The sequence below is a fragment of the Sporomusaceae bacterium genome (assembly GCA_031460455.1).
Taxonomy (GTDB): Bacteria; Bacillota; Negativicutes; order Sporomusales; family UBA7701; genus Anaeroselena.
This window is the reverse complement of sequence record JAVKTQ010000004.1, coordinates 171,296-228,966: the sequence shown is the minus strand read 5'-3', so window position 1 is coordinate 228,966 and position 57,671 is coordinate 171,296. Positions and strand designations below refer to the sequence as shown.

Annotated in this window: 55 protein-coding genes (2 of these 55 running past the window's edge); 44 read left to right on the top strand and 11 right to left on the bottom strand. The window is 61.3% G+C overall.

What is annotated here, in order from left to right; genetic code table 11:
- The 8 genes from RIN56_09110 to RIN56_09075 all read left to right on the top strand — a co-directional run.
- A protein-coding gene (locus tag RIN56_09110; protein MDR7866970.1) for an amidohydrolase crosses the window boundary here: on the top strand, nt 1-1,089 show its 3' portion. The gene continues 27 nt to the left of window position 1, outside the view; only the last 1,089 of its 1,116 coding nucleotides appear in the window; its start codon lies beyond the left edge, outside the window; it ends in the stop codon at nt 1,087-1,089.
- 81 nt (nt 1,090-1,170) lie between these two features.
- A complete protein-coding gene (locus tag RIN56_09105) occupies nt 1,171-1,368 on the top strand; it encodes a DUF3311 domain-containing protein (GenBank protein ID MDR7866969.1) in 198 nt (65 codons plus the stop codon).
- A 23-nt stretch (nt 1,369-1,391) separates the two neighbouring features.
- Nucleotides 1,392-2,861, top strand: coding sequence for a sodium:solute symporter family protein (locus RIN56_09100; GenBank protein ID MDR7866968.1), 1,470 nt, complete (start codon nt 1,392-1,394; stop codon nt 2,859-2,861).
- 471 nt (nt 2,862-3,332) lie between these two features.
- Nucleotides 3,333-3,824: an NAD(P)H-dependent oxidoreductase subunit E gene (locus tag RIN56_09095; GenBank protein MDR7866967.1), complete on the top strand. Its 492-nt coding sequence runs from the start codon at nt 3,333-3,335 to the stop codon at nt 3,822-3,824.
- Entirely contained in the window at nt 3,808-5,097 is a 1,290-nt protein-coding gene (locus RIN56_09090; GenBank protein MDR7866966.1) for an NADH-ubiquinone oxidoreductase-F iron-sulfur binding region domain-containing protein, read from the top strand. The genes RIN56_09095 and RIN56_09090 overlap by 17 nt, the downstream gene beginning before the upstream one ends.
- On the top strand, nt 5,094-6,833 hold the full coding sequence (locus tag RIN56_09085; GenBank protein MDR7866965.1) for an NADH-dependent [FeFe] hydrogenase, group A6: 1,740 nt from the start codon (nt 5,094-5,096) through the stop codon (nt 6,831-6,833). Before RIN56_09090 ends, RIN56_09085 begins: the two co-directional genes overlap by 4 nt.
- Before the next feature lie 237 nt (nt 6,834-7,070).
- A complete protein-coding gene (locus tag RIN56_09080) occupies nt 7,071-8,117 on the top strand; it encodes a GGDEF domain-containing protein (GenBank protein ID MDR7866964.1) in 1,047 nt (348 codons plus the stop codon).
- A gap of 15 nt (nt 8,118-8,132) precedes the next feature.
- Nucleotides 8,133-8,816 carry a Crp/Fnr family transcriptional regulator gene (locus RIN56_09075; GenBank protein MDR7866963.1) on the top strand — a complete coding sequence of 228 codons (684 nt, stop codon included), beginning with the start codon at nt 8,133-8,135 and terminating at the stop codon, nt 8,814-8,816.
- A 371-nt stretch (nt 8,817-9,187) separates the two neighbouring features.
- Here the strand turns inward: RIN56_09075 and RIN56_09070 are convergent, their stop codons facing one another.
- Entirely contained in the window at nt 9,188-11,320 is a 2,133-nt protein-coding gene (locus RIN56_09070; protein ID MDR7866962.1) for a cell division FtsA domain-containing protein, read from the bottom strand.
- Nucleotides 11,321-11,527: 207 nt separating this feature from the next.
- On the opposite strand from RIN56_09070, the gene RIN56_09065 reads away from it, so the two are divergent.
- The 4 genes from RIN56_09065 (at nt 11,528) to RIN56_09050 (ending at nt 13,385) form a co-directional block, all read left to right on the top strand.
- Nucleotides 11,528-11,713, top strand: a complete 186-nt coding sequence (locus RIN56_09065; protein ID MDR7866961.1) for a hypothetical protein — start codon at nt 11,528-11,530, stop codon at nt 11,711-11,713.
- A gap of 130 nt (nt 11,714-11,843) precedes the next feature.
- On the top strand, nt 11,844-12,488 hold the full coding sequence (locus RIN56_09060) for a cyclodeaminase/cyclohydrolase family protein (GenBank protein MDR7866960.1): 645 nt from the start codon (nt 11,844-11,846) through the stop codon (nt 12,486-12,488).
- A 4-nt stretch (nt 12,489-12,492) separates the two neighbouring features.
- Entirely contained in the window at nt 12,493-12,789 is a 297-nt protein-coding gene (locus tag RIN56_09055; protein MDR7866959.1) for a LysO family transporter, read from the top strand.
- Nucleotides 12,789-13,385, top strand: a complete 597-nt coding sequence (locus RIN56_09050) for a lysine exporter LysO family protein (protein MDR7866958.1) — start codon at nt 12,789-12,791, stop codon at nt 13,383-13,385. The genes RIN56_09055 and RIN56_09050 overlap by 1 nt, the downstream gene beginning before the upstream one ends.
- Before the next feature lie 58 nt (nt 13,386-13,443).
- On the opposite strand, the gene RIN56_09045 is transcribed toward RIN56_09050, so the two are convergent.
- Nucleotides 13,444-15,618, bottom strand: a complete 2,175-nt coding sequence (locus RIN56_09045) for a Tex family protein (GenBank protein MDR7866957.1) — start codon at nt 15,616-15,618, stop codon at nt 13,444-13,446.
- A gap of 70 nt (nt 15,619-15,688) precedes the next feature.
- On the opposite strand from RIN56_09045, the gene RIN56_09040 reads away from it, so the two are divergent.
- Nucleotides 15,689-17,026, top strand: a complete 1,338-nt coding sequence (locus tag RIN56_09040) for an MATE family efflux transporter (protein ID MDR7866956.1) — start codon at nt 15,689-15,691, stop codon at nt 17,024-17,026.
- 58 nt (nt 17,027-17,084) lie between these two features.
- Nucleotides 17,085-17,438, top strand: a complete 354-nt coding sequence (locus RIN56_09035; GenBank protein MDR7866955.1) for a hypothetical protein — start codon at nt 17,085-17,087, stop codon at nt 17,436-17,438.
- 73 nt (nt 17,439-17,511) lie between these two features.
- On the opposite strand, the gene RIN56_09030 is transcribed toward RIN56_09035, so the two are convergent.
- Nucleotides 17,512-18,525 (bottom strand): HD domain-containing phosphohydrolase, encoded by a 1,014-nt coding sequence (locus RIN56_09030; protein ID MDR7866954.1) that lies wholly within the window; start codon nt 18,523-18,525, stop codon nt 17,512-17,514.
- Nucleotides 18,526-18,762: 237 nt separating this feature from the next.
- On the opposite strand from RIN56_09030, the gene RIN56_09025 reads away from it, so the two are divergent.
- From RIN56_09025 to RIN56_09005, 5 genes are all read left to right on the top strand, one after another.
- Entirely contained in the window at nt 18,763-18,960 is a 198-nt protein-coding gene (locus tag RIN56_09025; protein ID MDR7866953.1) for a ferritin-like domain-containing protein, read from the top strand.
- 12 nt (nt 18,961-18,972) lie between these two features.
- Nucleotides 18,973-19,311, top strand: coding sequence for a spore coat protein (locus RIN56_09020; GenBank protein MDR7866952.1), 339 nt, complete (start codon nt 18,973-18,975; stop codon nt 19,309-19,311).
- A 145-nt stretch (nt 19,312-19,456) separates the two neighbouring features.
- Nucleotides 19,457-19,882, top strand: coding sequence for a Fur family transcriptional regulator (locus RIN56_09015; GenBank protein ID MDR7866951.1), 426 nt, complete (start codon nt 19,457-19,459; stop codon nt 19,880-19,882).
- A 357-nt stretch (nt 19,883-20,239) separates the two neighbouring features.
- Complete coding sequence (gene deoC / locus RIN56_09010; GenBank protein ID MDR7866950.1) at nt 20,240-20,875, top strand: deoxyribose-phosphate aldolase; 636 nt, start codon at nt 20,240-20,242, stop codon at nt 20,873-20,875.
- Nucleotides 20,876-20,967: 92 nt separating this feature from the next.
- Nucleotides 20,968-21,807 carry a hypothetical protein gene (locus RIN56_09005; protein MDR7866949.1) on the top strand — a complete coding sequence of 280 codons (840 nt, stop codon included), beginning with the start codon at nt 20,968-20,970 and terminating at the stop codon, nt 21,805-21,807.
- Between the two features lie 87 nt (nt 21,808-21,894).
- Here the strand turns inward: RIN56_09005 and RIN56_09000 are convergent, their stop codons facing one another.
- A complete protein-coding gene (locus tag RIN56_09000; protein MDR7866948.1) occupies nt 21,895-22,095 on the bottom strand; it encodes a hypothetical protein in 201 nt (66 codons plus the stop codon).
- A 137-nt stretch (nt 22,096-22,232) separates the two neighbouring features.
- On the opposite strand from RIN56_09000, the gene RIN56_08995 reads away from it, so the two are divergent.
- Genes RIN56_08995 through RIN56_08985 form a run of 3 tightly spaced genes read left to right on the top strand, consistent with a single transcriptional unit; the run spans nt 22,233 to nt 25,397 of the window.
- A complete protein-coding gene (locus RIN56_08995; GenBank protein MDR7866947.1) occupies nt 22,233-22,748 on the top strand; it encodes a hypothetical protein in 516 nt (171 codons plus the stop codon).
- Nucleotides 22,749-22,751: 3 nt separating this feature from the next.
- Complete coding sequence (locus tag RIN56_08990) at nt 22,752-23,993, top strand: hydrogenase small subunit (protein ID MDR7866946.1); 1,242 nt, start codon at nt 22,752-22,754, stop codon at nt 23,991-23,993.
- Complete coding sequence (locus RIN56_08985) at nt 23,994-25,397, top strand: nickel-dependent hydrogenase large subunit (protein MDR7866945.1); 1,404 nt, start codon at nt 23,994-23,996, stop codon at nt 25,395-25,397.
- Between the two features lie 172 nt (nt 25,398-25,569).
- Here RIN56_08985 and RIN56_08980 read toward each other — a convergent pair whose 3' ends face one another.
- Nucleotides 25,570-26,166, bottom strand: coding sequence for a peroxiredoxin (locus tag RIN56_08980; GenBank protein MDR7866944.1), 597 nt, complete (start codon nt 26,164-26,166; stop codon nt 25,570-25,572).
- A 152-nt stretch (nt 26,167-26,318) separates the two neighbouring features.
- Here RIN56_08980 and RIN56_08975 point away from each other — a divergent pair, with 152 nt between their 5' ends.
- The 4 genes from RIN56_08975 (at nt 26,319) to rlmH (ending at nt 30,154) form a co-directional block, all read left to right on the top strand.
- The gene (locus RIN56_08975; GenBank protein MDR7866943.1) at nt 26,319-27,662 is read left to right on the top strand and encodes a phosphomannomutase/phosphoglucomutase; all 1,344 of its coding nucleotides are present in this window, start codon (nt 26,319-26,321) and stop codon (nt 27,660-27,662) included.
- A gap of 92 nt (nt 27,663-27,754) precedes the next feature.
- Complete coding sequence (locus RIN56_08970) at nt 27,755-28,558, top strand: MBL fold metallo-hydrolase (protein MDR7866942.1); 804 nt, start codon at nt 27,755-27,757, stop codon at nt 28,556-28,558.
- A gap of 5 nt (nt 28,559-28,563) precedes the next feature.
- Nucleotides 28,564-29,670 carry a trypsin-like peptidase domain-containing protein gene (locus tag RIN56_08965; protein MDR7866941.1) on the top strand — a complete coding sequence of 369 codons (1,107 nt, stop codon included), beginning with the start codon at nt 28,564-28,566 and terminating at the stop codon, nt 29,668-29,670.
- A 4-nt stretch (nt 29,671-29,674) separates the two neighbouring features.
- The gene (gene rlmH / locus RIN56_08960) at nt 29,675-30,154 is read left to right on the top strand and encodes a 23S rRNA (pseudouridine(1915)-N(3))-methyltransferase RlmH (GenBank protein ID MDR7866940.1); all 480 of its coding nucleotides are present in this window, start codon (nt 29,675-29,677) and stop codon (nt 30,152-30,154) included.
- Between the two features lie 91 nt (nt 30,155-30,245).
- Here the strand turns inward: rlmH and RIN56_08955 are convergent, their stop codons facing one another.
- Nucleotides 30,246-30,620, bottom strand: a complete 375-nt coding sequence (locus RIN56_08955) for a pyridoxamine 5'-phosphate oxidase family protein (GenBank protein ID MDR7866939.1) — start codon at nt 30,618-30,620, stop codon at nt 30,246-30,248.
- 250 nt (nt 30,621-30,870) lie between these two features.
- On the opposite strand from RIN56_08955, the gene RIN56_08950 reads away from it, so the two are divergent.
- The 14 genes from RIN56_08950 (at nt 30,871) to RIN56_08885 (ending at nt 48,612) form a co-directional block, all read left to right on the top strand.
- A complete protein-coding gene (locus RIN56_08950) occupies nt 30,871-31,383 on the top strand; it encodes an Rrf2 family transcriptional regulator (GenBank protein ID MDR7866938.1) in 513 nt (170 codons plus the stop codon).
- A gap of 71 nt (nt 31,384-31,454) precedes the next feature.
- On the top strand, nt 31,455-32,579 hold the full coding sequence (locus tag RIN56_08945) for a radical SAM protein (protein MDR7866937.1): 1,125 nt from the start codon (nt 31,455-31,457) through the stop codon (nt 32,577-32,579).
- Nucleotides 32,580-32,595: 16 nt separating this feature from the next.
- Complete coding sequence (locus tag RIN56_08940) at nt 32,596-33,630, top strand: aminotransferase class I/II-fold pyridoxal phosphate-dependent enzyme (GenBank protein MDR7866936.1); 1,035 nt, start codon at nt 32,596-32,598, stop codon at nt 33,628-33,630.
- 250 nt (nt 33,631-33,880) lie between these two features.
- Nucleotides 33,881-35,155 (top strand): cytosine permease, encoded by a 1,275-nt coding sequence (codB, locus tag RIN56_08935; protein MDR7866935.1) that lies wholly within the window; start codon nt 33,881-33,883, stop codon nt 35,153-35,155.
- A gap of 4 nt (nt 35,156-35,159) precedes the next feature.
- Complete coding sequence (gene codA, locus RIN56_08930) at nt 35,160-36,434, top strand: cytosine deaminase (protein MDR7866934.1); 1,275 nt, start codon at nt 35,160-35,162, stop codon at nt 36,432-36,434.
- Nucleotides 36,435-36,569: 135 nt separating this feature from the next.
- Nucleotides 36,570-37,355, top strand: a complete 786-nt coding sequence (locus tag RIN56_08925; GenBank protein ID MDR7866933.1) for a DUF108 domain-containing protein — start codon at nt 36,570-36,572, stop codon at nt 37,353-37,355.
- A 12-nt stretch (nt 37,356-37,367) separates the two neighbouring features.
- Nucleotides 37,368-38,273, top strand: a complete 906-nt coding sequence (locus RIN56_08920) for a D-isomer specific 2-hydroxyacid dehydrogenase family protein (protein MDR7866932.1) — start codon at nt 37,368-37,370, stop codon at nt 38,271-38,273.
- A 75-nt stretch (nt 38,274-38,348) separates the two neighbouring features.
- Nucleotides 38,349-38,900: a 3'-5' exonuclease gene (locus RIN56_08915; GenBank protein ID MDR7866931.1), complete on the top strand. Its 552-nt coding sequence runs from the start codon at nt 38,349-38,351 to the stop codon at nt 38,898-38,900.
- 30 nt (nt 38,901-38,930) lie between these two features.
- Nucleotides 38,931-40,109: a DEAD/DEAH box helicase gene (locus tag RIN56_08910; GenBank protein ID MDR7866930.1), complete on the top strand. Its 1,179-nt coding sequence runs from the start codon at nt 38,931-38,933 to the stop codon at nt 40,107-40,109.
- 11 nt (nt 40,110-40,120) lie between these two features.
- Entirely contained in the window at nt 40,121-42,028 is a 1,908-nt protein-coding gene (locus tag RIN56_08905) for an ABC-F family ATP-binding cassette domain-containing protein (GenBank protein ID MDR7866929.1), read from the top strand.
- Between the two features lie 54 nt (nt 42,029-42,082).
- The gene (locus RIN56_08900; GenBank protein ID MDR7866928.1) at nt 42,083-42,697 is read left to right on the top strand and encodes an FMN-dependent NADH-azoreductase; all 615 of its coding nucleotides are present in this window, start codon (nt 42,083-42,085) and stop codon (nt 42,695-42,697) included.
- A gap of 56 nt (nt 42,698-42,753) precedes the next feature.
- Complete coding sequence (locus tag RIN56_08895; GenBank protein ID MDR7866927.1) at nt 42,754-43,938, top strand: MFS transporter; 1,185 nt, start codon at nt 42,754-42,756, stop codon at nt 43,936-43,938.
- Nucleotides 43,939-43,971: 33 nt separating this feature from the next.
- Nucleotides 43,972-45,480: a S41 family peptidase gene (locus RIN56_08890; protein MDR7866926.1), complete on the top strand. Its 1,509-nt coding sequence runs from the start codon at nt 43,972-43,974 to the stop codon at nt 45,478-45,480.
- A gap of 156 nt (nt 45,481-45,636) precedes the next feature.
- Nucleotides 45,637-48,612: an EAL domain-containing protein gene (locus RIN56_08885; GenBank protein MDR7866925.1), complete on the top strand. Its 2,976-nt coding sequence runs from the start codon at nt 45,637-45,639 to the stop codon at nt 48,610-48,612.
- 55 nt (nt 48,613-48,667) lie between these two features.
- Here the strand turns inward: RIN56_08885 and RIN56_08880 are convergent, their stop codons facing one another.
- The 5 genes from RIN56_08880 to RIN56_08860 form a co-directional block, all read right to left on the bottom strand.
- Nucleotides 48,668-48,982 carry a hypothetical protein gene (locus tag RIN56_08880; GenBank protein ID MDR7866924.1) on the bottom strand — a complete coding sequence of 105 codons (315 nt, stop codon included), beginning with the start codon at nt 48,980-48,982 and terminating at the stop codon, nt 48,668-48,670.
- Nucleotides 48,983-49,038: 56 nt separating this feature from the next.
- Entirely contained in the window at nt 49,039-50,649 is a 1,611-nt protein-coding gene (locus RIN56_08875) for a peptide chain release factor 3 (protein ID MDR7866923.1), read from the bottom strand.
- Between the two features lie 178 nt (nt 50,650-50,827).
- A complete protein-coding gene (locus tag RIN56_08870) occupies nt 50,828-51,406 on the bottom strand; it encodes a hypothetical protein (protein MDR7866922.1) in 579 nt (192 codons plus the stop codon).
- Nucleotides 51,407-51,564: 158 nt separating this feature from the next.
- Nucleotides 51,565-52,560: a beta-ketoacyl-ACP synthase III gene (locus tag RIN56_08865; protein ID MDR7866921.1), complete on the bottom strand. Its 996-nt coding sequence runs from the start codon at nt 52,558-52,560 to the stop codon at nt 51,565-51,567.
- A 155-nt stretch (nt 52,561-52,715) separates the two neighbouring features.
- Entirely contained in the window at nt 52,716-54,317 is a 1,602-nt protein-coding gene (locus RIN56_08860) for an ATP-binding cassette domain-containing protein (GenBank protein ID MDR7866920.1), read from the bottom strand.
- Nucleotides 54,318-54,548: 231 nt separating this feature from the next.
- Here RIN56_08860 and RIN56_08855 point away from each other — a divergent pair, with 231 nt between their 5' ends.
- The 4 genes from RIN56_08855 to RIN56_08840 form a co-directional block, all read left to right on the top strand.
- Nucleotides 54,549-55,256, top strand: a complete 708-nt coding sequence (locus tag RIN56_08855; GenBank protein MDR7866919.1) for an AzlC family ABC transporter permease — start codon at nt 54,549-54,551, stop codon at nt 55,254-55,256.
- Entirely contained in the window at nt 55,253-55,555 is a 303-nt protein-coding gene (locus RIN56_08850) for an AzlD domain-containing protein (protein ID MDR7866918.1), read from the top strand. Before RIN56_08855 ends, RIN56_08850 begins: the two co-directional genes overlap by 4 nt.
- Before the next feature lie 171 nt (nt 55,556-55,726).
- Nucleotides 55,727-57,565, top strand: coding sequence for a two-component system sensor histidine kinase AtoS (gene atoS, locus RIN56_08845; GenBank protein ID MDR7866917.1), 1,839 nt, complete (start codon nt 55,727-55,729; stop codon nt 57,563-57,565).
- Nucleotides 57,566-57,568: 3 nt separating this feature from the next.
- Nucleotides 57,569-57,671, top strand: partial view of a sigma 54-interacting transcriptional regulator gene (locus RIN56_08840; protein MDR7866916.1) — the 5' end (the start) only. 1,286 nt of this gene lie beyond the right edge of the window; the window shows 103 of its 1,389 coding nt (coding positions 1-103); its start codon is at nt 57,569-57,571; its stop codon lies beyond the right edge, outside the window.

The window sequence follows — 57,671 nt, the reverse complement described above, 5'->3', positions numbered from 1 at the left end:
GAAGTGGGCGGCGAGGAACGCGAAACGCAGAAAAAAATCATGGCCGAACTTACGGCCATGGGCATCAAAGCCCGGGAAGCCGGCGGCACGGGAGTCATCGCCGACATCCCCGGCGCTCCCGGCGGCAAGACCGTCGCCATGAGGGCTGACATCGACGCCCTCCCCATCAACGACGAAAGCGAAAAACCCTACAAGTCCCGCATCAAAGGCGTCTGTCACGCCTGCGGCCACGACGGCCATGCAGCCATGCTGCTCGGGGCGGCCAAGACATTCGCCGCCATGGGCGCTGAACTGCCCGGCAACGTGCGCCTCATCTTCCAGCCCAGTGAGGAGCGCTTCCCCGGCGGGGCGGAAATTATGATCGCGGCCGGCGCGATGGACGGCGTCGACGCCGTCGTCGGCGCCCATCTCTGGCAGCCGCTGCCGGTCGGCGTCATCGGTGTCACCAACGGAGCGCTCATGGCCTCCCCCGACGAATTCACCATCACCATCCAGGGCAAAGGCGGCCACGGCTCCATGCCCCACCAAACCGTCGACTCCATCCTCGTCGCCGCCCAGCTTGTGCTGGCCCTCCGCACCATCACCGGCGCCAACGTCGATCCCCGCGAACAGGCTGTCCTCACCATCGGCATGTTCAAAGCCGGCGAAGTATTCAACATCATCCCCGATACCGCCGTCCTCAAAGGGACGGTCCGCTCCTTCGACCAGAGCGTACGCGACGCCGTCTTCGCCCAGATGGAGGCCTACTGCCGCGGCATCTGCGCCGCCTCGGGCGCCAGCTATACCATCGATCCCATCTTCGGCTACCCGCCGGTGGTCAACAACCCGAAAGTAACCGCGGTGGTCGCCGCGGCCGGGTGCGAGGTGGCCGGCGTCGAAATCCAGGACGTCAAACCGCTCATGGTCGGCGAAGACTTCTCCTACTACCAGCACAAGGCCCCCGGCTCCTTCTTCCTCGTCGGCGCCGGCAATCCCGCCAAAGGCTGCGTCCATCCCCACCACCATCCCAAATTCGACATTGACGAAGACGCCCTGGGATACGGCGCCGCAACGATAATCAGAACTGTTCTCAAACTGCTCGCCGGGTAACCGGGCAAAATCAAGGCACAACGGTGTGCTTGATCATAGGATGTCCACCCAGTTATTAAATTTTTTAAGCGAGGTGAGAACGTGAATCCGGTAAAAGTCATCCTGACCCTTATCCCCTTCGTCTGGACTATTGGGGGCATTCCCTTCGTCAACACAGTCAAACCGATAGTTTTCGGCCTGCCCTTCCTGGCTTTCTGGCTGTGCTGCACCATCCCGATCTCGTTCGTATGTCTGAGCATTCTCTACAAAATGGATTCCGGCAAAAACGAAGAGGAATAGGTTGAAAGGAGGTAACGCAGATTATGTCCAATGAAACAATGGCCCTTGCCATAATATTCGCATTTGTAATCGGCACCACCATCGTCGGGATGGTCCCCGGCATGAACAAAAAAATGAGCCTCGAAGAATGGGCGGTCGGCGGCCGCAGCTTCGGACGCTGGCTCAACTGGTTCATCCTCGCCGGCGAAATATACACCGCGTTCGCCTTCCTCGGCGGCAGCGGCTGGGCGTACGCCCGCGGCGGCCCCACCTTCTACATACTTGGTTACGGCGCCCTGGCGTACGTCGTCGGCTACTACGTCCTGCCCGCCATCGCCCCCATCGGCCGCAAACACGGCCTTATGACCCAGCCCGACCTTGTCGAGCACATGTATGACAGCAAATGGCTCGGCATTCTCACCGCCTGCGTCGGCGTCGCCTTCCTGATGCCGTACCTGCAGCTCCAGCTCACCGGCTTGGGCCTTATCATCGAAACCTGTTCTTATGGCATTATTCCGCGCGTGCCGGCCATGCTCATCGCCTTCACCATGGTCGCCGCCTTCGTTTACCTCAGCGGCCTGAAAGGCGTCGCCTCCACCGCCGTCATCAAAGACGTCGTCATGATCGTCGCCGTCGTCTTCTTCGGTCTTTACCTGCCGATCCACTTCTTCGGCAGCGTCGGCGGCATGTTCGAGGCCCTGGACGCCGCCAAACCCGGCTTCCTGGCCTTGCCGGGCGGCACAAAAGTCCTCGACGTCAGCTGGGCGATGTCCACCCTTGTTCTTACCAGCCTCGGCTTTTACATGTGGCCCCACTTCTCGGCCAACAGCTTCAGCGCCAAGAATCCGGACGTGCTGCGCCACAACGCCATCTATCTGCCGCTCTATCAGATCTGCCTCATCTTCCCGATGCTGATCGGCTTCACCGCCCTCATGGTCCTCAGCCCGGCCCTCAAGGTGCCCGACATGGCCTTCATGGCCATCGTCCAGCAGGTCTTCCCCGGCTGGGCCCTCGGCCTCGTGGGCGGCGCCGGCGCGCTGGCGTGCATGATTCCGGCCGCCGACCTCATCCTCTCCACCTCGATGCTCTTCACCCGCAACGTCTATGGCCGCACGATCGGTCAGGGCGCCAGCCATGAGACCCAGGCCAGACTGGCAAGAGTGCTGGTTCTCGTTCTCACCGCCGTCGCCCTCGCCCTGGCGATCTACGCGCCCAACATGCTCGTCAACCTGCTCCTCACCGGCTACTCCGGCGTCACCCAGTTCTTCCCGATGATCGTCCTCGGCCTCTTCTGGAAGCGGGCCACCAAGGTCGCCGCTTACTCCGGCCTGATCGTCGGCGAGTTCCTGGTATTCTTCCTCATCCTCAACAAGATGGATCCGTTCGCCATCGCCGGTCTGCACCTCAACGCCGGCTTCGTCGCCCTGGTCGTAAACTTCGTGGTCTTCGTCGCTGTCAGCTTGGCGACGAGTACGCCGGCGACCATCGAGCGCAAAGCCAAAGCCATCGGCTAAGCTCCTGCCCATACCTGGGCAGGCCGTTGATGACCACCATCTGCGGCGTTGCCCCTCGGCTGCCATCCTCAGCGTACGTTCGTGTACGCTTCCGGTGTCAGCCTCCGGTGCGCCTTGCATCTGGCGGCCCTGAACGGCCTGCGGTATATCCGTTAATTGCTGAACCCCGGCACTCGCAAGAGTGCCGGGGTTTTCGTTTGTCCGCTGCATTTGTGCACTGCGTCACGCAGTCCGGCTGACCGGCCGCACCGGCGCCACACGTTATTTTACATAAAATAAAAGTATGTGAAAGAGAAACTTATCACATGCGGATTATTAAGAAAGTGACAAAAATAACATATTAAAATTCGTTAAGTGAAAGATGTAACGTTCTATAAATAACTATATTGACATTATATCTTTATCTAATTAAAATCAAATTACGTGATACAATCAAGCGCGAAAAGCGAGAAAATGATAGGAGGAAAAATTATGTCTACTTCACTTCAAACCGTGACGGATATCGTGGCCGCGCCGGGGGCCGGGCAGGCGGCATTGTTGCAGGCGCTGCTCGCCGTCCAGGACGCCAGCCCCGAGAACTATGTCAGCGAGGAGGCGGTCAACGAAATAGCCCACCTCCTCGGCATATCCCGCAGCCGCGTATACTCCACCGCCTCATTCTACAGCGTCATATCGCTCAAACCGCGGGGTCGCCACATCGTCCGCATCTGCATCAACGCCCCGTGCGAAAACGCCGGCAAACAGGCCGTCCTCGCCGCCCTCGAACAGGAACTGGGCGTCGGTCTGGGCGGCACCACCCCCGACGGCCGCTTCACCCTCGAAGGCGTAAGCTGCCTGGGAGCCTGCTACATGTCGCCGGCCATCAAAATAGACAAACAGCTTTACGGCGACCTGACGGCCGAAGCGGCCGTAGCTGTCATCCGCCGCTATAGGGAGGAGGAGAACATTGGGCACACAGCTTGATAACGCCAAATCGGTATTTCGCCTCGGCCTCTTCCGCGAATTCCCCACCCTCATGCACTACCGCGACTTCGGCGGCTACCAGGCTCTCGCCAAAGCCCTGCTCGGCAGCCCAGGAGCGGTCATCGGCGAAATAGGCGCAGCCGGCCTGCGCGGCCGCGGCGGCGCCGCGTTCCCCGCCGCCGCCAAGCTGCAGATGGTCCGGGACAACCCGCCCGGCGAGCGCTACGTCATCTGCAACGCCGACGAAGGCGAACCCGGCACCTTCAAAGACCGCTTCATCATGACCCACATCCCCTTTCAGCTCCTTGAAGGCATGACAATCGCCGCCTACGCCGTCGCCGCCGCGCAAGGCTTCATCTATATCCGCCACGAATATCCCGAAGCCCAGGAAACAATGCGCCGCGCCATCGCCGCCGCCCGTGCGGCCGGCCTGCTCGGCAGCGACATCCTCGGCAGCGGCTTCTCCTTCGATATCGAAATATTCTCCGGCGCCGGCAGCTACCTGTGCGGCGAAGAGACCGCGCTCCTGTCCTCCATCGAAGGCAAAAAGGGCCGTCCCCGCCTCAAGCCGCCCTACCCGACGCAGAGCGGCCTGTGGGGCAAACCCACCCTCATCAACAATGTCGAGACACTGGCCAACATCCCGCCCATCGTCGGCCGCGGCGCCGACTGGTACCGCGCCCTTGGCACCGCCGACAGCCACGGCACCAAGCTCATCTCCCTGTCGGGCGACGTCGCCAGCCGCGGCCTCTACGAAGTACCCTTCGGCACCACCTTCCGCGAAATCATCGACAACTACGGCGGCGGCATCAAACAGGGACGTCTCAAAGCCGTCAACATCGGCGGCGCTTCCGGCGTCGTCGTGCCGCCGTGGGAACTCGACTGCCCGCTGGAATACAGCGCCTGCAGCCAGCGCGGCATCACCATCGGCTCCGGCGCGGTATTCGTCATGGACGACAGCCGCTCTATCCTCGAAAACGTCCGCAACCGGGTCGACTTCTTCCTTCACGAAAGCTGCGGCAAGTGCACCCCCTGCCGCGAAGGCCTGCGCCAGGCGGGGCGGATAATCCACAACCTGCTGGATGGCGCCGCCACCCTCGCCGACATCGACAACCTCGAGCGCTACACCCGCACCATGCAGAACGCCGCTTTCTGCGGCCTCGGCCAAGCGGCCGGCAACAGCCTCAGCTCCTCGCTCAAATACTTCCGCGGCGAATACGAAGCCCTGTGCCGCGACCGCGACCAAGCCGCACCAAAGGAGGCGACAGCATGACCGGCACCGTCAAATTCCACCTCAACGGCCAGGAAGTCGCCGTGCCCGCCGGGCTCACCATCCTCGAGGCGGCAAGCCTGCACGGCGTCAAAATACCCACCCTCTGCCACCATCCCGACCAGCGGGTAAAAGCCAACTGCCGCGTGTGCGTCGTCGAAGTCGAGGGCCAGAAAAACCTCGCCGCCTCCTGCGCCACCGCCGTCACCGCCGGCATGAAGGTCAGGACCAACTCGCCCCGCATCCGCGAGACCGTCCAGACCATCCTCGAACTCATCTTCGCCAACCACCCCCAGGAATGCCTCACCTGCATCCGCAACGGCAACTGCGAGCTCCGCCGCCTGGCGGCCGACTACGGCATCCGCGAAGTCAAGGGCGAAATGGCCTGTGACGCCCTGCCGCTCGACACCTCCACCCCCTCGATCGTCCGCAACCCCAACAAATGCATCAAATGCGGCCGCTGCGCCGAAGTCTGCCACCATGTCCAGGAGACCGGCATCCTCTACAGCCATTTCCGCAGCGTCGACGTCCAGGTGGCCCCCGAATACGGCAAATCCCTCAGCGACGTCGCCTGTGTCCTGTGCGGCCAGTGCGCCGCCGTCTGCCCGGTCGGCGCCATCCACGAAAAAGACGACATCGCCCGCGTCTGGGCCGCCCTCGACGACCCCGCCAAGCACGTCGTCGTCCAGGTCGCGCCCGCGGTCCGGGTATCGATCGCCGAGGAATTCGGCCAGCAGCCGGGGACGATCGCCACCGGCCGCCTCGTAGCCGCGTTGCGCAAACTCGGCTTCGACCGCGTCTTCGACACAGACTTCACCGCCGACCTCACCATCATGGAAGAAGGCCACGAACTCCTCCATCGCCTCAAAAGCGGCGGCGCCCTGCCGCTCATCACCTCCTGCAGCCCGGGCTGGGTCAAATACATCGAGCACAGCTACCCCGAGCTGCTGCCCCACGTCTCCACCTGCAAATCCCCCCAGCAGATGTTCGGCGCCCTCGCCAAAACCTACTACCCCGACAGGGCCGGCATCGACCCTGCCGACATATTCGTTGTCTCGATAATGCCCTGCACCGCCAAAAAATTCGAAAGCGAACGTCCGGAAATGAACAGCAGCGGTCATCGGGACGTCGACGCCGTCCTTACCACCCGCGAACTCGGACGCATCCTCAAACAGGCCGGAGTCGACTTTGCCGCCCTCCAAGACAGCGACTTCGACGATCCCCTCGGCATCTCCACCGGCGCCGCCGCCATCTTCGGCGTTACCGGCGGCGTCATGGAAGCCGCCCTGCGCACCGTCTACGAAGTCGTCACCGGCCAGGAGCTTGAGAGCGTCGAATTCACCGCCGTCCGCGGCCTCCAGGGCATCAAGGAGGCCACCGTCGACCTCGCCGGCGCCCCCGTCAAAGTTGCCGTAGCCCACGGCCTCGGCAACGCCCGCCGCATCATGAACCTTCTCCGCGCCGGCCTGGCCGACTACACCTTTATCGAAATCATGTGCTGCCCCGGCGGCTGCATCGGCGGCGGCGGCCAGCCCTACGGCACCACCGACGCCGTCCGCCGCCAGCGTATCGAGGCCGCCTACCGCGTCGACGCCGGTCTGGCTTTGCGCAAATCGCACCAAAACCCCGCCGTCGCCAAGCTCTACGAAGAATTCCTCCGCCAGCCGCTCAGCGAAGTGTCGCATCACCTGCTGCATACCAAGTACCGCAACCGCAGCCTGTATAAACTCAAAGGCTAGGCAGCCCGCTCACCCTCGCACCGCAAAAACCCCCGGCGTACGCGCCGGGGGTTTCGCATTCCGTCCTGATCCTGAGAATATAGGACCCTGGCCTCATATTTATAGATTATTTCCAATATAGCACAATATTTAGTAGGATTTTCCGTTTTTACCGGGAATTATACACAAATGGGACTTAACAGAACACTGTTATGTTCCGATATAAGCATTGGGAACCAGTTTCAGGATGGTGTACAGATGTACGACGACAGGGCGGCCGGCATCGCCGGCAGCGCGGAATCCATCCAAATACTGGCGCGCCGGGCGAGCATCGCCTTCGCCGCCTTCAGCGGCCTCAGCGCCTGGTACCTACAGTCATCCGCATGGGAGTTGGCGGTCGGCCTGGCGGCAGCCTACGCTCTATATAGCCTTACCCTCTGCCGGCGCAAAGCGCCTCCCGGCGTCGGCGAGCTTTTCCTCAGCGTCGCCCTCTGCGCCGGACTCACCCTCGTCCAGGCCGGCTACAGCGATATCCTCTACCCCCTGCTGCTCCTCAGAATGGCCCTCAGGGCCGGTCACCGCCGGGCCGTCCGGATCGCGCTGATCATCGCCGCCGTCCAGCTCGGCGCCACCGCCGCCGTCACGCCCGCCGTCACACCCGCCGCCATAGCCGGGATGCTCTTCAACCTTCTCGGCGCCGCCGTCGTCACCTACGCCGCCGTTTACATCGACGCCCTCATCACCAGACAGGCCAGCGACGACAAACAGATGCTCGAACTCATCAGGCAGAACGACCGTAACTACCGCATGGCCCTCACCGACGCCCTCACCGGCCTCTACAACCACCGCGCCTACAAAGAACGGATCGACAGCCTGTCCCAGTATGTTCTCCTCGTCATCGACATCGATCACTTCAAAAAACTCAACGACACCCACGGCCACCTCATCGGCGACAAAGTGCTGGTCGCCCTCGGCAACATCATCAAAGTAAGCGTGCGCAGCGGCGATCTCGCCTTCCGCTACGGCGGCGAGGAATTCGTCGTCGTCCTGCCCGGCACCACCGCCCAGGTGGGGCTGAAAATCGCCGAACGGCTCCGCAGCAAAGTCGCCGAATGGGCCTTCGAAGGCGAAAAAGGCCGCATCCCGGTCACCATCAGCATCGGTCTGTCGGTAAAAAAGCCGGGGATGAACAGCCAGGTGATCTTCGAGCAGGCCGACCGCGCCCTCTATCGCGCCAAACAGCTCGGCCGCAACAACGTCCAGTCCTACCTCAAACCCGAGGTGGCGGTAAAATACGGCATGTAACTGGGGAGTGACATTGTGAAGGACGTACAATACCTCAGAAAGATCCCCGTTTTCGCCGACCTCCCCGACGAAGCCCTGCTGACCATCCACCAGTACACCATCGAAAGGGTGTACCGTCGCGGAACGGTCATTTTTTTCGAAGGCGACAGCGGCGAAGGCTTCCACTACGTCAAAAGCGGCAAGGTCAAAATCGTCAAAGCCACCGGCGACGGGCGCGAGCATATCATCAAAATCCTCACCCCCGGCGACCTCTTCGCCGAGGTGCTGCTCTTCAACAACCAGCCCTACCCGGCCACCGCAATAGCCGCCGAGGAAGCCTGCATCGGCATAATCAAAAACAGCGACCTCGAACGCCTCGTCCTCGGCAACAACAAACTCGCCCTCCAGCTTATCAAAGCCCTGAGTCAGCGCCTCCTCTACGCCCAGCAGAAGATCAAGAACCTCGCCCTCGGCGACGTGCTGGCCCGCACCGCCGAAACGCTCCTCCGCCTCGGCGGCGAGCACGGCCGCCAGGACGAAAATGGCGTCATCGTTATCGCCATCGACCTCTCGCGGCAGGAACTGGCCAACCTCGTCGGCACCACCCGCGAAACGGTCACCCGCACCCTGAGCGCCCTCAGAAAGGACAAGATCATTGACTTCGTCGGCGACAAAATGGTAATCCTGAAACCCGATAGACTCAAAAGCTACATCGAATAGTCGGCCGCCCAGCAGCGCCCACCTGCGGCGCACCCGCAAGGGGCAGGCCGCCACTCTAACCGCTGAAGCGCTAAGAGTGGCGCACTTGCTCCTCGGCTGCCATCCTCAGCGTACGTTCGTGTGCGCGCGATGCTGTTAAACCGATCTTGCGCAAACAATGTATATAAACCTTGTCGCGGAGGAAACGGTGGTGTCAGCCTCCGGTGCGCCCCGCACACTATTCGTGCCGGCTATCGCCATAAGGAAAAATGCGCTGGCAAAACCAGTGTAATCAGGACGTGCATCTGGGCACTTCTGAACGGCCTCTCGTAATTACAGGAAAAGCTGGCATAACAAATAACAAAAGGCGGGGGCTACAGCCCCCGCCACTCTTATGCTTTCCCGACAGCCACTTCCACCTTGTCGCCGTTCTTCACCGGCGTCGTGAACTCGGCCGCCTCCCCATTGACCATGATGCCCACCCGGCTGCCAGTAGGCAGCGAACGGGGGTCGAACTCCGCGGCCAGCAGAACGTCGCTAACCATCGGCTGAATCTCGTAACTCTTATAATCCACATAGCTCCCCGGCCGCACGGTATCGACCGCCGCCGCCGGCTTGCCGGCCACCGTGAACGACCAGCGGCGGAGCGGCACACGGCACTTGCCGCCGTTGAACAGCACGATATACGCGTCCTCCGTCTCCTCGTCGAAGCCGAGAAGCTCGGCGAGAGTGGGGGAGGCGACCGGCACAGTAACGATAATATCGTTATCGTTCACCGGCGTCGCGGGCCCGCAGCGCACCCCGTTAAGCATATACTCCGGCCAGCGTACGAACGTCCGCTCGCTGCCGTTCACGATGAAGCGGTATTCCCGCGCATCGGTGGGGCGGCCGGCCAGGCTCAGCAATTCGGTCAGCGTCGCCGGTTGACGGCAGACCACTTGGTCGCGGTCCGCCAGCTTGGTGGCGGCGGTCGCCGCTTTGCCGTTGACGGTGACCAGCGGTCCCACCGTGACAAGCTCGTTGTCGATAATGACCGTAAAAGAAGCGGGCACAGGGATAAGCTCGCCGACAGTAGGGCGGGGGCTGCTGCCGTCCTTGCCCTTTTCCACCTTGAGGACAGCCCCTTCGCTCAGGCTGTCGCCGAAGGAAGCCTCCGCGCCGTTGAGCAGGATATAGCCCGGCTGGCCGAGGCTGCCGGGGAGGAACCGCTTCTGGCCGTTGATCGTAACCGTAAAGCCCATCCCCGGCCGGCCGTGCAGGCTGCGCACGTCGATGCCGGCCACCAGCAGGGCGTCGGCGACCGTCAGCCTGCCGAGATTGAAGAGGCGCAGGGGGCGGTCGTTGAGCGTCACCTGCACGAAAGTCAGCGAGCGGCCGCCGGCCAGCTTGAGGATGCCGAGCGGCGTCACCCCGTCGGGGGCGACGAGCGCGGCCGGGATGTCGAGGAGATTGTCGACCGCGTCCGGGCGGCGGATCGCCACCCGTGAGGCCGCGATATCCAAAGCCGCGGCCAGCGTTTCCGGCAGCGCGGGCGTCAGCGAGCCGCCGCCCACCAGCAGCACCGCCTGGGGCGGGGCTGCATTCAGCGCCAGGATCTGGGCGGCGATCGCCTTGGCCAGATCCGCCACCACCGGCGAGATGCGTTCCACGATTCCGCCGGCGGCTAGCTTATGAGTCATACCCAGCACATCGGTGAAAGAAACCTTCTTGCGGACGTCGCCCAGCTTGCGCTTCAGCATCTCCGCCACTTTGAAATCCAGCAGATATGCCTGGGAAACCGCCTCAGTGATCTCGTCGCCGGCGAACGGCACCATGCCGTAGCCGATAACCGACCCGTCGCGGGTAATGGCAACGTCGGACGTACCGGCGCCCACATCCACGAGGGCCAGATTGAGGTGGCGCATCGTCGGCGGGATAAGGACGTTTATCGCGGCAATCGGCTCAAGGGTGAGAGTGGCCATCTCCAGGCCGACAGTCTCGATGGCCGCTTGCAGCGAATCGATGACCTGGCGCGGCAGGAAAGTCGCGATCACTTCAATTGTCGCGCTTTTGCCGCGCTGGCCGACCAGCGTCTTCATCGTCGTGCCGTCGAGGGTAAAGCGGACGACGCTGTAGCCTACGCAATAATAGCCGGTGGGATCGGCGACCGCCTTGGTCGTAGCCAGTTGGTGCTGCGCCGCCTGGATGGCCGCCAGCTCCAGCGCCCGTTCGTCGTCGCCCGTCAGAGCGCCGCGACCGCCGCAGTCGATCTCCGCGCCGGCCCTCAGAGTGCAGAGCGCCCGGCCGGCGGCGGCCACCGACACCTTCTTCAGCTCACCGACCTTGTCGGTGAGGCGGGCAGTGACGCTGGCCAGCACTTTGGCCACCTCGGGCACATCATGGATCTGACCGTCCAGCATCGCGCGTGTCGTGTGCTCCTGCCGTTCGGCGACCAGAACCTTGATGCCGGCGGCCGTTTGCTCGCCCACCAGGCCGACGACGCTGCGGGTGCCGATATCGAGGGCAAAAAGCAGCTTCTTATCCATAGGCCGTTCTCCTTATAAAACAAAACAGTATATTATTCTTCGCCTTTTGCGCGGGATTTCCTTTTCCCGACCCCGTAAGCGGGAGAGCCCTGGCGCAATTTGTCAGAAAAAATTCATCACTCGCGGCAGGTATAAAAGCAGCGCCGGCGAATATGATAATTAGTAATAGTACCAGATACTATTAATTGTTAACAAGGAGGCATCGCGATGCAGACCAACTGGTGCGAACACCCGGACAAAACCTGTCGGTATACCACCCTGAAATACAACTTCGCCAGCGGCGAAGTGCTCCTCAGGGTTCAGATTTGGATGTGTCCGGAGTGCGGCGTACACGGCGCCGACACCGAGATCGTCGAACCCCATCTCCCCAAAAAGCACGGCGTGGCGATTTAAAAGGAGGACCGGGCGACAGCCCGGTCCTTCCTTTTTCCGCTGTGGGTATATTTGGCGAGGCTGTTCTGGTAAAATATTGTTTAGGGCTTCGTGCCCCGGTTACAGTGAGACCACCCCGGGAGGGATACCCTTGCTAACAACGCTCACCATCAGCGAATTCACCGCCAGGCTGGCCTCCAAAGAACCCGCCCCCGGCGGCGGCAGCGCGGCCGCCCTGTCCGGCCTCCTCGGCGCCGGCCTCGTCGAAATGGCCATCAGCCTGACCCGCGGCCGCAAAGAGTTCGCCGCCCACGAGGCGTTGCTCGCCGAGCGGGAAACGGCGCTCGGCCGCCTGCGCATCGACCTCCAGCTCCTCATCGACCGCGACGCGGCCGCCTTTACCGCCGTCATGTCCGCCTACGCCCTGCCGGAGGAAACCCTGGCCGAGCAGGAAACCCGCGCCGCCGCCATCCAGCAGGCCATGAAAGAAGCGGCCGAAGTGCCGCTTCTCACCGCCCGCGCCTGCCTGGCCGTCCTCCAGACCGCCGAAGAGGTGCTCGGCGCCGTCAACCCGCACGCCGTCAGCGATCTCACCGTCGGCGTCCTATCCTGTCACGCCGGCCTCATGGGCGCGCTTTTAAACGTCGCCGTCAACCTGCCCGAGCTTACGGACAAAACCCTGGTGCACGCACTCCGCGAGCAGGCGCGGCTTCTCCGCGCCCGCGCCGCCGAACTCACCGCCGCCATCGAAGCGAAAGTTTATAGCGACCCCGCCTTCGCCGTAATGCGGGCATAGCGCCATGGGGGTGATAATCGTCGCCCTCGCCGCCGGCGTAGCTCTCGGGGCCTGCCGCCTGCTGCCCGCCGCTTGGCTGGCCGTCCTCGGCCGACTGATGACGGCTACCCTGTTCATCATGCTCGCCGCCCTCGGCGCGCAGATCGGCGCCGACCGGGAACTGCTCGCCAACCTCGGGCCGCTGGGCTGGCGCGCGTTCGTCATCAGCGCCCTGAGTGTCGCCGGCAGTATCGTCGCCCTCTACCTTGCCGCCAAAAGCTTCCGTCTCCCCGGCGGCCCCTCCGAAAAGGGGGACGGCTGATGGCCCTGTTTGTCGCCGCCGCCGTCCTCGGCGGCATCCTCCTCGGCTGGGCGGCGCTGCCGCCGTCCGCCGCCGCCTGCCTCGACACGGCCATCACCGCCATCCTCGCCTTCCTTGTCTTCCTCGTCGGCATCGACATCGGCGGCAACCGCGACGCCTGGCGGCAGGCCCTGGCCGCCGGGCCGCGCCTTCTCCTCGTGCCGCTCGCCGTCGCCGCCGGCAGCCTCGCCGGGGCCGCACTCGCCGGCGCGCTCCTCGGCATGCCGGTCCGGGAAGCGGTAGCCGTGGGGGCGGGCTTCGGCTGGTACAGCCTCTCCGGCGTCCTCATCGCCGCCACCTACAGCGTCGAACTCGGCGCGGTAGCCTTCCTGGCCAACGTCGCCCGTGAGCTCATGGCCTTCCTGCTCATCCCCGCCCTCGTCGCCCGCATCGGCAAACTGCCGGCCATCGCGCCCGGCGGCGCCACCACCATGGACTCCACCCTACCCCTCATCACCAGGGTCACCGACGCCCCGACCGCCCTCGTCGCCTTCGTCAGCGGCCTCGTGCTAACCGCTGCAGTACCGGTAATAATCCCGATAATCCTTGCAATGTAAAAAGGGGCGGGTGCGAAAGCGCCTGCCCCAGAAATAATATATGGCAGCAACTTGTTTCTTACTTCCCCTTCGCCTTCTTAAGGCTGAGCGAAATCCGGCCCCGTCCCTCGTCCACGCCGAGGATGAGGCAGTCGATGATATCGCCGACCGACACCACATCGAGCGGGTGGCGGAAAGGCTTGTCGCTAAGCTCCGAGCGGTGGACCAACCCGTTCGTCTTGACGCCGATATCGACGAAAACGCCGAAATCGGTCACATTATGGACGGTGCCCTTCACCACCGAACCGACCGCCAGATCGGACAGTTTGACGATATTCTTGCGGGTCAGCGGCTGCGGCAGATCCTCGCGCGGGTCGCGGCCCGGCTTGGCCAGCGCCGCCAGTATGTCCCGCACCGTCGGCTCGCCCGCCCCCAGAGCGGCGGCCAGCTCGGCGGCCTTCGCCTTCGGCAGCTCGCCCTGCAGCTTTGCCAGCTTCTCCCTGTCGGCCAGATCGCCGACCGCGAACCCCAGCCGCGCGAGGATCGCCTCGGCCAGGTGGTACGACTCGGGATGCACCGGCGTATTATCGAGCGGATTGACGCCGCCGGCCAGCCGCAGGAACCCGGCGCACTGCGTGAAGGTCGCCTGCCCCAGGCGGGGTACCTTCAAAAGCTGCTTACGGTCCGCGAACGGGCCGCTCTCGTCGCGGCGGGCCACGATATTCTTCGCCACCGCCGCGTTTATGCCGGCCACATACGTCAGCAGCTCGGGCGACGCCGTGTTGAGCTCCACGCCCACATGGTTGACGCACGACTCCACCACGCTCGTAAGCGTCCCGCCCAGCTCCTTCTGGTCGACATCGTGCTGGTACTGGCCAACGCCGATCGACTTGGGATCGATCTTCACCAGCTCGGCCAGCGGGTCCTCCACCCGGCGGGCGATCGACACCGCTCCCCGCAGCGAAACATCCAGGCCAGGCAGTTCGTCCTTCGCCAGCTTCGAAGCCGAATAAACCGACGCTCCCGCCTCGTTCACGATCAGATAGCGCACAGCCAGCCCGTGGCTGCCGATCAGCCCGGCCACGAACTCCTCCGTCTCATAAGAAGCCGTCCCGTTGCCGATCGCCACCAGGCTTACCCCGTGGCGCCTGATCGCCTCCAGGGCAACCTCGGCCGCCTGACGGCGCTGATTGTCGCTCGCCGTTATATACAGCGTCGATGTCGCCAGCACCGCCCCGGTCGGGCTTATCACCGCCATCTTGCACCCCGTCCGGTAGCCGGGGTCGAGGCCCATCACCGTATGGCCCGCGAGCGGGGCCGCCAGCAGCAACTGGCGGAGATTGAGGCCGAAAACGCGGATAGCCTGTTTCTCGGAATTCTCTGTCAGCTGATTGCGGATCTCCCGCTCCAGCGAAGGGAACAGCAGGCGCTTATAACCGTCGGCCACCGCGGCGCGGAGCAGATCGGCGAAGATCGACGGCCGGGTCACGACGGCGCGCACCACCAAATCGACATTCGTTTCATGGGCGGTCGCCAGCTCGACCTTCAGGACTTCCTTGCGCTCGCCCCGGTTTACGGCCAGCATCCGGTGAGACGGGATGCGCCGCACCGGTTCGCGGTACTCGCGGTAATTCAGATACTCCTGGCCCTCGGCCTCAGGCGCCGCCAGGCTCGTCGCGATCTCGCCCCCGGCCCACAGCTGCTTGCGGAGCATCGCCCGGATATCGGCCCGTTCGCTCGTCCCCTCGGCCACGATATCCTGCGCCCCGGCCAGTGCGGCCTCAGCCGAATCCACACCCTTGTCCGCATCGACATACCCGGCGGCGATTGCCAGCGGGTCGCCATCGGCAAGCTCCTGGGCCAGCATCAGCTCGGCCAGCGGCTCCAGCCCCCGTTCGCGGGCGATCTGGGCCCGGGTGCGCTTCTTCGGCCGGAAGGGGAGATAAAGATCCTCCAGCTCCTGCAGCTTGACGGCCGCCTTGATCGCCGCCTCCAGCTCGGGAGTAAGCTTGCCCTGTTCGGCGATGCCCGCCAGGATCTCCTCCTGGCGCTTGATGAAATTGCGCAGATACTGCACCCGCTCCTCCACGGCGCGGATCTTCTCCTCATCCAGCTCGCCGGTCGCCTCCTTGCGGTAGCGGGCGATAAAAGGCACCGTATTGCCCTCGTCCAAAAGCCGGGAAGTCGCCTCCACCTGGGCCGTCCTTACGCCCAGCTCGCGGGCCACGACCGAAGAAATCTCGCTTGTCTGCACACCGTCACCAACCTAATCATCAAATTACTTGCACCCATATATTATATCATAAACCCCGGAGGGCCCTTCCATGCTGCCCGTAAAAGCCTACATGCGCCGACAGATTTTCCGGCTCGCCTGGCCGGTCATACTCGAAATGTCCGCCGTCATGCTCGTCAGTATCGCCGTCACCGCCATGGTCGGGCGGTTTGGCGCCGTCAGCCTGGCGTCCGTCGGCCTCGCCACCCTCGTCCAGTTCTCCAGCGCCATGGTCTTCGCCGCCGCCGGCACCGGCGCGGCAGCCATCGTCTCCCGCGAAGTCGGCGCCGGCAACTGGGCCGCCGTCCGCGCCGTAACCGGCCAGGCCGTGCTGCTCGCCGCCCTCTTCGGCGTCGCCCTCGCTCTGGCAGGGTTCGCCGCCGCCGGGCCGGTCTTCGCCTTCATCGGCGCCGACCCGGCAGTCGCGGCCCTCGCCGCCGACCTGCTGCGTATCATGTTCCTCTTCACCCCCCTCTACCTCGTTATGGCTGTCGGCAACGCCATACTCAGGGGGATGGGGGACACGCGGCGGGCTTTCGTCATCACCACCGCCACAAACCTCATCGGCCTTGCCGTCAGCGCCGCCCTCGCCTTCGGCTGGGCCGGCCCCGTCCTCGGCCCCCGCGGGGTCGCCTGGGGCAACACCTTTTACCAGCTCCTGGGCGGCCTCGTCGTCCTCGCCGCCCTCGCCGCCGACCCCCGCATCCGCCTCACGCCGGGCATGGTCCTGCGCTACGACCGCGCCGTCGTCGCCCGCATCCTCGCCATCAGCCTGCCGGCCGCCGGCGAACAGCTCGCCATGCAGGGAGGACGCATCGTCTTCACCTTCATGCTCGCCGGCGTCGGCACCGTCCAGTTCGCCGCCCACCAAATCGCCGTCCAGGCCGAATCCCTCTCCTTCATGCCCGGCTTCGGCCTCTCCGTCGCCGTCATGACCCTCACCGGCATCAACCTCGGCCGGGGACTGCCCCACCGGGCCCGGCAATACGTATGGCAGACCGGCAAAATAGCCCTCGTCGGCATGGGCGCCATGGGCATTATCTTCCTCGTCTTCGCCCGACCGCTCACCGCCCTGTTCATCGACGACCCCGCCGTGCTCTACTGGAGCACCCTCTGCGTCATGATCGCCGCCCTCGAACAGCCGACCATCGCCGTTACCTACGTCCTCGCCGGCGCGCTCCGCGGGGCCGGCGACACCAAATGGCCCATGTACGTCACCACCCTCGGGGTCTGGGTCGCCCGCATGCCGCTCATCTACCTCCTCATCGTCGTCCTGCGCTTAGACATCACCGTCGCCTGGCTGGTCACCGCCGCCGACTTCCTGCTGCGCAGCCTCGTCCTGTGGCGGCGCTTCACCGGCGGCAACTGGGAAAAGACCAAAAATATTTAGCATAATTTGCCTGCCGCCTCAATATATAAAAGTAGTACAATTACGTGGGGGTGGCGGTGTGCAAGCAGTGTGGAATAGCGTTATCAGCGGTTTTGAGGTGGTGAAACCCTTCCTGGCGGCCATAATCGTCATCGCCCTGCTGGTGCTGGTCGGCGACCGCGGCGGCAAGGCGGCGATCCGGCGTAACAACCCCTGCCTGGCGGCGCTGTGCATCTTCACATTTGCCCTCGGCACAGGCATGGCATCCTGGTTCCTCGTCCTGAAGCCCCTGTTCATCTTCGCCGGCGCGTCCTTTGCCCTAAGCTATCCGCTGGTCATGATGTACTGGGCCTTCTGGCTGCTGGTCGGCGTTCTCATCTCCGCCAAGAAACTCATCTACGAAAACATCAAACGCCAGGGTCAGCTTCCCTGATTCGCCCGGCGGCGCACAAGCGAAAAGCCCCGCTTCAATCCGAAGCGGGGCTTTTTTTGCCCAAGCCGGCCGGTCAGCCGGCGATCAGCTCGGTAATAACGATATTCGGTTTGAGCACCAGATCGATATCGGTGTGGCCATAATCCTCGATAACCCGCACCATCGGCCGTAAGGGGAAATGGACCCGATTGGCGACGACGTACCCTGTCCTGCCAGTATTCAGGCGGACGAGACTGCCGACCGGGAAGAGGGCCGCAGTATTGAGGAAAGCGCGCAGCAGATTCAGATCGAACAGCCTGTTGCCGCCGGCCACCATACCGTCGATAATCGCCTGGCGCGATTTGCCGCTCTGCTCGCTCTCGTTCATCGCGTTATCGAAACAATTCACGATGCACACCAGTCGCGACAACGGGTGAACATCCTTGGCCGGCAGGCCCTTGGGGTGCCCCGAGCCGTCGAAAGTCTCGTGATGTTCGGCGGCTATCCGGGGCACCGCAACGCTCACGTTGCTGCGCAGCAGCAGCTCGCGGCCGTAGATCGTATGGAGGAAAGCCTTATCCTGATCGCCCGCCGGCAGCATCGATTTGCCGAGATCGTGGAAAAGGGCGCCTAGCGCCAGGTCGCGCAGAATACTCCGCTCGAACTTCAGATACAGGCCGGTAACGACCGCCAGCAGGCAAACATTCACCGCATGCTGCGTCTCATCCTCGCTCGGCTGGCGCACCTGGACATTGACGATCTGATCAAGCTGTCCCGCGGCTTCGTCAATGACGCTGTCCACCGCTAGACCGATGCGCTGCATATGGGCGGCCGGGGGCCGGAAATTAAGGATATCCCACGCTTTCATCTGAAACAGCGCGCTGAAGCACTCCCTCAGCTCGGCCCGTAGCGCGGAACTGACAACCTTCGCCTGTTTGAGCGACTCGGCGTACGGGTCGAAAACGCAGATACCCTCGACACCGAGGCGTTTTAGGCGGGCGATATACGACCTTGTAAGCGTTATTCCCTTTTCCAGCAGCAAATTGCCGCGTTCGTCGACAACATCCTGGGTCAGCACCATGCCGGCGCCGGCGTCCCCAATCCGCATTCCCGTACCACCTCCTTGCCGCAAAAAAATGCCACTATAGCAATTATATATCTTCTTCCCGGGAAGCGGGAATTGTCGATTCGTCCCGAATATATAGGACTTAAGTCTCATCTTAAAGCATAAACCTCTCGGAAGCAAGCGCGCGGGTCATAAATCTCGCCCTCGCCGGCTGGGCGCATATTCCTGTCCGCCGTGGCGCATGCTATTGCTGATACAAGCGAAAGGGGGGATTTGATAGTGTTGTCGGCCAAAGAATTGATGCACCTGGAAGACTTCCTGACAATGGAACAGAGCTGCGCGAAAACCCTCAACTATTTTTCCAACCAGCTGCAAGACAATCAGGGTAAGCAGCTTCTCCAGCAGATGGCGCAGCGCAACCAGCAGAACTTCCAAACCATCAGTAAACATCTGAATTCGGGACAAAACCTTCAGTAAAGGGGTGATACCATGGTTCAAATGTCGGGACAAGGCCAGCAGAGCCAGCAGGGTCAAATGAGCGGCCAAAGCGCACAGGTCTCCGATCGCGACATCATGCAGATCTGCCTGAATGAGGCAAAGCATATGGCGACCTCGCTCAACATCTACATTCAGGAAGCTTCCAGCGAACAACTGAGGCGCGACTACATGACCGTCCTCGGCGAGATCTACAGCCAGGAGAAGCAGCTCTACGACTACATGCAGCAGAAAGGCTACTACAACGTCAAAAACGCCACCCCGCAGGACATCTCGCAGGCCCAGAGCAAGTTCGGCGGCCAGGCGCAACAGCAGCAGCAGGGGATGCAGTAGTACAATAGTCCCGTGGTTCTAGGACCGCGGGACTATTTTTCCATTTGGGACTTGACTTTATTTCTTGGACTAATGTAAAATAAAAATAAATATAAATGGATAACAATTATTCGTTATCTGTATTCATTGGAAGTAGGTGTTTTCGGTGGAAAACCGGGTAACCGCCCAGCTGCGGGAGAAAGGCTTCAAAGTCACCCCTCAGCGCTTGGCCATCTACAAAGTTTTGGCCAACACCAAAGCCCACCCCAGCGCCGAGATGATCTTTCAGCAGCTTCAGCCGTACTACCCGACGATGAGTTTGGCGACCGTCTACAAAACCGTGGAAATCCTCAAAGAAATAGGCCTCATTCAGGTGCTTAACGCCGGGGAAGACAGCTTCCGTTACGACGCGGACATCAGCATGCACCCCCATATCCGTTGCCTTCAGTGCGGCAGAGTCGACGACATCCACGACATCGACATCGCGGCCTTCATCGGCCAGGTTGCCGACAAGACTTCTTACCGCCTTAGCGGCCAGCAATTTTACTTCTACGGCTACTGCCCGACCTGTCAGGGCAAACCTACCAACTGACATCACGGAGGTGACAGACATGGCGGTATTCAAATGCGCCGTCTGCGGCGCCACTGCCGAAGGACGCTGCAAGCCGGGGAAATGTGCCCAGTGCGGCGCCCCCAAAGACAAGATCGAGAAGCAATAATAAGGCAACTTCGTAAAAGGTCCATCTGCGGCGTTGCTCCTCGGCTGCCATCCTCAGCGTACGTTCATGTACGCTTCCGGTGTCAGCCTCCGGTGCGCCTTGCATCTGGAGCCTTTTACTCGTTGCGCACAACCCGTATTCCAAAACCCGTCATGCGACGGGTTTTTTCTTATGCTACAGGAACCTGCATGCAAATTGCCGAATAAAGCCCCGAAAAGGAGGTACGCAAAATGGACTTTGCCCAATACATCGACCACACCCTGCTGAAAGCCGACGCCACCGTCGACGACATCGTCAAACTCTGCAACGAAGCTGACGAGCACCGCTTCGCCGCCGTCTGCGTAAACCCCGTATACATCGACCTCGCCGCCCACATCCTTGCCGGCAGCGGCGTGCGGGTCGCCACCGTCGTCGGCTTCCCGCTCGGCGCCACCTTCACCGCCGTCAAAACGCTCGAAACGCGCGAAGCCATCCAGCGCAAAGCCGACGAAATAGACATGGTCATGAACATCGCCGCCGCCAGGGTCGGCCAATGGGACGCCGTCGCCGACGACATCCGCCAGGTAGTCGCCGCCGCCGCCGGCAAAACCGTCAAAGTCATCCTCGAAACAGCCTTCCTCACCGACGACGAAAAGCGCCGCGCCTGCGAAGCGGCCGTCGCCGCCGGCGCCGGCTTCGTCAAAACCTCCACCGGCTTCGGTCCCGGTGGCGCCACCGCCGAGGACGTTCGCCTCATGCGCGCCGCCGTCGGCGACCAAGCGGGCGTCAAAGCCTCGGGCGGCATCCGCACCCGCCAGCAGGCCGAGCTCATGATCGCCGCCGGCGCCACCAGGCTGGGCACCAGCGCTGGCGTCACCCTGCTGTAGTTAACATAAAATACCGGTAGGCGTGCACCTCCCCCTGTGCTATAATGGGTTGCCTGTTAGCAGATAGGGAGGAGGGGAGGTCTGTGCGCAAAATGGTCATACTGGCAGTTTCCGTCGCCGCCGTCCTCAGCCTGGCCGCGGTCGCGCTGCTTCCGGAGCCCTTAAAGCCGCGGATGCTGCTCTACCCTTTGGCCCGCCAGGCGGCCCAGGCCAAAATGAACTATGAGACACGCCAACTGGCGGCTTACGAAACGCCCCACTTCATCATAAAATACTCGCCCGCCGACCAACCCACCGTCCCCATAGTCGCCGAGGCGGCGGAAGCGGCCTACGCGCCCGTCACCGAAGCGCTCGGCTACGCCCCGTCCGGGAAAACCCTCGTCGTCCTCTACCGCGACCGGAGCGAACTCAACAAGACCTTCGGCTGGTCGGGCGACCAGAGCGCCATGGGCGTTTACTGGGGCGGCGTCATCCAGGTGCTGTCTCCCCACGCCTGGCTCAAGGACGGGGCGGCCGGCGAATTCATCCGCACCGGGCCGATGGTCCACGAATACACCCACCTCGTCTTCGACCACATGAGCCGCGGCAACTATCCTCGCTGGTTCACCGAAGGCCTCGCCCAGTACCTCGAATACCGGGTCAACGGCTACGAATGGCGGACGGCCGACAACTCCCTGTACGGCCCCCAGTACACCCAGGCCGAACTCGACCGCGACTTCGACGACCTCGCCAACCAGGCGCTCGCCTACCGCCAGTCGCTGGCCGCGGTGCGCTACATCGCCGCCGTTCACGGTGAAACCGGCCTCCAAAACGTCATCGCCGCCCTTGCCGCCGGCCGGTCCATCGAAGAAGCCGTCGCCGCGTCCTTAGGGATGGACTACGCGGAATTCGCGGACGAGTGGCCCAAGTGGGCCAAAAACAATATGCAATGATGCGGCCACCCAGCAGCGCCCATCTGCTCAGCCTGTAGACAAAAGAGAAGAAGCACGCCTTGCGGCGCGCTTCTTCTTTTATTTGTTCTACCCCTGGCCCTTGTCGGTCGGACGCTCGGCCACGCTCTTCCAGATCTGCCGGGTATACTCGGTGATCTTTTCGTTCTGGGCCATGATCGCCTGCTGGTCGGCCTGGATAGGCGCCAGCTCGCGGCGGAGGAACTCCTGCGCCTGTTTCACGATTTTATCATAAGGTCCGCGCGCCTTTTTCCTGCGGAAAACAGCCATTTACATACCTCCTCGCGTCATCTACTACATAATATGCCGACGGTCGACACACGGTTCCGCCGCCGCACGAACCCCCCAGGCATAAAATTGCCATCCCTGGGAATTTTAGTAGGAACGACACATTACCGGAGGCTGCTATGACAAGTCAACGCATCCTATTTACCGGCGGGCTGCTGCTCTTCCTGCTCAGCATCGGCTACGGGCTGTTCCACGACAGCATCCTCCTGCCCGCCCGGCACCAGGCGCTGCACTACAACCTCGACATGGCCCTCAACATGGCGGCCAAAGGCGACATCACCATGGCCAGCGCCTTCGCCAGCCAGTTTGGCCAGGAAAACGGGGCCGGGGAAATCCAGGCCCGCATCCCCCTGCACCTCGCGCTCGCGGGAGCAATGACCGCCATCCCCCTCTGGCTGACCCCCAGGCTCGACATCAGCGAACGCATGAAGCGCATCATGGCGCTTTTCCTCGTCACTGGCGGACTTGTGCTGGCGGCCGGGGATTTCGTCAGCGTATCCGCCTCGCCGGAGCTCGGTCGTTACCTCGTGCTCGGCGGCTACGCTTGGCTGGGTCTGGGGCTGTCCGGCTACCTGCTGTACGCCGGCCTGTTCGTCTGGCTCCACGAGGAAGAGCGTCCTGCGAAGCGGGGGTAGCTTATGATTTCACGGCGGGAATTCATCAAACTATGCCTCGCGGCGACAGCCACTACCGGCCTCGCCGACCTCCTCATCCCCGCCCTCAGACAAGCGTGCGCCCAAAGCGCGCAGCCCCGGCCGCCCGTCGTCTGGCTCGAGCTCGGCTCCTGCACCGGCGAGAGCGTATCCCTCGACAACAGCAGGAACCCCGGCCTCTACCAGTTGCTCACCGAATTCATTGACCTCCGCTACCACTGGCTGTTCAACACCGTCCAAGGCGACGCCGCAGTGCAGGTCATGCTCGACACCGTCGAAAAAGAGGCCGGCAAATTCTGGCTGATTGTCGAAGGTTCGGTCATGACCGCCGCCGACGGCCGCTACAATCACATCTTCGCCCGCAACGGCGAAATGGTCACCGGCCTCGCCGCTCTCAAAGAATTCGCTCCCAAAGCCCGCTACATCGTCGCCGTCGGCGACTGCGCCGCCTTCGGCGGGCCAGCGGCCGCCCACCCCAACCCCGGCGGCGCCAAAGGCGTCTGGGACGTCATCACCGACCGGGTCATCGTCAATATCCCCGGCTGCCCCAGCCACCCCGACTGGATGACCAGCACCCTCAGCCACCTGCTCCTCTACGGCCTGCCTGAGCTCGACGCCTACAACCGCCCCAAGTTCTTCTTCAACCGCACCATCCACGACCAATGCCAGCGCCGCCAGCAATTCGAGGACGGCATCTTCGCCGCCTTCCCCGGTGACGACGGCTGCCTTTACAAAGTCGGCTGCAAAGGCCCGGTCACCCACGCCGACTGCCCCTCCCGCCAGTGGAACAACTACGTCAACTGGCCAGTCAAGGCCGGTGCCCCCTGCATCGGCTGCGCCAGTCCCCACTTCCCCGACGGCATGATGCCCTTCTACAACCACCTGCCCGACATCAAAACCCGGGCCGTAGCCGTCAGCGTCAGGAAGATCGGCGCCGCCTTCGCCGCCCTGGGGGTCGGGGCGGTCGCCACCCACCTCGCCGCCGGCGTTTTCGCCCGCCGCATCCACAAACACTACCTCGACGGCACCAAACCCAGCGACCCCACCCCGCCGGAAAACCTCGCCCAGGTCAAACAGGAACTCGACGACCTCATCCGCCAGCAGAACGCCCTCATGAGCGAAGCCAGGAAGCTCGAAGCCCCCGCGCCCCGCCGGCGGAAAAAATCCTGGCTGCGGCGCGTCCTCGCCTTCTGGCGCACCGAAGACAAGACCGGAAAGGACAAATAAATGGCCAGAAAGACCATCTTCCCCATGACCCGCCTCCACGAGCCCATGAGGATCGACGTCGAAGTCGCCGGCGGCCGGGTGGCGGACGCCTGGGTGAGCAGCCACCTCTACCGCGGCTGGGAGCAGATGATGATCGGCCGCGACGTACGTGACTCCGTCCTCTTCACCCAGCGCATCTGCGGCATCTGTTCCGTCGCCCACGCCGTCGCCGACTGCCTCGCCCTCCAGCAGGCCACCGGTCTTGCCCCGACCGTCAACGGCCAGCACCTCATCAACCTCATCCTCGCCGCCGACATCATCCAAAACCACCTCCGCCACTTCTACATCCTCACCCTGCCCGACTTTGCCGCCGGCCCAGATGTCCCCCCCTGGACGCCGCGTCCCGCCAAACCCGACCTCAGGCTGCCCCCCAAGGTCAACGCCGCCCTCGTCGACCACCTGCCCACAGGAATCGCCATTTCCGCCCGCGCCCACGAACTCGTCGCCATGTTCGGCGCCAAGGCCCCACACCAGCAGACCATCATGGTCACCGGCGTCACCCAGCAGCTGAGCGCCGACAACGTCAAGGCCGCCGGCGCCCTCGTCAGGGAAATCAGATATTTCGTCGAAGGCGCATACCTTCCCGACGCCCAGACCATCGCCGCCTATTACCCCGACTACCACACCATCGGCAAGGGCGGCGGCAACTACATATCCTTCGGCATGTTCCCCGACCCGCACACCGGCCTGCGGGCCTTCAGGGCCGGCGTACGTTTCGCCGACGGCACCGCCGAAGAACCCGACGCCACTCACATAAGCGAAGACGTCCGCTATGGCTGGTACCGCGAAGGGACCGGCGGCCGTCCGGACGCCGAAAGCACCGTCCCCGACCCCGACAAGCCCGGCGCCTACTCCTGGACCAAGGCCCCCCGCTACAAAGGGGCGCCTTTCGAAAGCGGCCCTCTGCCGCGGGCCATGATTAACGGCGAATACCGCGGCAAGAGCACCGGCGTCGCCGACCGCATCATCGCCCGCGCCCAGGAAACCCTCAAAATCTGCCGCCTCGCCGAAAGCTGGCTCGCCCGGCTCGTCCCCGGCCAGCCCACCCTGCAGCCGTACACCCTGCCGCCCCGCGGCGAAGGCGTCGGCCTCACCGACGTCATGCGCGGCGCCCTCGGCCACTGGGTCAAATTCGCCGACGGCAAAATCCGGCACCACCAGATCATCACCCCCACCGCCTGGAAATTCTCCCCCCGCGACGGCAGCGGCAAGCGGGGGCCGGTCGAAGAAGCGCTCATCGGCACCCCCGTGGCCGACGAAGCGAGTATGGTCGAGGTGGGGAGGGTGATACGCTCGTTCGATCCCTGCTTCACCTGCGCCGTCCATGTAATTAATGTGCCTAATGCGAAGCCTTTAATCATCTGAGGCCGTGTAGAAAGTCCATCTGCTTCGTTGCTCCTCGGCTGCCATCCTCAGCGTACGTTCGTGTACGCTTCCGGTGGCAGCCTCCGGTGCGCCTTGCATCTGGAGCTTTCTACGCGGCCTATGCGTTAAGCGGGAACGAAAAACGCCGCTATTCTTCGTAGCGGCGTTTCTCCTAAATCGTCCCTACCAAATCGAAATCCCTTCGTATACCCGGCATGCCCGGCTTCCAGCCCGCCGGCACGCCCTCGCCGGTCGCCTCGCCGTACTGGATGCCCGCCAGCGTGCGCACGATCTCCTTCACATTGCGGCCCACCTCGCGCGGGTACACCGAAAAATAGCGGATACGCCCCTCGGGATCGATGATGAACGACGCCCGGAATGCCGCGCCCGTCTCGGCGCCCCACACCCCGTAGGCGCGGGCGATCGCCCCCGAGCGGTCGGACAATAGGGGATATTGCACCTGGCTCGCATGGGGCGAGGTTTCGTGGAAAACCTTGTGGGCATACACACTGTCCGTGCTGATCGCGATGGCTGTGGCGCAGAAATCCCTCAGGCAGGGGTAAATGTCGGCAACTGCCGCCAGCTCGGTCGGTCAGACGAACGTGAAATCGCTCGAATAGAAAAACAGCAGCAGCCACATGCCGCGAAAATCGCTCAGGCCGACCTCGATCTCCTTACCCCGGAAATAGGCCGGCGCGCGGAAATCGGGCGCCTGCTCCTCCAGGCGGAAGCACTGGCGGGCCGGCGGCGCGGCCTTGCATTCCTCCATAAAAGCGCCTCCTTCGATGTTTTATATATCCTATGCCGCTCCTTCTTGTTATGTAACCTTTTCGCTCGCACACACCGGCCGCTGCGGGTGTTGAATTATTTTCCTTCCCCATGCTACAATAACCCTGACCGCGCACCGAAAGGAGACCACCCATGAGCATCTTCCACGCCTGCGACATCCGCGGCATCGCCGGCCGCGACCTCACCGACGTCGCCGCCCGCAAAATCGGCCTCGCCGTCGGCCGCAACCTCGCCGGCCAAAAAATCGTCGTCGGCGGCGACATCCGCCTCTCCACCCCGGCCCTCCAGGCCATCGTCATCGAAGCCCTCGTCGAATCCGGCTGCCACGTCCTCGACATCGGCACCGTCAGCACCCCCGTATTCTCCTACGCCCTGCAGAAAACGGCGGCCGCGGGCGGCGTCATGGTCACCGCCTCCCACAACCCCGCCCCCTATAACGGCTTCAAGCTCGTCCTCGGTCCCGAGCCGGTCAGCGAAGCCGACATCGCCGGCATCGCCGCCCTCGTCGCCGCCGGCGCCCGTACCGCGGGCCACGGCAGCCACACCAGGCTGCCCGTCGCCGCCGACTACCTCGCCTACACCGCCGCCCGGGCCGGGAAAGGCAGCCTCAAAATCGTCCTCGACGCCGGGAGCGGCGCCACCTCCCGCCTTGCCCCCGCGCTCTTCCGCAGCCTCGGCTACGACGTCATCGAGCTATACTGCCGGCCTGACGGCAGCTTCCCCCACCGGCCCCCCAACCCAGCTCTCGCCGAAAACCTCGCCGCCCTCGGCGCCGAAGTCCGCCGCACCGGCGCCGCCCTAGGCGCCGCCTTCGACGGCGACGGCGACCGCGTCGGCTTCGTCGACGAAACCGGCCGTCCCCTTGACAACGACGACATCATCGTCCTCCTCGCCAGGCACTACCTCGCGCAGGAACCGGGCGCCGTCGTCTACGACGCCAAATGCTCCATGGTCGTCGCCGAAGAAATCGTTAAAGCCGGCGGCCGCCCCGTCATGGCCCGCGCCGGCCACACCTTCAGCAAACAAGCCTTCCGGCGGGAGAAAGCCCTCTTCGCCGGCGAAATCAGCGGCCACTTCTTCTTCCGCGAACTCGGCTACGACGACGGCGCCTTCGCCGCCCTCAAAATCGCCGAAATCACCGCCGCCCGCGGCCCCCTCTCCGCCCTCGCCGCCAGCGTCCCCGACTACCTCCTCACCCCCGACATCCGCATCCCCTATCCCCACCCCGACAAAGACGCCGTCATTGCCGCCGCCGCCGCCGCCCTTGCTTCCTACCGCCCCAACCTCATCGACGGCGTCCGCATCGAATTCCCCGACGGCTGGGGCATGATCCGCGCCTCCGTTACCGAGCCCCTCTTCACCTTCCGCTTCGAAGCCAAAACCGCCGCCCGCCTCAGAGAAATCGGCGAAATCCTCCTCCGCGCCCTGCCCCCCTCGCTGCAGGACGCCGTCCGGCCCAGGATAACCGCCGTCTGACAACCAACCCAGCTTCTGACAAGAGGAATTGTGGTTTTTTGTCGCGAATAACATTAAATACCACAGCATATTGCCCTCAAAAGGAGCTTGTCATGCAGATACACGTCCTGGCCAGCGGCAGCACCGGCAACGCCACCCTCATAAATATGGCCGGCGCCAACATCCTCGTCGACGCCGGCATCAGCTGCCGGCGGATCAAAAACGCCCTCGCCGCCGTCGGCACAGCCGTCGAAGACCTCGACGCCGTTCTCGTCACCCACGAGCACCGCGACCACGTCGCCGGCCTGCCCACCCTCAGCCGCAAATACCGCCTGCCCATATACGCCCGCCCCGCCGCCTGGCAAGCCATGGACGACGACGGCATCGGCGCCTGCGTCGCCGGCGAATGCCGCCGCGACCTGCCCGCCAGCCTCGACATCGGCAAGCTCAAAATCGAGCCCTTCAACCTCTCTCACGACGCCGCCGACCCCGTCGGCTTCAGCTTCTACCACCGCCACCAGAAATGCAGCCTCGCCACCGACCTCGGCTTCGTCACCGACACCGTAAAAAAAGGCCTCGCCCTCGCCGACGCCATCGTCTTCGAAGCCAACCACGACGTCGACATGCTCAAACAGGGCAAATACCCCTGGTTCCTCAAACAGCGCATCCTATCGAACCGCGGCCACCTCGCCAACACCGACGCCGGCTGGACGCTGGCCCGCCTGCCGCGCAAAAGCCATTGCCACGTCTTTCTCGCCCACATCAGCCAGGAAAACAACCGTCCCGAACTGGCCGAAGCCACCGTCGCCGGCATCCTCGGCGAACAGGGCTGCCAGCTCGGCAAAGACATAACCCTCACCCTCACCCACCCCGACCAGACCGCCAGCCTAAATAACAGCAAGGAGGATACGGTATGAAACAGCTGTACAAACGTCTCGCCCCCTACTTCATCGTCGCCGTATTCGGCGCCCTCATCGGCGGCAGCCTCGTCCTCGGCTACGGCGCCCCCCACTTCGCCAAACCCGGTTCCCCGGCTCCGGCCCCGCAGAACACCCTCCTGCCCCCCGTCGCCCACGCCCAGATATCCGAAGCCCGCAACACCCCCGTCGTCCGCGCCGCCCAAACCGTCGGCCCGGCCGTCGTCGGCATAACCAACAAAGGCTACGTCCGCGACTTCTTCAACCGCCAGATCCTCGTCGAGCAGGGCACCGGCTCGGGCGTCATCATCTCCGCCGACGGCTACATCGTCACAAATAACCATGTCGTCGAAAACGCCCAGGAACTCACCGTCTCCCTCGCCGACGGCCGCACCTTCACCGGCCGGCGCGTCGGCGCCGACCCCGTCACCGACCTCGCCGTCGTCAAAATCGACGCCACCGGCCTGCCGGCCGCCGTCCTCGGCGACTCCGACACCCTCCTCGTCGGCGAACCCGCCATCGCCATCGGCAACCCCCTCGGCCTCGAATTCCGCGGCAGCGTCACCGCCGGCGTCATCAGCGCCCTCAACCGCTCCATCGAGCTCGGCGAACGCCGCTTCAAACTCATCCAGACCGACGCCGCCATCAACCCCGGCAACAGCGGCGGCGCCCTCGTCAACGCCGACGGCCTCGTCATCGGCATCAACAGCGCCAAGCTCGCCGCCGCCGGCGTCGAAGGCATCGGCTTCTCCATCCCCGTAAACACCGTCCGGCCAATCGTCCAGTCACTCATCGAAAAAGGCAAAGTCGTCCGCGCCTACCTCGGCGTCGGCATCCTCGATAAAACCACCGCCGCCCGCTACGGCTACCAGCTCAACGTCGACAAAGGCGTCTACGTCGCCGGCGTCCAGCCCGGCGGCCCCGCCGCCAAAGCCGGCATCCGCGAAGGCGACATCATCGTCGCCATCGCCGGCAAAGAAACCAACACCGTCGCCGACCTGAGAGCCGTCGTCGACGCCCAGCCCGTCGGCGGCCGGTCCGACGTCTCCGTCAGCAGGAACGGCCAGCTCTCCGCCCGCAGCGTCCTCTTCGAAGAAATGCCGAGCCAGTAACGCCATGCGCATCACCATCGTCGCCGTAGGCAAAATAAAAGAACGCTACCTGGCCGAAGGCATCGGCGAATTCCTCAAACGTCTCGCGCCTTACTGCCGGCTCGACATCGCCGAGCTCGCCGAAGAAAGAATGCCTGACAGCCCCTCCCCGGCCGACAAAGCCAAAGTCCTCGCCAGGGAAGGCGAGCGCATATTAAAAGCCGTCCGCCCTGCCAGTCACCTCATCGTCCTCGACCGCGGCGGCGCCCGCCTCTCCTCCGAAGACCTCGCCGCCCGGCTCGACGCCCTCGCCCTCGCCGGCAAAAGCGACCTCACCATCGTCATCGGCGGCGCCTTCGGCCTCGCCCCCGCCGTCCTCGAAGCGGCGGCCGAAAAACTCTCCTTCTCCGCCCTCACCTTCACCCACCAGATGATCAGACTCCTCCTCGTCGAACAACTCTACCGCGCTTTCAAAATCAGCCGCGGTGAACCATATCACTGGTAACGGCCAAAAGACGCTATATGAATAAAAAACTGCTCGTCGTTTCGGCGAACAGTTTTTTATTCATATGCGGTTCAGCCTCGGCAGCGCGTTTTTAAAGCATTTGCTTGGCAGATGTAACAGTTATTGCTAGTACCCTGGTTAGAAACGAGAATCTCTCTTTCATCATTTCATACTCTGGACCAGATTCGAGATATTCTCCGGTTCCTTCGAGGACAAAGCCTGTTCCTTGATAGTTGTTATAACCTACAACATTTCTGCTTCCTAAAGCCATCTTTAATTTATTATTTAGTTTAAGGTTCTTTTCCGTTTTTCGCATTGCATAAGCCGGCACTAATATTCTTTCATCAGGAGTTACAACCAAATATGAATTCCAAGTGTTCACGATATGCGGCTCGTCTTCACCCCATGACACTATGGAAACTACGCCCTCGTCTTTTAAAACCTCGAAAAACTTCTCGCTTAGCATTACTTTTCCCCCTAAATTTTAATGAGTGGAACACTACGGTTAACGCAGATAATTTATATCCTGGATAAATATTATCTACAATTATTATAGCGTCGTGTTCTCCGAATGTCAACAGCATTCCCGTGCCTAAAGGCACATTATTATTATAGACAATGTTTGACTATAATATTATGAGTGCTCATATTGACTATAAGAAAATATCGAAGTACTATGTGGGAAGAATAGGATGTTATAAAGAAGGGTGATTTTCATGCAATTTTCAATAGGTGTAGAGTATGCACTGCATTGCTTATTATATATGGTGGATTTTCCGGCAGGGAAATCCGTTGGCATTAAAGATTTGGCAGCGTATCAAGGCGTTTCGGAAACCTATCTCTCGAAAGTATATACAAAACTTACCAAGGCAGGGATAGTAAAGTCGGTTCCCGGTGTCAAGGGCGGTTATGAGTTGGCCCGCGCGCCGGAAAAGATAACTTTCTGGGACATTGTTGAAGCGGTAGAAGGGGCCTCGCCGTTTTTTCGCTGTGTAGAAGTCCGGCAAAAGGAGATATTGCTGGACAAAAATAACTTGCCGGATTCCTATACGAAATGTCCTTGTTTGATCAAGGCCGTAATGCTCGAAGCCGAAGAGCAGATGAGAAAGTATCTGAATGACAAAACATTGGCATGGCTGCATGCGGAGGTAAAAGCTAAAATTCCGGCTGAGCACAGAGCAGCTACGCTGGAATGGTTCCAAAACGCCAAGCCGGGAAGGCTTAAGTAATACAGTGAACCGTATCACTGGCGATGGCGAATAATCTGGAGTCTTAGATTAAAAAGATAGGCGGAGACGTTATGAAAATTCCCAAGAATGATGCGTTGATATGGTTCGATTTTTTCTCACAATTGCCAGAGGAAGCGGAAATCAGTATAAAACACGAAGAAATCATCTATGCCACCTTTGCGCAAATCGAGGCGGCAATCGAGCATAGAAACGATGCGCTGATGGCGGAAATTACAGGTTTGCAAACTCTGCAGAACAGATCATTTTTTGTCGGCAACGAAAGCAAATTCCCCCAGGGATGCCGTTCTTGTCTGTCGGGTACCGGTTTGAGCGCGATCAGGAAAACGAACAAATGCAATTTAGAGTGCAAGTTCTGTTATAATTACGGCGAACTGGATGCGATTCATCCCGTTGGCGCAGGAATGTGGGAAATCGGCGGCACGAAATTTTACGAAAAGGATATCGACTTGCTGCTTTCCATTCACGAGAAACCCACCGGCATTTCCTACGTTTACTTAGAGCCTTTCATGGAAATCGCAGAATACTATCCGGTCATAAAGAAATTCAGCGACGCTCGAATCCATCAACATCTATACACAAATGGCACTCTGGCAACGGAAGAGACCTTGAAAGCACTGGGCGAAGCCGGCCTTGACGAACTGCGTTTTAACCTGGGCGCTTCGAATTGTTCAGACAAAGTAATCGAAAATATCGGCATAGCGAAAAAACATATTAAAAGCGTCGGTATTGAAACCCCGATGACTCCCGAGTTTTTCGCGGCGTTTTTTAAAAAGAAGCAGGCAATCTTTGCGACAAACCTCGATTTTATCAATTGCGCCGAATTACATTTAAATGAACATAACATAGTCAATTATCAAGGGGAAAATATGTATATTTCCCGGCATGGCTATATATCGCCGATCTGGAGCAGGGAACTGACCTTGAAATTCATGAAAATAGCTGCTGAAGAAAACTGGGATTTAGCGGTTCACGATTGCTCGAACTACACAAAGTTTGCCCGCGGTCTAAATTTGACCGGCAAGGCGGGGATGTGGTTCGGCGCCAGTAATTACGCCTGTGAGTTTTCCATGATTCCCTACGAAATATTTATCCCGATACTGAATGATGACAATTTCCGATTTTTAAACGAAGAAGAATTGCCTGACGACTATAAACCGGAAATTATCGATTTTTAAAAGGAGATTATGCGGAATGTACAGCTTCAAAAACGACTACAGCGAAGGAGCGCATCCGAGAATATTGAGCGCTTTGCTGGAAACGAACCTGGAACAGACCGAAGGATACGGAGAGGATCGTTATTCTCTGCAGGCGGCCGGGCTTTTACGACAAAGCATCGGGTGTGACGAGGCCGACATTCATTTTCTGTCCGGCGGCACCCAGACCAACCTCACCGCCCTCTCGGCCTTTTTACGGCCGCACGAAGCAGTCATCGCCGCCAATACCGGCCATATCCTCGTTCACGAAACCGGGGCAATCGAGGCAACCGGGCACAAAGTCATATCCGTTGCCGTAAGCGACGGAAAACTGAATACCGAACATATCCGGGCCGTCGTCGAAGGGCATACCGACGAGCATATGGTAAAGCCGAAACTCGTATATATATCAAACCCGACGGAAATCGGCTCAATCTACAATAAGAGCGAACTTCAGGATATCAGCAGCTTTTGCAGACAGAACAATCTTTATCTGTATCTCGACGGCGCGCGGCTTGGTTCGGCTCTGTGCTCGGAAGAAAACGACCTTAAGCTGCCCGAGATGACGCTGCTGGTCGACGCTTTTTATATCGGGGGGACAAAAGGCGGCGCCCTTCTCGGTGAAGCGCTCGTAGTCCGCACAGCTGTGCTTCGGGAGGATTTTCGCTTTCATATGAAGCAAAAAGGGGCGCTGCTCGCCAAAGGCAGGCTTCTCGGCATACAGTTCCTCGAGCTTTTCAGGGACGGGCTGTACTTCGACCTCGCCAGGCATGCCAACAAGATGGCAGGTTTGCTGAAAAACGCGATCAGCGGCGCGGGCTACAGGTTCCTGACACACTCCCCCTCCAATCAGATATTCCCGGTCTTACCCAACCGGTTGATAGAAAAGCTTCAGGAGAAATACTCCTTCTATATATGGGAAAAAGTCGACGCAGACAATTCCGCGATCCGCCTTGTCACATCCTGGGCCACGGAAGAGGCTGCCGTTTCGGAATTCATCGCTGACCTGAGAAGCGGCGCGGTTTTAGATTAACAGGGGTTATGCATGCTTCGGATTCGCAGCTATAGTCGAGCACTAATCATATTGACAATATTCCCAGGAAGTGTCAAAATAAAAATAACATAACAGTAACCTTTAAAGGCAGTCCAGAGAGGCTGACAAGGTGGCCAAATTAAGCGGGTTAGCAGTGTTGCTTCTAGCTCATGCACAAGGCTCTCTGTCAGAGTATGGCAGAGAGCCTTTATCATGTCTGCGAGGCAACGAAGAACAGGGAGGTAAAATTATGAGGGAAACCGAGAGAGTTGTCGACCGTGATTATTCGTTATCCGCGGTGCCGCAAACAGCAAGGCGCGGCTTTTGGTCAATGTTTGTCGTAATGATGGGATTCACCTTCTTCAGCGCCAGCATGTGGGCCGGCGGCACGCTGGGCACAGGCCTGACGGCGGGGGAATTCGCCCTGGCTGTGCTCGGCGGCAACTTAATCCTGGGCGCATACACCGGGACGCTTGCCTATATCGCCGCCGAAACGGGGTTATCGACCCACCTGCTGGCAAGATACTCATTCGGGCATAAGGGATCGCGACTAGCCTCATTTATGCTTGCCGTCACCCAGGTCGGCTGGTTCGGGGTCGGGGTAGCCATGTTCGCTTTGCCTGTGCAAAAAGTCACCGGCATAAACTTGTATCTGCTGATCGTCATCGGCGGCGCCCTTATGACCTCCACAGCATACTGGGGCATCAAAGCCCTGACCGTCCTCAGCATGATCGCAGTGCCGGCGATCGCGATACTGGGAACCTACTCGGCTTCCAGCGCGCTTGATACGATCGGCGGCCTCCAAGGCTTGATGAAGTTCGAGCCGAAACAGACGCTAACCTTCGCGACCGCCCTTACCATCTGTGTCGGTTCCTTCATCAGCGGCGGCACGCTCGCGCCCGATTTCACCCGCTTCGCGAAAACGAAAAGCATCGGCGTGTCAACAACGGTGATGGCCTTCTTTCTCGGCAACTCCCTCATGTTCGGCTTCGGCGCCATCGGCGCTGCCGCCACCGGCCAGGCGGACATCTCCGAAGTGATGTTCCTGCAGGGCCTCATAATCCCGGCAATCATCATCCTGGGGCTCAACATCTGGACAACGAACGATAACGCCCTCTACGCTTCCGGTCTGGGGTTTTCCAACATAACAGGCATCCCCAAAAGCAAACTCGTCCTCGTCAACGGCATAGTCGGGACGCTAGCCGCCCTCTGGCTGTACAACAACTTCGTCGGCTTCCTGACATTCCTGGGCTCAACCCTGCCGCCGATCGGCGGTATCATCATCGCCGACTATTTATTAGTCAGGCGCGGGGTCTATCCGCCTATCGGAGCCGCGGACCTGAAGGCGGTTAACTGGTGCGCGATGGCCGCCTGGTGCATCGGGGTGGCATTAGCGAAATTCGCCCCCGGAATTCCCCCCCTCAACGCGATCATCGGCTCTGCGGCAGCATATGCGGTGATGTCGCCCTTGCTGGCAGCCGCGGAAAACGGCGCCAAAGACGCGCAACCCCGTAGGGAAGAGTAAAACGATGAAAATATGCAACGCCCGCCTAGGGAACAATGAGGGCTTGTGGGAAATTGCCGTCGACGCCGGAATGATAGTCGGCATAACCCGGCAGGAGCGTAAACTTCCCGCTGTCGCGGACGATGACATCGACGCCGAAGGCGGGCTGGCCTTGCCGCCCTTTGTCGAGCCCCACGTTCACCTCGACACAACGCTCACCGCCGGCGAGCCCGCGTGGAATATAAGCGGCACCCTGTTCGAAGGCATCGAGCGCTGGGCCGAACGCAAACAGACGCTGTCGGTGGACGACGTCAGGCAAAGAGCGCTCAAAGCCCTTCAATGGCAGATAGCCCAGGGCATTCAGCACGTCCGCACCCATGTCGACGTCACCGACCCCCAGCTGACCGCCCTCAAAGCCATGCTCCAAGTCAAGGCCGAAATTGCTCCCTATGTCGACCTGCAAATCGTCGCCTTTCCCCAGGAAGGCATCTTCTCCTACGCCGGCGGGCGCGAACTGCTGGAAGAAGCGCTGCAGATGGGCGCCGATGTCGTCGGCGGCATCCCCCATTTCGAGTTCACGCGCGAATACGGTGTAGAATCCGTTAAGGTCACGTTCGACCTAGCGGAAAAGTACGGCAAGCTTATCGACATTCACTGCGACGAAACCGACGACGAGCAGTCGCGGTTCGTAGAAGTCGTGGCCGCGGAAGCCTGGCGCCGCGGCATGGGCCCGCAGGTCACCGTCAGCCATACGACCGCCATGCATTCCTACAACAACGCCTACGCCTCGAAACTCTTCCGCCTCCTGAAGCTATCCGGCATCAACTTCGTCGCCAACCCCCTGGTCAACACCCACCTGCAGGGGCGCTTCGACACATATCCCAAGCGGCGGGGCATCACCAGGGTCAAGGAACTGCTGGAGAATGGCATTAACGTCTGCTTCGGGCACGACGACATCTTCGATCCCTGGTACCCGCTGGGAACGGGCAGTCTCCTCCAGGTCCTCCACATGGGCCTGCATGTCTGTCAGGTCATGGGGTATGAACAGATCCTCGCCGCCATCGACCTCATCACCGCCAACGGCGCCAGGGCGCTGAACATCCTGCCGGCCTACGGACTGGCGGAAGGCAAACCCGCCAACCTAATTGTATTGCCGGCGACGGACGGCTACGACGCCATCCGCCGCCAAACCCCCGTCCGCTTCTCCATCCGCCGGGGCCGCCTGCTCGCCGAAACCAAGCCGAGCGAAACGACAATCCGGCTCGGCGGACAAAAAATACTTGTCGATTACGCCAAATGACCCTGCACAGGTAAATACCGTCCCGGACCGGCTCCTGCCGAATGCGCATCAATTCGGCAGGAGTTTGCCGTTTGAAAAGGAATTATCTATTTTGGCTCTCGACGCCCTCCGCATTATCATGAAACGAGGTATCCCATGAAAAAATACAAATTAGCCCTTATCGGCTGCGGTTATCTCAATGAAATCGTCGCCAACGCCCTGAACGCCGGCTTCCTGCCGGAATATGAGCTCGTCGCCGTTCTGGGAAGAGACTATGACCGCGCCAAGGAGTTTTCCGGCCGCCACGGCTGCAAAGCCTGCGCGGATATTGACGAACTTGTCGCCCTTAAGGCGGACTTTACGGCTGAAGCGGCATCGGTAAAAGCCGTACAGGAATATGGCGAAAAAATCTTGAAAGGCGGCTCGAACTTAGTCGTTCTCTCGATCGGCGCCTTCGCCGACCGCGATTTTTACGAACGCATAAGAAATACCGCCGCCGCCAACAGCCGCCGCGTTTACATCGCCAGCGGCGCCGTAGGCGGCTTCGACGTCCTGCGTACCGCCGCCCTCATGAGCCCGATTACCGCCTCCATCGGTGCGCAGAAAGCGCCGGCTTCGCTCCGGAATACGCCGCTCTTCACCGACGGCCTCATGGACATCGCCGCCCCGCAGCCGGTATTCAGCGGCACGACCAAAGAGGCCATCGCCCTTTTGCCCACCAAGGTAAATGTGGCGATCGCCACCGCCCTTGCCAGCGCCGGTCCGGAAAAGACCACCATGAATATCTGTGCCGTGCCGGGCTTCAAGGGCGATAAATACAAGATCGAAATACAAGGCGAGGAAGTATGCGCCGAACTCAACATCTATTCCCGCACCAGTGCGATTGCGGCGTGGAGCGTTGTCCGAGTTCTGCAAAACGCCGTGTCGCCGATTGTCTTTTAGGAGGCATCCCGCATGTTCAAAAAACTAGTCGCCATCGAGCCGGTCGGCCTCATTCCGTCGGCCGAGCAAAAGCTCCATGAGTATGCCCAAAAAGTAGTGCTGTTTCCCGACCTTCCCAAAGACGACGCGGACATAATCCGCCGCATCGGCGATGCCGACGCCGTGCTGCTCAGCTACACAAGCCGCATCGAAAAACCCGTGCTTGACGCCTGCCCCAGCATCCGCTACATCGGCATGTGCTGCAGCCTCTATTCCGAAGAAAGCGCCAATGTGGATATTCGCGCCGCCCGGGCAAAAAACATCGCCGTATACGGCATCCGCGATTATGGCGACCAGGGTGTTGTCGAATACGTCCTCAGCGAGCTCATCCGCTATCTCCACGGCTTCGGCGACAAACAGTGGCAAGAGCAGCCGGTCGAGCTTACCGGCCTGAAAGTCGGCATAGTCGGTCTGGGCACCTCCGGGCAGATGCTTGCCGAAGGGCTTCAGGCCATGGGCGCCGACCTGCACTACTTCAGCCGCACCCGCAAACCGGAGCAGGAAAGCAAAGGCATCAAATACCTGCCCTTGAAAGAACTGCTGGGTACCGTCGATGTCGTCTGCACCTGCTTGAATAAAAACGTTATTCTCTTCGGCGACGAACAGTTCGCCTGGCTCGGCAACCACAAAATCATGTTCAATACCTCCATCGGGCCGTCGCACGAGCTTCCCGCCCTTGCCAAATGGCTCGAACACGGCGACAACGAATTCTTCTGCGACACCGCCGCCGCTCTCGGCGACGCTACCGGCAAGCTGCTCGCCAGCCCGCACGTAAACTGTATGAACGTATCGTCCGGTCGCACCCGGCAGGCCTTCGACCGCCTGAGCGAAAAGGTATTGCAGAATATCGAAACATATCTGAGCAAAAACAGCATGTGAAAAAGAGTTAATACCGTCAATAGCTGTCAGGCAATGGGCGGATACTACATACTACCGAAGGGAAAATCACGGCGGATGAACTATGTAGCAATCGATTTCGAAACCGCCAACCGCAGCAGAGCCAGCGCCTGCAGCCTGGCGGCGGTTACAGTGGAAAACGGGCGGATCGTAAATGCGGCGTATTCGCTGATTCGCCCGCCGGTACTCCAATTCGATTATTGGAATACCAGGATCCACGGAATAACGGCCCAAGATGTGGCCGATAAACTGACATTTGCGGAATTGTGGCCCAAGATACGGCCACACCTGGAGAATAAAACAGTCATCGCCCATAACGCGCCTTTTGATATCGGCGTGCTCCGCAGCATGCTGGACGAATACGGGCTGCCGCATCCCCGCTTTCAATACGCGTGCACGGTGGACATCGCCAGACGGGTGTGGGCCGATGTCGAGAATTATAAACTCCCGACGCTCGCCAATCGTCTTGAGATATTGTTCGAGCACCACAACGCCCTGCATGATGCCCGCGCCTGCGCCATGATTGCGCTGGCGGCCCACGAAGCGACGAAGGCGGCAAGCTTCAGACATCTGACCGAAAAACTGAGAATTGCCGTCAGGGATTTTTAGCTAACGAAAGCTGTATTGGAGTGAAAAAACATGGATGATTCATTTGCGGGCATCGGCATAAACGAGCCGCTCGCCAGGGGCCTTGGCAAGGCGGGCATAACCCGGCCGACCGGCATACAGACCGAAGTAATCCCGCCGGCTCTCTTCGGCAAAGACGTTATCGGGCAATCGGCGACCGGCACAGGCAAGACGCTGGCCTATCTGCTGCCGCTCTTCCAGAAGATCGAAGCCGCCAAAAAAGAGACCCAGGCGCTCATCCTCGCTCCGACCCATGAACTGGCGATGCAGATATATCACCAGAGCGAAGCGCTCGCCCACAACGCGGCCTTGCCGGTAACGGCCGTCCCGATCATCGGCCAGGTAAACATAACGCGGCAAATCGACATGCTGAAGGGAAAACCGCATATTATTATCGGTTCGGGCGGCCGGATCCTCGAACTCATCCAGAAGCGCAAGATAAATACCCAGACAGTCAGGACGATTATCATCGATGAAGCGGACAGAATGCTGGACGATACGAACTGGGCCACCGTCAAAGCGGTGGTCAAAACCACCATGCGCGACAGGCAAATGCTGTTTTTCTCGGCGACCCTGCCCCCGGCCGCGCTGGCGCGCGCCAGGGAACTCACGCGCGACCCGGAAGTGATTGCCGTCAAGGGGCAAACCGCTATCCCCGAAGGCATCTCCCACCTGTATTTTGTGTGCGAGCAGCGGGAAAAAATCGAAGTGCTGCGCAAACTGGCAGCCCACCTGAATGTCGAACAGGCGCTTGTGTTCATCAATCAGAGCGAGGCGATCGAAACAACGGTCATGAAGCTTAACTATCACGGCCTGGCGGCGGCCGGCATATACGGCGCGGCCGTCAAAGCCGATCGCCGGAAAGCGCTGGAGGATTTCCGCAGCGGCAAGGCGCGGCTCCTGGTCGCTTCCGACCTGGCGGCACGGGGCCTGGATATACCGGGAGTGGCGTATATCTTCAACCTAGAGCTGGCGGAAGACCCGCAAATCTACCTGCACCGGGCGGGGCGGACGGGTCGGGCCGGCCAGAGCGGCACGGCGATATCGCTCGTTACCCGTAAAGAAACGGAGCTGCTCGCGAAGATCGCGAAGGCCCTGAAAATCAAGCCGGCGGCCAAAGAGCTGCACCGCGGCAAGCTTGTCGACAGCAACCCGCCGGTGAAACCTGCGATGCGCCCGGCAACAAAGTAAGGGATTACGGCATGAATGTACTTTCGATCGAAAACCTGGCGAAAAACTATGGTGAGAGAGTCTTGTTCGCCGATGTCTCCCTTGGGGTCGACGAGGGCGACAAAATCGGTCTCATCGGCGTCAACGGCGCCGGTAAATCGACTTTTTTAAAAGTCATCGCCGGGCTAGAACCGGCCGATGGCGGTACGGTAACCCTCGGCAGCGGCGTGCGGGTGGGGTACCTGCCGCAAAACCCGGAGCTTGACGCCGCATCCACCGTCCTTGCGCAAGTCTTCACAGGCGGCTCGCCGGTAATGAAGCTGATCCGGGAATACGAGCAAGCCTTGCAGCAAAGCGGCGCTGCTCCCGGCGATGCCGAGCGGCAAAAGCAGTTGATCGCTCTCAGCCAGCGAATGGACGCCATGGATGCGTGGCAACTGGAAAGCAGCGCCAAAGCGATCCTGACCAAGCTGGGCATCGGCGATTTTACGGCCATCATCGGCACCCTTTCCGGCGGAGAGCGCAAGCGGGTCGCGCTGGCCAGCGCCCTCGTAAATCCCGCCGACCTGCTCATCCTCGACGAGCCGACCAATCATATCGACAACGAAATGGTCGCCTGGCTGGAGCAATATCTCCACGCTTACAAGGGCGCCCTGCTCATGGTGACCCATGACAGATACTTTCTCGACCGGGTAGCCACCCGGATTATCGAAATTGATAAAGGCCGGCTGTATACCTATGGCGGCAACTATAGCAGCTTCCTCGAAAAGAAGGCCGAGCGGGAAGAACAGCAGGCCGGCAGCGAACGCAAGCGGCAAAACCTCTTCAGAAACGAACTGGCCTGGATTAGGCGGGGCGCGCGAGCGCGGAGTACCAAACAGAAGGCGCGGCTCGACAGATTTCAGCAGCTCGGCAGTCAAAAGGCCGCGCCTGCGGCCGAAAAGCTGGAGATAGAGGCTGTCGCAAGCCGGCTGGGCCGGAAAATCATTGCCCTGGAACATATCAAGCAAGCGTTTGGCGAGCGGACCCTGATCCGCGATTTCAGCTATACCGTTCTGCGGGACGACAGGGTGGGCATCGTCGGACCTAACGGCAGCGGTAAATCCACGCTGCTGAATATCATTGCCGGGCGTCTGGCTGCCGACAGCGGCACGGTAGAGATCGGGCAGACCGTCAAGATCGGCTGCTTCTCCCAGGAAAGCGGCGACATGGACGACAGCCTGCGGGTCATCGACTACATCCGGGAAGAAGCCAGCATTATTACCACCGCCGACGGCGGCACGGTCAGCGCCTCGCAGATGCTGGAGCGCTTCCTCTTTCCGCCGAATGTGCAGTGGATGCCGATAGCCAAGCTGTCAGGCGGGGAAAAGCGCCGCCTGTATCTGCTCAGGATATTGATGGGAGCGCCGAATATATTGCTGCTCGACGAACCCACCAACGACCTCGATATCCAGACCCTGACCATTCTCGAAGACTATCTGGACGATTTCCCCGGCGCGGTCATCGTCGTATCCCACGACCGTTATTTCCTCGACCGGGTGGCGGATAAAATATTCGCCTTCGAGCGTGACGGCGATATCAGGCAATATCCCGGCGGCTACTCCGACTATCTGGATAAGCGCACGCCGCCGGAGCCCGCGGCAGCCGGGAAGCCAAAAGACGCGAAACCGCCTGTGCCGCAGGCGGTGAAAAAGCCAACCCGTTTTACCTTTAACGAGCAGCGCGAATACGAGCAAATCGACGCAGTAATCGCCGACGCCGAACGGAAATTACATGAAGTTGCCGCCCGCATCGACGCCGCCGGCAGCGACTTCGCACAACTGCAAAAACTGGTGGCCGAGCAGAAGCAACTGGAGCGCGAGCTTGACGGATTATTGGAACGGTGGACATATCTGAATGAACTGGCGGAGGAAATAAGTAAAAGCTCAAGAACAAAATAAAAAGACGGTGTTAACGAACGCCGCGGACAACAAAGGTATAGGCAGGTGTAGATTTTGGCGCAGGTTCTCGCAATCATGGCCAATCCGCGAAAAAATTCTTATACAATGCGGCTCATGCAAGCCTTCCTCACGGCGTACCAAAAGCGCAATCCGGCGGACAACATTATTGAGCTCGATCTTTATAAAACGGAAATACCGGTAATAAACGCCGCCGTCCTGGAGGCCTGGAGCAAAGCGCCAGGGCAACATACCGGCGAAGAAGAGCGCCTGCTGGCGCGGGTCGATCATTTTACCCGCCAGTTTATCGCCGCCGATAAAGTAATCATTGCCGCCCCGATGTGGAATCTCCAGTTCCCGCCCCTGCTGTCAGCGTATATCGCCAATATCGCGGTTGCGGGAAAAACCTTCGAATACACGGACACCGGGTGGCGGGGCCTGGTGCCCGACAAACCGGTGCTGCTTATTCACGTCCGCGGCGGCTGCTATTCCGACGGCCCCGCCCAGGCTTTCGACCACGCCGTCCCCTACCTCAGATCAGTCTGCAGCCTATTGGGAATCGCCGACTTCAGGACGATAATCTGCGAGGGTATCGAAGCGTCCCCCGACAAATCGCAGGAAATCTTGGCGCAGGCGCTGCGGGCAACAACCCAACTGGCGGAATCTTTCTAGTAGAAAATCCCAAGTTTATATTTATTGTCATGCATTGTTATGTGGGGAGGTAAACCGTGAAACAGAAATACCTGGGCTTACTGTCGGCCGGCCACTTCTTTACCGACGTCAATCAGGGCGCCCTGCCGGCCATCCTGCCGTTCCTCATCGTCGAGCACAACCTCAGCTACGCTTCCGCGGCCACCCTCGTTCTGGCGGCCAACCTCGTCTCCTCCGTCATCCAGCCCCTGATCGGCCACCTCGCCGACCGCAAACCCATGCCCTGGCTCATGCCGGCGGGCGTGTTCCTTGCCGGGCTGGGCCTTGCCTTCACCGGCTTCATCGATAACTATTGGCTGCTGTTCCTGTCCGTCACCGTCAGCGGCATAGGCATTGCCGCCTTCCATCCCGAAGCCGCCCGGCTCGCCAATTTCGTCTCCGGCGAGAAAAAAGGCACCGGCATCAGCATCTTCGGCGTCGGCGGCAACGCCGGCATCGCCGTCGGCCCGATCATCACCACCGCCGCCCTGCTCTTCTGGGGCCTCAAAGGCACCCTCGTCCTCCTTGTCCCCGTCGCCGTCATGGCCGCCTTCCTCGCCCTGGGGCTAAAATCCCTGGAGCAGTTTAGGCCGGCCCCGAAGAAAAAAGAGGCAGGCTCCGGGCCCGCGCCCGCCCAAGACGAGTGGGGCGCCTTCTCCCGCCTCATGGTAGTCATATTCAGCCGCTCGACCATCTTCTACGGCCTCACCACCTTCATCCCCCTATACTGGATAAACATCCTCGACCAGTCCAAAGCCGCCGGCGGCACGGCCCTGTCCGTCCTCCTCTTCACCGGCGCCGTAGGCACCCTCATCGGCGGACGGCTGGCCGACAAATACGGCTACCGCCAGGTCGTAAGGGCGGGCTATGCGGCCCTCGTTCCCGCAATGCTGCTCTTCCTCGCCGCCGACAGCGCCGCCGCCGCCACCCTGCTGCTCATCCCCTTGGGTCTTTGCCTGTACATCCCCTTCAGCCCGACGATCGTTCTCGGCCAAAAATATCTGCCCACCCGCATGGGCCTGGCGTCGGGCGTCACACTCGGACTGGCCGTCAGCTTCGGCGGCCTTACCACCCCCATACTCGGCTGGCTCGCCGACCAGCACGGCCTCAGCCTTGCCTTCGCCGTCATCGCCGCCGTCCCGGTGATTGCCGCACTCGCCTCCTTCACCTTGACGGCCCCAGGGCAGTCGGCCGCACCGGCTGCCGCGCAAGCGAAACCCTGACAGCCGGCGATTGCCGAACAAGGAGGTAGTACCGTGAGTGTGCCGACGAACAGCGTAAGAGCATATCTGGGGAAAATATCGCTGGCGGTGCTGTTGCTGCTCCTCATCGCCCTTCAGGCCGTTCCGGCCGCCGCACAGCCCGCCTACCGGGCGCCGCAGCCCGAGGATTACGGCGGCCTCGCCTGGAGCGAAGCCTTTGACAGGCTGCACGGCAAATTCTCGCGGGAGTACGCGTTCACCGGCTGGAAAAAAATCGACTGGGCGGCCCTTTACAGCCAATTCAAGCCGCGGATCGACCGGGCCCAGGCGGCGGACGACTTTACCGCCTATTACCTCGCCCTGCGGGGTTACGTGCACTCCATCCCCGACGGGCATGTCCGCATTACAACCGTGCCCGAAATAGACAAAAAATTCATCGGCGGCGGCTTCGGCTTCTCCGCCGTCAAACTATCGGACGGCAGGATCATTGCCGCCTGGGTCGACGAAGCCGGCGCCGCGTTCGCCCAAGGACTGCGGGCGGGGGCGGAACTCCTCGCCTGGAACGGCCGGCCGGTCAAGGACGCTTTAAAAGACGTCCCGACGCTTTTCACCGCCAACTCGGCCACCGCCGAGGACCTGGCCAGCCAGCAGGTGCGTTATCTTACGCGCGCCCCACGGGGCACCGGGGTTTCCCTCGTCTTTGCCGTCAACGGCGAAACAGCGCGGGCCACGCTCAGCGCTTACGACGACAGCGGCAAGTCGCTTGCCAGAAGCTACCCCGCGGCCGTCGTTTCCGACGGCCTCAGGGATCTGCTCCTGAACGCGGCCAACCCCCAGCCTCCTCCCGCGGCGATGATCGAAAAGAAAATCCTGCCCGGAAACATCGGCTATATGAAAATCTGGGGCGAATTCGACGCCGACCTCGGGGACACCGGCCGAGCCCCCTCGACCCTCGGCCTGTTCAGAACGGCGCTGGCCGAATTCAACGCCGCCGGGGTAAAGGGACTGATCCTCGACATCAGGAACAACGTCGGCGGTCTGGACTCAATGGTCGCGGACATGCTGGCCTCGTTCTACCGGGAAGAAGTCCTGTACGAATACCAGAACTGCTTCAATGCCGCCACCGACGCCTGGGAAATAGTCCCCGACGACGCCCAGGCGGGCGCCGCCGACGCCGGCCTATACATCAGGCCGGCCGCGCCCTTCTTCGGCGGGCCGGTCGTTGCCCTCGTAAACGGCAAATGCGTCAGCTCGGGCGAAGGTTTGGCGATGGGGATCAGGAACCTGCCGAACGGCGAAACCGTCGGCTTTTACGGCACCAACGGCTCGTTCGGCATGGCCGGCGGCGGGGCGAAGATGCCCGGTAACCTGGAGATTCACTGGCCGTTCGGGCAATCCCTGGACAAAAACAGGCAAGTACAGATCGACAGCCGCGACGGCACAGGCGGCATAGCGCCGTCCGTGCGCACACCGCTGACAAAGAAAAACGCGTTGCGGATCGCGCGCGGCGAAGACGTAGAACTTGAGCACGCTGTCGAAATCATCACCAGCCGCGTCAAATAGCTGCAGTCCTCCCCCGTATACGAAAAATCCTGCCAGGCAGGATTTTTTGCCTATTTAAGGAAGTATAACCGTAACGAAGTCGAATCTCGGCGATAAAAATTCATACAGCAGCAGGCCGACTCCGGCGGAACGGACCTTCTATGGAGGTGGGAAGAGTTGGCGGTTAAGATGGGACAAAAGATCGGCATATCCTTATTTCTTCTGATAGCCATATTCTTGGTGTTCAGTGCTTTCGCCTACATGTCCCTGTCAAATATCGTCGCAGACGTGAGCGACATCCGCCTCGCCCAGGAGCGGGCGCTGCTCGCCGTGCGCATCGAACTGGGCTACACCGGCGCCGTCCTCCAGATAAGGCGTTACCTCGCCGACGGCGTCCTCGCCTACAAAGAAAGCGCCCTGCAGGGCTACAGCGACGTCCTGCGGCACGAAAACAGCCTGCTGGCACTGACCGCCGACCCGGCCACGCAAGACCTGGTAAGCGCCGTAATCCGGAAAACCGACACATACGTGGCCGGCGTCACCGGCGAATATCTCCCCCTTCACGAAGAGGAAAAGCGGGCCAGGGCGGCCGGCGACACCGTCCGGGCGGAAGAACTGGCCGGCCGGAACCAGGCGATGCTCTTCGCCTTCACCGACATGGCCAGGGAAATCCAGGCCGGGCTCAATAACATCTCCGCCCGGAACGAAGAAATCATCACCGCCAAACTGGCGTCAGTCATCAGAGTCTCCAACTCTTTGGTAGGCGCCCTGTGGTTCCTCTCGCTCGCGGCGCTGCTGCTGGCGGCGCTGCTCGGCTATCGCCTCACCAAATCCATCACCGTGCCGCTCGCCGCAATGACCAGCAGCATGGACGAGATGGCCGCCGGCAGCTTCGAGCGCGACACCTGCCCGGAAATCCTCGGCCGCAGCGACGAATTCGGGTTGATGGCGGCGTCCTTGACCGCCATGAAGCGCAACACGCGCGAACTGATCGGCGAGCTTCACGAAAACCAGGAGCAGATGCGCGCCCTCCTCACCGCCAACCCCGACCTTATCATCCGCTTCGACGGCGACGGCTGCTACCGGGAAGTCATCGAACCCTCGGGCTGGAATCCCTTCAACATCGAAGGCATCACGATCGGTGGCCACCTGTCCGAGTATCTGCCCGTCCACCTCGCCGAGCTATACATGGCCGGCATCAGGAACACCCTGGCAACGGGGCTGCCCCAGACCTTCGAATACGAAGCGGAAGATAACGGCGCGCGGTGGACGCGCGAATGCCGCACCTACAAAAAAGCCGACAACGAAGTCGTATTCATCATCCGCGACATCACCTACCGCCGCAGGGTCGAGGAAACCCTTCGCCAGATAGTCGAAGGGATGTCCGGCACCACCGGGCGGGAATTCTTCGACTACCTCACAGACTACTTCGCCCACACCTTCAACATCCGCTACTGCTTCATCGGCGAATTCCTCGACCACGGCAAAATATCGCTGCTGTCCAGCATCGTCCGCGGCGCGCGGCTCAACCCCTTCAGCTTCGAAGTCGCAGCCGACCAGCCGTCCCACGACGTATACCACGGCAGCGACGTCATCTACCGGGAAAAGACCTGGCAGCACTACCCCTTCTTCCGCAACATTCAGGGCTCGGTCCTGGATGCGTCCGACGGGCAGGAGCCGCGGCTCATGGAAACCTACATTGGCGTCCCCCTCAAGGACTCCTCCGGGCAAGTCCTCGGCATCATGGCCCTCATGGACGAACGCCCCGTGCCCAACGCCGAACTAATCATCGCCATCTTCCGCATCTTTGCCGCCCGGGTGGCCGCGGAACTGGAGCGGATGGTCAACGAGCGGCAGATCCAGCGCATGGCCTACCACGACGCCCTCACCGGCCTGCCGAACCGCTGGCGCATCACAGAGTTGCTCGGCAAAGCCGTCGACAAGGCCGCGGGCCAGCCCGGGACGGTCGCCATCCTGCGGTTCGACATCGACAACTTCCGCTACGTCAACGACAGCGTCGGCCGCGCCGCCGGAGACAGGCTGTTCGTGGCCGCCACCGAGCGGCTGCGGCAGGTCATTGCCGCCATCTGCCCCGCCTGTGACCTCGCCCGCCTCGACGGCGACAACTTCATGGTGCTGATAAAGGACGCCGACGCCGGGAAGATGGCCGAAGAAGTGGCCCAGGCGATGGTAAACTCCCTGGCCAAGCCTTTCCAGTCCGGGGAGCGCGACCTGTACCTCAACACCAGCATCGGCATCAGCCTCTTCCCCTGGCATGGCGAGACAAGCGAAGAACTGTTCAACAGCGCCGAACGCGCCCTGAACTACGCCAAAGAACACGCCAAGGGCAGCATCCAGCTCTACGACCCATACCTACAGACCGAAGCAATCAAAAAAATAGCCATGCTCAACGACCTGCGCAACGCCATCACCAACGAGGAATTCGTCCTCTTCTACCAGCCGCAGTACCACGCATTCGAAGAACGGCTGGTGGGAGTCGAAGCCCTCCTGCGCTGGAAACACCCCAACAAGGGCATGGTCGCTCCCCTGGACTTCATCCCCCTGGCAGAATCGTCCGGCCTCATCATCCCCATCGGCGAATGGGTCATGAACCAGGCCTGCCGCCAGCTCAGGGGCTGGCTCGACGACGGCGCCGCCCCCATCCGGATGGCGATAAACATCTCCGCCGTCCAATTCAACCAGCCGCGCTTCGTCGACATGGTCCGGCGGGCCATCGAAACGCACGGCATCCCGCCCAGCCTCCTCGAGCTGGAAATCACCGAGAACGTCACCATGCACGGGGTCGACAAAGTCCGCGACAAACTGGCGGAAATCGCCGCCATGGGCGTCGTCGTATCCATCGACGACTTCGGCACAGGCTACTCCTCGCTCTCCTACCTCCAGACCTTTCCCATCTACAGCCTCAAAATCGACCGCAGCTTCGTCCGCAGCCTGCACACCAACCAGGCCAACGCCGACATCGTATCCGCCGTCATCGCCCTCGCGCACAGCCTCAGCCTCAAAGTCGTGGCCGAAGGCGTCGAAACCGAAGAAGAACTGGGCATCCTCAAGGCAAAAGATTGCGACATCATCCAGGGCTACTTTTTCGGCTATCCCCAGCCGGCGGAGAGCCTGACCATACCCAAAGGCTGACGACAACAAAAAAAACAACGGCCTGAACCGCGCGGTTCAGGCCGTTTCATCATCGTTACTTATAACCTTGCTCGCGGTGCTTCAGGACGGCGGCGAGCTTCTCCTTCACCGTGGCAGGCCCGGCCCATACGTCGCGGAACACCTGCGCGTTCTTGAAGCTCGCGCTCCACTCGAACGCCCCGTCCGGCATATAGCAGGCGAAAATCAGCGGCTTCTTCAGACTCTCCGGCACCGCCCCCTCCTCGTCGGTCAGCAGCGCAAAGCTCTCCTCCGGGCTAGTCTCGTAGAACAGCGTCGACAGACCGTCCTCTATCTCCGTCTCCGCGAACCCGAGGGCTGCAAAAAATTCTTTGACGTTTTCTTCCACCATAACATCATCTCCATCCCAGATAATAACCTGTACCTATTGTACCGCAAGCAGGCGGTCTACACAACATTTCGGGAATTTGCGGCATTACCCTGAGGCGCGGCGAAAAACTCCACGCCCGGGTTGCGCTCTTTCACCCAGTTCAGCTGCCACTCCGTCGTTATCAGCACCAACGGGCGCCCCTTGGTATCCTCGAGCAGCATGCCGTTATCGAGGCCCTTAAGCGCCTTGACATTGAGCCCCTGGCCGGCCACCCAGCGGGCCAGGCCGAAAGGCAGCGGGTGCATCAGGATATCGACGCCGTACTCCTGCTTCAGGCGGTACTGCAGCACCTCGAACTGCAGGCTGCCGACCACGCCCACCACGAACGACTCGATCACCCCTGGCTGGCGGAAAACCTGCACCGCCCCCTCCTGGGTCAGTTGCGTCATCCCCTTCACGAACTGCTTGCGCTTCATCGTATCCTTGGCCTGCACGCGGGCGAACTGCTCCGGCGGGAAAACGGGGAAATCCTCGAAGCGGATCTCGTGCCCCGGCTGGCAAAGCGTGTCGCCGATAGCGAAAATGCCCGGATCGAACAGCCCGATGATATCTCCGGGCTGGGCCTCCTCGACCAGCGTCCGCTCCTGCGCCAGGAACTGCTGGGGCTGGCTCAGCTTCACCGGCTTGCCCGACTGCACGTGGGTCACAGTCATGCCGCGCTCGAACTTCCCCGAGCAAATGCGGATGAACGCTATGCGGTCGCGGTGGGCGGGGTTCATGTTCGCCTGGATCTTGAACACGAACGCCGCGAAAACATCGCTGTCCGGGCTGACGACCTCCTGTGACGAACGGCGGGGCGAGGGAGGGGGGGCCATACGCAGAAACTCCTCCAGAAAAGGCTGCACCCCGAAGTTGGTCATTGCGCTGCCGAAAAACATCGGCGTAAGCTCGCCGCGGGTCACCTTACCGTAATCGAACTCGTCGCCGGCCATATCGAGCAGGGCGATATCGTCGCACAGAGCCTGGTGGACATCCTCGCCCAGCAACTGCCGAAAAGCCGCGTCATCCACGCTGCCGGTCGTCGACGGCACCGCCCGCTGGCCGTGCGACTCGTCCTTGGCGAACAGCTCCACCTGATTAAGCTGGCGGTTGTACACGCCTTTATAATCGCCGTCCACGCCTACCGGCCAGTTCATCGGGTAGGCGCGGATGCCCAGCACCTTCTCGATCTCCTCCATAAGCTCGAAAGGATTGCGCCCGAACCGGTCCAGCTTGTTCACGAACGTGAAGATCGGGATGCCCCGGTCCTTGCACACCCGGAAAAGCTTCTTCGTCTGCTCCTCCACGCCCTTGGCCACATCGATGATCATCACCGCGCTGTCGGCGGCGATCAGCGTCCGGTACGTATCCTCGCTGAAATCCTGGTGGCCGGGGGTATCGAGGATATTGACGCGGATGCCCTGATAGTCGAACTGCAGCACACTCGAAGTCACCGAAATGCCGCGCTGCTTCTCGATCTCCATCCAGTCCGACACGGCGTGCTTCTGGGTCTTGCGCGCCTTCACCGACCCGGCCAGGTGGATAGCCCCGCCGTACAGCAGCAGCTTCTCCGTAAGTGTCGTCTTGCCGGCGTCCGGGTGGGAAATAATCGCGAACGTCCGGCGGGGACTAATTTCATTAATAGACATCTTTCCTCCGTTTATCTGCCGCAGATACCTCTGCGCTCATAGCTGACGCGAATATCATTCACATGCCTAAAAATTATACCCGGTTTTGCGTCCGACTGCAAGCTTCCGCGGCATTTGGCCCGCAGCGGCAAAAAAATTCCTGCCGTCCGTACGGCAGGAATATCGGTTCCCGGCTCGCTTATCCGTTCGTCGCCGGCGGCGCCTGGACGGCCGGCCGCGGCTTCGAATAATGCATCGTAATCCAGATCGCCGCCAGCGTCGCGCCGTTGTCGATCAGCTCGTGCTCCCACCAAGTCATATCGATCCCGTAAAGAGCCGCGACGGAATTGAGCAGATTGAAACTGAAAGCCACCGCCCACGCGCCGGTGATAATATAGTTCACCCGCAGAAACTGCGGGTGGTACCAGTATTGCGGATCGACCTTCTCCCTGGCGTACGCCAGCGTGAACGGCCGTTTCACCAGCATCGACAGCCAGGTCATCAGCGTCAGCTTGCCGTTGGCGAGCACCCCCAGATGATGGATGACCCACATATTGGTCATCAACACAACCGTCACCAGGCAAAAGGCAAAAAACAGCAGCGTTCCCCAGGCCATCAGTCCCCGGTGGACGCCCTGGCGGGTCTGGTAGACGGCGATCGCCGTCGCGACCGTGATCGAAATCTTCAGCATCGTAAGGGGCGGGAAAAGGGGCACCAGCATCAGGAACTTCAGCACAAGCCAGGGGGCGAAAGTAGCCGCAAGCGCAAAAAAGGTCATGCCGTCAACCACCACTCTCTGCCGAATCAGTCCTGAAAACTTTTTCCTGTTCGACATTCCTTCCTTCGCCGGGATACGACAAATATCCTGCCCCTGTGGACGCCGCACACGCGAAAAGGCGCCGGAGCTAATGCTGCCGGCGCCTTTTCAGCGCTTCTTCAATCCTTCAGCCACCTCACGGCGCACGACGCCCACGTCAGCCCGCCGCCGAAGCCCACCAGCACGACGACATCGCCGTTCTTCACCCGGCCGGCCTTCACCGCCTCATCGAGCGCGAGCGGCACCGACGCCGCCGAAGTGTTGCCGTACCGGTCCACATTCACATACACCTTCTCCATCGGCATCGCCAGGCGCTTGGCCGCCGACTGGATAATGCGGATGTTCGCCTGGTGGGGTACCAGCAAGGCGACCTCCGCCGGCGCCACGTTCGCCCCGGCGAGCGCCTTCAGCGCCGAATCGCCCATTATTTTCACCGCGAACTTGAACACTTCCTTGCCGTTCATCTGGATATAATGCAGGCGTCCGGCCACCGTCGCCGCCGTGGCCGGCTGCCGCGACCCGCCGGCCGGCACCTTCAGCAGCTCGCCGCCCGTGCCGTCGGCCCCCAAATCCGCGCCGACGATCCCATAACCGGGGGCGGTTTCGCCCAGCACTGCGGCCCCCGCCCCGTCGGCGAACACAATCAGCGTATTGCGGTCGGCCGGATCGGTTATCCGCGACAGCGTCTCCGCGCCGATCACCAGCACCTTGCGGTACATCCCCGACCTAATCAGCTCGCCGCCCACGACCAGACCGTACACGAACCCCGAGCAGACCGCCGTCAGATCGAAGGCGGCGGCCCGCTTCGCCTTCAGGTTGGCCTGCACCAGGCAGGCCGTCGACGGGAAAATCATATCAGGCGTCACCGTGGCGACAATTATAAGGTCGAGCTCCTCCGCGCCCACGCCGGCATCCGCCAGCGCCCGCTCGGCAGCCCGCGTCGCCATAGCCGACGTCGTTTCCCCTTCGCCGGCGATGCGTCGCTCGCGGATGCCGGTGCGCTCCGTTATCCACTCGTCTGTCGTATCCACCAACCGTTCAAGGTCCCGGTTGGTCACGACCTTCTCCGGCACATACGAACCCAGCCCCAAAATACCTGCGAACCTTTCCCTCATATAGCGGGCAGCTCCTCATCTTCTGGCCGTACAGACGCACCTAATCCGGCCATACTTTTCTATTATGCCTCGTTCTCCCCGCGGACATACCGCAAAAACCACCAACAAAGGAACCTGCGACAAAGATAAGCGGCAGGCCCCTGGCAAAAACGGCGTCAGCCGGGCCGCAGCGCGCTCCTTTGCTCCAGGTACTCGTCGTACGTCGTCCGCCGGTCGATAATCCCGGCCGGCGTTATCTCCACAATCCGGTTGGCCACCGTCTGCACGAACTGGTGGTCGTGGGAAGCGAACAGGATAGTGCCGCCGAAAGCGATCAGCCCGTTATTGAGCGCCGTGATCGACTCCAGATCGAGATGGTTGGTCGGCTCGTCGAAAATCAGCACATTCGCGCCGCTCAGCATCATCTTGGCGAGCATGCACCGCACCTTCTCGCCCCCCGACAGCACATTCGCCTCCTTCAGGCTCTCCTCGCCCGAAAAAAGCATCCTGCCGAGGAACCCCCTGATATAAGTCTCCTCCTGGTCGCGGGAAAACTGCCGCAGCCAGTCGACGAGGCTAAGCTCGCACCCGTCGAAGAAAGCCCCGTTGTCCTTCGGGAAATAGGCCTGCGAAGTCGTCACGCCCCACTTGAACTCGCCGCTGTCAGCCTCCGTCTCGCCCATGAGGATTTTAAACAGCGTCGTTTTGGCGAGGCCGTTCTCGCCCACGAACGCGATCTTATCGCCCTTCTCCATCCGCAGGGTGAAGTCGTCCAGCACCTTCTCGCCGTCAATGCTCTTCGCCAGCCCCTCGATCGACAGCAACTGGTCGCCCGCCTCGCGGTCGGGCTTGAAAGCGATAAAAGGATACTTGCGCGACGACGGCTTGATATCCTCGAGCGTCAGCTTCTCCAGCAGCTTCTTACGCGACGTCGCCTGCCGCGACTTCGACGCGTTGGCGCTGAACCGCTGAATAAAGCTCTGCAGCTCCTTCATCTTCTCCTCGGTCTTGCGGTTCGCCTCCCTGGCGAGCTTCAACGCCAACTCGCTCGACTCCAGCCAGAAATCGTAGTTGCCGACAAATAACTGGATCTTGCCGAAATCGATATCGGCGATATGGGTGCACACCTGATTGAGGAAGTGACGGTCGTGGGAAACCACGATCACCGTGTTGGGGAAACTGTACAGGAAATCCTCCAGCCAGCGGATAGCCTCGGTATTGAGATGGTTGGTCGGCTCGTCGAGCAGCAGGATGTCGGGGTTGCCGAACAGCGCCTGCGCCAGCAGCACCCGCACCTTCTCATTGCCGCTCAGCTCGCCCATCTTCTGACTGTGAAGCTCCTCCGGGATACCCAGACCGTTCAGCAGCTTCGCCGCCTCGGTCTCGGCGTCCCAGCCGTTCAGCTCAGCGAACTCGCCCTCCAGCTCCGCCACCTTCACGCCGTCCTCGTCCGAGAAATCGGGCTTGGCGTACAGCGCATCCTTCTCCTCCATAATCGCGTACAGCCTGGCGTGGCCCATGATGACCGTCTTCAGCGCCTCGAATTCGTCGAACTCGTAGTGGTTCTGCCGCAGCACCGCCAGCCGTTCGCCGGGCGTTATATCCACCGTGCCGCTCGTCGGCTCGATCTCGCCGGCGAGGATCTTCAGAAAAGTCGACTTCCCCGTGCCGTTAGCGCCGATCAGGCCGTAACAATTGCCGGGGGTAAACTTTATATTCACATCCTTGAACAATATCCGTTTCCCGAAGCCGAGACTCAGGCCGTTTGTGCTTATCATCGCAAACATCGCCTCCTGCGTAAAAAATCCGCGCTGCCAGTAAAAAGCAAAAGCCGTCCGATAAAGGCGGCTTGTTATTCCGACATACTAATTAAAGATACCACAACTTGCCCCGCGCGTCAAACAAATACCGCGGCCCGCCGGCCCCTGACCTTTTATTTTGCCCGCCGCTGCGCTATAATACCCTTATTACATTATTTTAGCAATAACAGGCAGGCGGGAGGGTTGGCGATGGTACAGGAAAAAGAACCGGGCTTCCGGCAAGGCGCGGCCGACGGCATCCCGATCATGGTCGGCTATTTCCCGGTGGCGATGGCGTTCGGCCTGCTCGCCAAAACGGTCGGCGTCACCCTCGCCGACGCCGGCCTCTTTTCCCTCGTCGTCTTCGCCGGCGCCAGCCAGTTCATGGCCCTCGACCTCATCAAGGCCGGCATCGCCGCCGCCGACATCGTCCTCGCCACCTTCCTCCTCAACCTCCGCCACATGATGATGAGCGCCGCCCTGGCCGCCCGCCTGCAAGGCGTGCGCCGCGGACTGGTGCCGCTCATCGCCTTCGGCGTCACCGACGAAACCTTCTCCGTCGCCTCGCTCAAGGCCGGCAAACTCACCGCACGCTACCTCCTCGGCCTCAACGGCGCCGCCTACGTCGCCTGGTTCGGCGGCACCGTCGCCGGCTACCTCGTCGGCCAGGTGTTGCCGGCGGCCGTCCAGAGCAGCCTCGGCATCGGCCTGTACGCGCTCTTCGCCGCCATCCTCGTCCCCGAGCTCAAAAAACGCGCCGGCGCCCTCGTCATCGTCCTGCTGGCCGGCCTGCTGTACCTGCTCTTCACCCGCTTTACGCCGCTGTCCTCCGGCTGGAGCCTCATCGCCGCCATAATCGCCGCCGCCGCCGCCGGCCTGGCGGTGCTCGGCGACGGTGGCGGGGAGGAGGAAATATGACCGAATACCTGCCCCTCATCCTCGGCATGATGCTCGTCACCTACCTGCCGCGCCTGCTGCCGCTCGCCGCCCTCGCCCAGCGGCCGCTGCACCCCCTGCTGCGTCGCTTCCTGCGCTGCATCCCCTACGCCGCCCTCGGCGCGCTGATAATCAGAGGCATCGCCGAAAGCGCCCCCGGCATGATGCCGGCCACGCTGGCCGCGATCGCCGTCGCCGCCGCCGTCTCCTTCTGCGGCGGCAGCCTGGTGCCGTCCGTCGTCGCCTCGATAGCTGCGGCCTATGTGATTCTCTCCTTATAAAAACTAAACCACCGCCCGCCGGCGGTGGTTCCTTTTTCTGCCGGTCCCTCTCCCGCAGGGTTATCCGGTCGCGCGGCGAAGATAACAAACAGCTTGGAACGAAACTTGCTACTATTATTCGCGGATGGTCGTGATGCGCACATGAACACAGCCATAAAACGGAGTGCCGATATGTGGAGACAATGGTTTAAAAGCTGGCGGGGCCGCCTTATCGTGCTCTCGCTGCTCATCGTAAACATACCCATCCTCGTCGCCGGCTTCGCCATGAAGCAGAGTGCCGAGCAATCGCTGCTCGAAGAGAAAAAAAGCAAACTGGCCGCGGTAAGCTACATCCTCGACTCGCGGCTCGGCCCCGACGGATTCGCCGGCATCCTTAGGCGCCACCGGGCCACCGGCGCGTCCCGCGAGGAACAGATCGCCATCCTCAACCGCGAGCTTGCCGGCGCCACCGACGAAATCGCCGCATCCGCCCCCGGCCTCGGAGCCGGCTTCTACTCACGGGACCTTGACGCCATCGTCACCTACGGCCCGTCCAAGAGCTTCGGCCACACCGTCGGCTGGTCGATCGAAAAAGACCACCCCGGGCGCACCGTCATGGCCGACAACGAGTTCCGGGTCGAATCCGGCACCCTGGTGCGCGGCAACATCATGAACGCCATGCGCCCCGTCTACCGCGAGGGGCAGGTCATCGGCTACATCTGGGTCAACGAACTCACCGACGACATCCAGACCCAGATCGCGGCCATGGACAGGGGACTGACCGTCTCCATGACCGCCGGCCTGCTGCTCAGCATCTTCCTCATCCTCAGCCTCACCGGCAGCATGATCAAAGACGTCCAGACCGTCATCCAGGGGCTCAGGCAGCTGCGCTTCAACCTCCGCCAGCCCATCACCGGCGTCACCGGGGAAATGGGCGAAGTCGCGGCCACCATCAACGAAATGGCCGCCGCCCTCGGCGACGCGCGGACACTGAGCGAAAACATCATGGAAAGCATGGCTGACGGCATAATTGCCGTCGACACCGAAGGCAAGATCACCGCCTTCAACCGCGCCGCCGAGACCATGACCGGCTTTGCCGCCCCCGAGGTTATCGGCAGATACTACGAAGACCTCTTCTCCCAGGACACCGACTTCAACAGCCGCCTCCTCGCCACCCTCCGCACCGGCGAGCCCTATATCGCCAGCAAAATCGAATACCCCATCAGGCACGGCAGACTCTGGATCAGCGTCTCCACCTCCATGCTGCGCGACATCAACGGCAAAATCCTCGGCGCCGTCGTCGTCTTCGAAGACCTCACCGAGCGCAAGCGCCTCGAAGAGCAGGTCAGCCGCGCCGACCGCCTGGCCACCCTCGGCGAGCTCATGGCCGGCGTCGCCCACGAAATCCGCAACCCCCTCACCAGCATCAAAGGCTTCCTCCAGTACTTCCAGACCGCCGGCAGCGAAGAAGAGCGGGCCACCTACCTGCCGATGCTCATGCGCGAAGTCGACCGCATGAACAGAATAATCGAAACACTGCTCTACTTCTCCCGGCCCTGCCAGGAAAAAGCCGTCCCCACCGACCTCGCCAAAGTGCTCCAGGACACCCTCATCCTCCTGCAGAGCCAGGCCAAGAGCCACGGCATCGTGTTCGACACCTTCATCGAAGAAGGGCTGCCGCTCGTCAGCATCGACGGCGAGCAGTTCAAACAGGTATTCCTCAACCTCCTCCTCAACTCACTCCAGGCAATGGACCACGAAGGGACGATCAAGGTCAGCGCCCGCCACCTGCGGGAAACGGACGAAATCGAAGTCCGCTTCGCCGACACCGGGCCGGGCATCCCGGCCGCCATCCGCGAGAAAGTGTTCGACCCCTTCTTCACCACAAAACAGACAGGCACCGGACTCGGCCTGGCGGTCGTGCAGCGCATCGTCGCCGCCCGCGGGGGGCGCATCCTCATCGAGGACAACCCCGCCGGCGGGGCGGTCATCCGCATCCTCGTACCGCTGGCCCACCGACAGGGGGAATAGTAGATGCAGACAGGCAGAATACTCGTTGCCGACGACGAAGAAAGCGTCCGGGCGATGCTCGACGTCGTGCTCCGCAGCGAAGGCTACGAAGTTCTCACCGCCGAAG

Excerpts from the sequence above, each read along its gene's own strand:
- RIN56_09100 (MDR7866968.1), top strand. The coding sequence starts at position 1,392 with ATGTCCAATGAAACAATGGCCCTTGCCATAATATTCGCATTTGTAATC.
- RIN56_09095 (MDR7866967.1), top strand. The coding sequence starts at position 3,333 with ATGTCTACTTCACTTCAAACCGTGACGGATATCGTGGCCGCGCCGGGG.
- RIN56_09085 (MDR7866965.1), top strand. The coding sequence starts at position 5,094 with ATGACCGGCACCGTCAAATTCCACCTCAACGGCCAGGAAGTCGCCGTG.
- RIN56_09080 (MDR7866964.1), top strand. The coding sequence starts at position 7,071 with ATGTACGACGACAGGGCGGCCGGCATCGCCGGCAGCGCGGAATCCATC.
- RIN56_09070 (MDR7866962.1), bottom strand. The coding sequence starts at position 11,320 with ATGGATAAGAAGCTGCTTTTTGCCCTCGATATCGGCACCCGCAGCGTC.
- RIN56_09065 (MDR7866961.1), top strand. The coding sequence starts at position 11,528 with ATGCAGACCAACTGGTGCGAACACCCGGACAAAACCTGTCGGTATACC.
- RIN56_09055 (MDR7866959.1), top strand. The coding sequence starts at position 12,493 with ATGGGGGTGATAATCGTCGCCCTCGCCGCCGGCGTAGCTCTCGGGGCC.
- RIN56_09050 (MDR7866958.1), top strand. The coding sequence starts at position 12,789 with ATGGCCCTGTTTGTCGCCGCCGCCGTCCTCGGCGGCATCCTCCTCGGC.
- RIN56_09040 (MDR7866956.1), top strand. The coding sequence starts at position 15,689 with ATGCTGCCCGTAAAAGCCTACATGCGCCGACAGATTTTCCGGCTCGCC.
- RIN56_09030 (MDR7866954.1), bottom strand. The coding sequence starts at position 18,525 with ATGCGGATTGGGGACGCCGGCGCCGGCATGGTGCTGACCCAGGATGTT.
- RIN56_09020 (MDR7866952.1), top strand. The coding sequence starts at position 18,973 with ATGGTTCAAATGTCGGGACAAGGCCAGCAGAGCCAGCAGGGTCAAATG.
- deoC (MDR7866950.1), top strand. The coding sequence starts at position 20,240 with ATGGACTTTGCCCAATACATCGACCACACCCTGCTGAAAGCCGACGCC.
- RIN56_09005 (MDR7866949.1), top strand. The coding sequence starts at position 20,968 with ATGGTCATACTGGCAGTTTCCGTCGCCGCCGTCCTCAGCCTGGCCGCG.
- RIN56_09000 (MDR7866948.1), bottom strand. The coding sequence starts at position 22,095 with ATGGCTGTTTTCCGCAGGAAAAAGGCGCGCGGACCTTATGATAAAATC.
- RIN56_08995 (MDR7866947.1), top strand. The coding sequence starts at position 22,233 with ATGACAAGTCAACGCATCCTATTTACCGGCGGGCTGCTGCTCTTCCTG.
- RIN56_08990 (MDR7866946.1), top strand. The coding sequence starts at position 22,752 with ATGATTTCACGGCGGGAATTCATCAAACTATGCCTCGCGGCGACAGCC.
- RIN56_08985 (MDR7866945.1), top strand. The coding sequence starts at position 23,994 with ATGGCCAGAAAGACCATCTTCCCCATGACCCGCCTCCACGAGCCCATG.
- RIN56_08975 (MDR7866943.1), top strand. The coding sequence starts at position 26,319 with ATGAGCATCTTCCACGCCTGCGACATCCGCGGCATCGCCGGCCGCGAC.
- RIN56_08970 (MDR7866942.1), top strand. The coding sequence starts at position 27,755 with ATGCAGATACACGTCCTGGCCAGCGGCAGCACCGGCAACGCCACCCTC.
- rlmH (MDR7866940.1), top strand. The coding sequence starts at position 29,675 with ATGCGCATCACCATCGTCGCCGTAGGCAAAATAAAAGAACGCTACCTG.
- RIN56_08955 (MDR7866939.1), bottom strand. The coding sequence starts at position 30,620 with ATGCTAAGCGAGAAGTTTTTCGAGGTTTTAAAAGACGAGGGCGTAGTT.
- RIN56_08950 (MDR7866938.1), top strand. The coding sequence starts at position 30,871 with ATGCAATTTTCAATAGGTGTAGAGTATGCACTGCATTGCTTATTATAT.
- RIN56_08945 (MDR7866937.1), top strand. The coding sequence starts at position 31,455 with ATGAAAATTCCCAAGAATGATGCGTTGATATGGTTCGATTTTTTCTCA.
- RIN56_08940 (MDR7866936.1), top strand. The coding sequence starts at position 32,596 with ATGTACAGCTTCAAAAACGACTACAGCGAAGGAGCGCATCCGAGAATA.
- codB (MDR7866935.1), top strand. The coding sequence starts at position 33,881 with ATGAGGGAAACCGAGAGAGTTGTCGACCGTGATTATTCGTTATCCGCG.
- codA (MDR7866934.1), top strand. The coding sequence starts at position 35,160 with ATGAAAATATGCAACGCCCGCCTAGGGAACAATGAGGGCTTGTGGGAA.
- RIN56_08925 (MDR7866933.1), top strand. The coding sequence starts at position 36,570 with ATGAAAAAATACAAATTAGCCCTTATCGGCTGCGGTTATCTCAATGAA.
- RIN56_08920 (MDR7866932.1), top strand. The coding sequence starts at position 37,368 with ATGTTCAAAAAACTAGTCGCCATCGAGCCGGTCGGCCTCATTCCGTCG.
- RIN56_08915 (MDR7866931.1), top strand. The coding sequence starts at position 38,349 with ATGAACTATGTAGCAATCGATTTCGAAACCGCCAACCGCAGCAGAGCC.
- RIN56_08910 (MDR7866930.1), top strand. The coding sequence starts at position 38,931 with ATGGATGATTCATTTGCGGGCATCGGCATAAACGAGCCGCTCGCCAGG.
- RIN56_08905 (MDR7866929.1), top strand. The coding sequence starts at position 40,121 with ATGAATGTACTTTCGATCGAAAACCTGGCGAAAAACTATGGTGAGAGA.
- RIN56_08880 (MDR7866924.1), bottom strand. The coding sequence starts at position 48,982 with ATGGTGGAAGAAAACGTCAAAGAATTTTTTGCAGCCCTCGGGTTCGCG.
- RIN56_08875 (MDR7866923.1), bottom strand. The coding sequence starts at position 50,649 with ATGTCTATTAATGAAATTAGTCCCCGCCGGACGTTCGCGATTATTTCC.
- RIN56_08870 (MDR7866922.1), bottom strand. The coding sequence starts at position 51,406 with ATGACCTTTTTTGCGCTTGCGGCTACTTTCGCCCCCTGGCTTGTGCTG.
- RIN56_08865 (MDR7866921.1), bottom strand. The coding sequence starts at position 52,560 with ATGAGGGAAAGGTTCGCAGGTATTTTGGGGCTGGGTTCGTATGTGCCG.
- RIN56_08860 (MDR7866920.1), bottom strand. The coding sequence starts at position 54,317 with ATGATAAGCACAAACGGCCTGAGTCTCGGCTTCGGGAAACGGATATTG.
- RIN56_08855 (MDR7866919.1), top strand. The coding sequence starts at position 54,549 with ATGGTACAGGAAAAAGAACCGGGCTTCCGGCAAGGCGCGGCCGACGGC.
- RIN56_08850 (MDR7866918.1), top strand. The coding sequence starts at position 55,253 with ATGACCGAATACCTGCCCCTCATCCTCGGCATGATGCTCGTCACCTAC.
- atoS (MDR7866917.1), top strand. The coding sequence starts at position 55,727 with ATGTGGAGACAATGGTTTAAAAGCTGGCGGGGCCGCCTTATCGTGCTC.